The sequence below is a fragment of the Solwaraspora sp. WMMD791 genome (genome assembly GCF_029581195.1).
Taxonomy (GTDB): Bacteria; Actinomycetota; Actinomycetes; order Mycobacteriales; family Micromonosporaceae; genus Micromonospora_E.
Window position 1 is genome coordinate 1,902,953 of sequence record NZ_CP120737.1, and the last position, 57,671, is coordinate 1,960,623.

At 71.9% G+C, this 57,671-nt stretch carries 50 protein-coding genes, 1 tRNA gene and 2 pseudogenes (1 of these 53 cut by a window edge); 20 read left to right on the top strand and 33 right to left on the bottom strand.

The window, feature by feature from the left end; all coding sequences use genetic code 11:
* Positions 1-402: 402 nt before the first annotated feature.
* Positions 403-2,046, bottom strand: a complete 1,644-nt coding sequence (locus O7623_RS08255) for a CocE/NonD family hydrolase (protein WP_282228010.1) — start codon at positions 2,044-2,046, stop codon at positions 403-405.
* A complete protein-coding gene (locus tag O7623_RS08260; protein ID WP_282228011.1) occupies positions 2,036-2,578 on the bottom strand; it encodes a MarR family transcriptional regulator in 543 nt (180 codons plus the stop codon). Before O7623_RS08260 ends, O7623_RS08255 begins: the two co-directional genes overlap by 11 nt.
* 149 nt (positions 2,579-2,727) lie before the next feature.
* On the opposite strand from O7623_RS08260, the gene O7623_RS08265 reads away from it, so the two are divergent.
* The gene (locus tag O7623_RS08265; protein WP_282228012.1) at positions 2,728-4,920 is read left to right on the top strand and encodes an MMPL family transporter; all 2,193 of its coding nucleotides are present in this window, start codon (positions 2,728-2,730) and stop codon (positions 4,918-4,920) included.
* A 4-nt stretch (positions 4,921-4,924) separates the two neighbouring features.
* Positions 4,925-6,790: a translational GTPase TypA gene (typA, locus tag O7623_RS08270; protein ID WP_282228013.1), complete on the top strand. Its 1,866-nt coding sequence runs from the start codon at positions 4,925-4,927 to the stop codon at positions 6,788-6,790.
* Between the two features lie 75 nt (positions 6,791-6,865).
* Here typA and O7623_RS08275 read toward each other — a convergent pair whose 3' ends face one another.
* Positions 6,866-7,864 carry a TerC family protein gene (locus O7623_RS08275; RefSeq protein WP_282228014.1) on the bottom strand — a complete coding sequence of 333 codons (999 nt, stop codon included), beginning with the start codon at positions 7,862-7,864 and terminating at the stop codon, positions 6,866-6,868.
* A 393-nt stretch (positions 7,865-8,257) separates the two neighbouring features.
* On the opposite strand from O7623_RS08275, the gene O7623_RS08280 reads away from it, so the two are divergent.
* The gene (locus O7623_RS08280) at positions 8,258-8,551 is read left to right on the top strand and encodes an antibiotic biosynthesis monooxygenase family protein (protein WP_282228015.1); all 294 of its coding nucleotides are present in this window, start codon (positions 8,258-8,260) and stop codon (positions 8,549-8,551) included.
* 14 nt (positions 8,552-8,565) lie between these two features.
* Positions 8,566-9,705, top strand: a pseudogene (locus O7623_RS08285) (glycosyltransferase); the annotation flags it as partial.
* Here O7623_RS08285 and O7623_RS08290 read toward each other — a convergent pair.
* From O7623_RS08290 to rpsA, 12 genes and pseudogenes are all read right to left on the bottom strand, one after another.
* Positions 9,649-10,722, bottom strand: a complete 1,074-nt coding sequence (locus O7623_RS08290) for an STM4011 family radical SAM protein (protein ID WP_282228016.1) — start codon at positions 10,720-10,722, stop codon at positions 9,649-9,651. The pseudogene O7623_RS08285 and the gene O7623_RS08290 overlap by 57 nt on opposite strands.
* A 66-nt stretch (positions 10,723-10,788) precedes the next feature.
* Positions 10,789-12,198 (bottom strand): STM4012 family radical SAM protein, encoded by a 1,410-nt coding sequence (locus O7623_RS08295; protein WP_282228017.1) that lies wholly within the window; start codon positions 12,196-12,198, stop codon positions 10,789-10,791.
* Positions 12,195-13,019, bottom strand: a complete 825-nt coding sequence (locus O7623_RS08300; RefSeq protein ID WP_282228018.1) for an STM4013/SEN3800 family hydrolase — start codon at positions 13,017-13,019, stop codon at positions 12,195-12,197. The genes O7623_RS08295 and O7623_RS08300 overlap by 4 nt, the downstream gene beginning before the upstream one ends.
* On the bottom strand, positions 13,016-14,128 hold the full coding sequence (locus O7623_RS08305) for an STM4014 family protein (protein ID WP_282228019.1): 1,113 nt from the start codon (positions 14,126-14,128) through the stop codon (positions 13,016-13,018). Before O7623_RS08305 ends, O7623_RS08300 begins: the two co-directional genes overlap by 4 nt.
* Positions 14,129-14,148: 20 nt before the next feature.
* Positions 14,149-15,072 (bottom strand): STM4015 family protein, encoded by a 924-nt coding sequence (locus O7623_RS08310; protein ID WP_282228020.1) that lies wholly within the window; start codon positions 15,070-15,072, stop codon positions 14,149-14,151.
* A gap of 105 nt (positions 15,073-15,177) precedes the next feature.
* Entirely contained in the window at positions 15,178-16,068 is an 891-nt protein-coding gene (locus O7623_RS08315) for a hypothetical protein (protein ID WP_282228021.1), read from the bottom strand.
* A gap of 7 nt (positions 16,069-16,075) precedes the next feature.
* The gene (locus tag O7623_RS08320; RefSeq protein WP_282228022.1) at positions 16,076-16,393 is read right to left on the bottom strand and encodes a PadR family transcriptional regulator; all 318 of its coding nucleotides are present in this window, start codon (positions 16,391-16,393) and stop codon (positions 16,076-16,078) included.
* A gap of 273 nt (positions 16,394-16,666) precedes the next feature.
* A complete protein-coding gene (locus O7623_RS08325) occupies positions 16,667-16,855 on the bottom strand; it encodes a DUF397 domain-containing protein (protein ID WP_282228023.1) in 189 nt (62 codons plus the stop codon).
* 28 nt (positions 16,856-16,883) lie between these two features.
* Positions 16,884-17,093 (bottom strand): annotated as a pseudogene (locus O7623_RS08330) (Scr1 family TA system antitoxin-like transcriptional regulator); the annotation flags it as partial.
* Between the two features lie 102 nt (positions 17,094-17,195).
* Positions 17,196-19,313 (bottom strand): excinuclease ABC subunit UvrB, encoded by a 2,118-nt coding sequence (gene uvrB, locus O7623_RS08335; protein WP_282228024.1) that lies wholly within the window; start codon positions 19,311-19,313, stop codon positions 17,196-17,198.
* A 274-nt stretch (positions 19,314-19,587) separates the two neighbouring features.
* Positions 19,588-20,781 carry a dephospho-CoA kinase gene (coaE, locus tag O7623_RS08340; RefSeq protein WP_282228025.1) on the bottom strand — a complete coding sequence of 398 codons (1,194 nt, stop codon included), beginning with the start codon at positions 20,779-20,781 and terminating at the stop codon, positions 19,588-19,590.
* A gap of 231 nt (positions 20,782-21,012) precedes the next feature.
* Positions 21,013-22,536, bottom strand: coding sequence for a 30S ribosomal protein S1 (rpsA, locus tag O7623_RS08345; RefSeq protein ID WP_282228026.1), 1,524 nt, complete (start codon positions 22,534-22,536; stop codon positions 21,013-21,015).
* A gap of 433 nt (positions 22,537-22,969) precedes the next feature.
* Here rpsA and O7623_RS08350 point away from each other — a divergent pair, with 433 nt between their 5' ends.
* Genes O7623_RS08350 through O7623_RS08365 form a run of 4 tightly spaced genes read left to right on the top strand, consistent with a single transcriptional unit; the run spans position 22,970 to position 25,192 of the window.
* Entirely contained in the window at positions 22,970-23,872 is a 903-nt protein-coding gene (locus tag O7623_RS08350) for a class I SAM-dependent methyltransferase (RefSeq protein WP_282228027.1), read from the top strand.
* A gap of 4 nt (positions 23,873-23,876) precedes the next feature.
* A complete protein-coding gene (locus tag O7623_RS08355; protein ID WP_282228028.1) occupies positions 23,877-24,500 on the top strand; it encodes a Uma2 family endonuclease in 624 nt (207 codons plus the stop codon).
* Between the two features lie 49 nt (positions 24,501-24,549).
* On the top strand, positions 24,550-24,819 hold the full coding sequence (locus tag O7623_RS08360) for a DUF2945 domain-containing protein (protein WP_282228029.1): 270 nt from the start codon (positions 24,550-24,552) through the stop codon (positions 24,817-24,819).
* Positions 24,809-25,192, top strand: a complete 384-nt coding sequence (locus O7623_RS08365) for a DUF3140 domain-containing protein (protein ID WP_282228030.1) — start codon at positions 24,809-24,811, stop codon at positions 25,190-25,192. Before O7623_RS08360 ends, O7623_RS08365 begins: the two co-directional genes overlap by 11 nt.
* Positions 25,193-25,264: 72 nt before the next feature.
* Here the strand turns inward: O7623_RS08365 and O7623_RS08370 are convergent, their stop codons facing one another.
* The 12 genes from O7623_RS08370 to O7623_RS08425 all read right to left on the bottom strand — a co-directional run bounded on the left by O7623_RS08370 (position 25,265) and on the right by O7623_RS08425 (position 38,939).
* Entirely contained in the window at positions 25,265-26,044 is a 780-nt protein-coding gene (locus tag O7623_RS08370; protein ID WP_282228031.1) for a spermidine synthase, read from the bottom strand.
* A gap of 29 nt (positions 26,045-26,073) precedes the next feature.
* Complete coding sequence (locus tag O7623_RS08375; RefSeq protein ID WP_282228032.1) at positions 26,074-27,687, bottom strand: peptide chain release factor 3; 1,614 nt, start codon at positions 27,685-27,687, stop codon at positions 26,074-26,076.
* 74 nt (positions 27,688-27,761) lie between these two features.
* Positions 27,762-30,449, bottom strand: coding sequence for a DNA polymerase I (gene polA / locus O7623_RS08380; RefSeq protein ID WP_282228033.1), 2,688 nt, complete (start codon positions 30,447-30,449; stop codon positions 27,762-27,764).
* Positions 30,450-30,518: 69 nt separating this feature from the next.
* Positions 30,519-31,304: an amino acid ABC transporter ATP-binding protein gene (locus O7623_RS08385; RefSeq protein WP_282228034.1), complete on the bottom strand. Its 786-nt coding sequence runs from the start codon at positions 31,302-31,304 to the stop codon at positions 30,519-30,521.
* A complete protein-coding gene (locus tag O7623_RS08390) occupies positions 31,301-32,278 on the bottom strand; it encodes an amino acid ABC transporter permease (RefSeq protein WP_282228035.1) in 978 nt (325 codons plus the stop codon). The genes O7623_RS08385 and O7623_RS08390 overlap by 4 nt, the downstream gene beginning before the upstream one ends.
* Before the next feature lie 22 nt (positions 32,279-32,300).
* A complete protein-coding gene (locus O7623_RS08395) occupies positions 32,301-33,137 on the bottom strand; it encodes an ABC transporter substrate-binding protein (protein WP_282229351.1) in 837 nt (278 codons plus the stop codon).
* 100 nt (positions 33,138-33,237) lie between these two features.
* On the bottom strand, positions 33,238-33,948 hold the full coding sequence (locus O7623_RS08400; protein WP_282228036.1) for an ABC transporter ATP-binding protein: 711 nt from the start codon (positions 33,946-33,948) through the stop codon (positions 33,238-33,240).
* Positions 33,938-34,756 carry an ABC transporter ATP-binding protein gene (locus O7623_RS08405; protein ID WP_282228037.1) on the bottom strand — a complete coding sequence of 273 codons (819 nt, stop codon included), beginning with the start codon at positions 34,754-34,756 and terminating at the stop codon, positions 33,938-33,940. The genes O7623_RS08400 and O7623_RS08405 overlap by 11 nt, the downstream gene beginning before the upstream one ends.
* On the bottom strand, positions 34,749-35,858 hold the full coding sequence (locus O7623_RS08410; RefSeq protein WP_282228038.1) for a branched-chain amino acid ABC transporter permease: 1,110 nt from the start codon (positions 35,856-35,858) through the stop codon (positions 34,749-34,751). The genes O7623_RS08405 and O7623_RS08410 overlap by 8 nt, the downstream gene beginning before the upstream one ends.
* Entirely contained in the window at positions 35,855-36,805 is a 951-nt protein-coding gene (locus O7623_RS08415; RefSeq protein ID WP_282228039.1) for a branched-chain amino acid ABC transporter permease, read from the bottom strand. The genes O7623_RS08410 and O7623_RS08415 overlap by 4 nt, the downstream gene beginning before the upstream one ends.
* Positions 36,806-36,905: 100 nt before the next feature.
* Positions 36,906-38,069 carry a branched-chain amino acid ABC transporter substrate-binding protein gene (locus O7623_RS08420; RefSeq protein WP_282228040.1) on the bottom strand — a complete coding sequence of 388 codons (1,164 nt, stop codon included), beginning with the start codon at positions 38,067-38,069 and terminating at the stop codon, positions 36,906-36,908.
* A gap of 240 nt (positions 38,070-38,309) precedes the next feature.
* Entirely contained in the window at positions 38,310-38,939 is a 630-nt protein-coding gene (locus O7623_RS08425; protein WP_282228041.1) for a response regulator, read from the bottom strand.
* A gap of 106 nt (positions 38,940-39,045) precedes the next feature.
* Between O7623_RS08425 and O7623_RS08430 the strand changes: the two genes are divergently transcribed.
* The 6 genes from O7623_RS08430 (at position 39,046) to O7623_RS08455 (ending at position 43,231) form a co-directional block, all read left to right on the top strand.
* Positions 39,046-39,119: transfer RNA gene (locus tag O7623_RS08430), tRNA-Leu, on the top strand.
* 234 nt (positions 39,120-39,353) lie between these two features.
* Positions 39,354-40,736, top strand: coding sequence for a glycosyltransferase family A protein (locus O7623_RS08435; RefSeq protein WP_282228042.1), 1,383 nt, complete (start codon positions 39,354-39,356; stop codon positions 40,734-40,736).
* Positions 40,733-41,572, top strand: coding sequence for a hypothetical protein (locus O7623_RS08440; protein WP_282228043.1), 840 nt, complete (start codon positions 40,733-40,735; stop codon positions 41,570-41,572). Before O7623_RS08435 ends, O7623_RS08440 begins: the two co-directional genes overlap by 4 nt.
* Positions 41,573-41,591: 19 nt before the next feature.
* Complete coding sequence (locus O7623_RS08445; RefSeq protein WP_282228044.1) at positions 41,592-41,882, top strand: acyl carrier protein; 291 nt, start codon at positions 41,592-41,594, stop codon at positions 41,880-41,882.
* 72 nt (positions 41,883-41,954) lie between these two features.
* Entirely contained in the window at positions 41,955-42,947 is a 993-nt protein-coding gene (locus O7623_RS08450) for an aldo/keto reductase (protein ID WP_282228045.1), read from the top strand.
* 5 nt (positions 42,948-42,952) lie between these two features.
* Positions 42,953-43,231 (top strand): hypothetical protein, encoded by a 279-nt coding sequence (locus O7623_RS08455; protein WP_282228046.1) that lies wholly within the window; start codon positions 42,953-42,955, stop codon positions 43,229-43,231.
* On the opposite strand, the gene O7623_RS08460 is transcribed toward O7623_RS08455, so the two are convergent.
* Genes O7623_RS08460 through O7623_RS08470 form a run of 3 tightly spaced genes read right to left on the bottom strand, consistent with a single transcriptional unit; the run spans position 43,175 to position 45,524 of the window.
* Positions 43,175-44,209, bottom strand: coding sequence for a methyltransferase (locus O7623_RS08460; protein ID WP_282228047.1), 1,035 nt, complete (start codon positions 44,207-44,209; stop codon positions 43,175-43,177). The genes O7623_RS08455 and O7623_RS08460 overlap by 57 nt on opposite strands.
* 15 nt (positions 44,210-44,224) lie before the next feature.
* Positions 44,225-44,689: an anthrone oxygenase family protein gene (locus O7623_RS08465; RefSeq protein WP_282228048.1), complete on the bottom strand. Its 465-nt coding sequence runs from the start codon at positions 44,687-44,689 to the stop codon at positions 44,225-44,227.
* A gap of 34 nt (positions 44,690-44,723) precedes the next feature.
* Positions 44,724-45,524: an AfsR/SARP family transcriptional regulator gene (locus tag O7623_RS08470; protein ID WP_282228049.1), complete on the bottom strand. Its 801-nt coding sequence runs from the start codon at positions 45,522-45,524 to the stop codon at positions 44,724-44,726.
* A gap of 228 nt (positions 45,525-45,752) precedes the next feature.
* Between O7623_RS08470 and O7623_RS08475 the strand changes: the two genes are divergently transcribed.
* From O7623_RS08475 to O7623_RS08495, 5 genes are all read left to right on the top strand, one after another.
* Positions 45,753-46,670, top strand: coding sequence for a UbiA family prenyltransferase (locus tag O7623_RS08475; protein WP_282228050.1), 918 nt, complete (start codon positions 45,753-45,755; stop codon positions 46,668-46,670).
* Between the two features lie 275 nt (positions 46,671-46,945).
* Entirely contained in the window at positions 46,946-48,019 is a 1,074-nt protein-coding gene (locus O7623_RS08480) for an ATP-binding protein (RefSeq protein WP_282228051.1), read from the top strand.
* Positions 48,016-48,678 (top strand): response regulator transcription factor, encoded by a 663-nt coding sequence (locus O7623_RS08485; protein WP_282228052.1) that lies wholly within the window; start codon positions 48,016-48,018, stop codon positions 48,676-48,678. Before O7623_RS08480 ends, O7623_RS08485 begins: the two co-directional genes overlap by 4 nt.
* A gap of 201 nt (positions 48,679-48,879) precedes the next feature.
* Positions 48,880-49,584 carry a PIG-L family deacetylase gene (locus tag O7623_RS08490; protein ID WP_282228053.1) on the top strand — a complete coding sequence of 235 codons (705 nt, stop codon included), beginning with the start codon at positions 48,880-48,882 and terminating at the stop codon, positions 49,582-49,584.
* Positions 49,542-50,858 carry a hypothetical protein gene (locus tag O7623_RS08495; RefSeq protein ID WP_282228054.1) on the top strand — a complete coding sequence of 439 codons (1,317 nt, stop codon included), beginning with the start codon at positions 49,542-49,544 and terminating at the stop codon, positions 50,856-50,858. The genes O7623_RS08490 and O7623_RS08495 overlap by 43 nt, the downstream gene beginning before the upstream one ends.
* On the opposite strand, the gene O7623_RS08500 is transcribed toward O7623_RS08495, so the two are convergent.
* Positions 50,817-51,836, bottom strand: a complete 1,020-nt coding sequence (locus O7623_RS08500) for an LLM class flavin-dependent oxidoreductase (RefSeq protein ID WP_282228055.1) — start codon at positions 51,834-51,836, stop codon at positions 50,817-50,819. The genes O7623_RS08495 and O7623_RS08500 overlap by 42 nt on opposite strands.
* 168 nt (positions 51,837-52,004) lie before the next feature.
* On the opposite strand from O7623_RS08500, the gene O7623_RS08505 reads away from it, so the two are divergent.
* The gene (locus O7623_RS08505) at positions 52,005-53,168 is read left to right on the top strand and encodes a nucleotide disphospho-sugar-binding domain-containing protein (protein WP_282228056.1); all 1,164 of its coding nucleotides are present in this window, start codon (positions 52,005-52,007) and stop codon (positions 53,166-53,168) included.
* A gap of 30 nt (positions 53,169-53,198) precedes the next feature.
* Here the strand turns inward: O7623_RS08505 and O7623_RS08510 are convergent, their stop codons facing one another.
* Positions 53,199-56,972, bottom strand: a complete 3,774-nt coding sequence (locus O7623_RS08510) for an ABC transporter ATP-binding protein (RefSeq protein WP_282228057.1) — start codon at positions 56,970-56,972, stop codon at positions 53,199-53,201.
* 15 nt (positions 56,973-56,987) lie between these two features.
* A protein-coding gene (locus O7623_RS08515) for an SDR family oxidoreductase (protein WP_282228058.1) crosses the window boundary here: on the bottom strand, positions 56,988-57,671 show its 3' portion. The gene runs 60 nt beyond the window's last position; only the last 684 of its 744 coding nucleotides appear in the window; its start codon lies off the right edge, out of view; it ends in the stop codon at positions 56,988-56,990.

Below are 57,671 nucleotides of genomic sequence, written 5' to 3' on the forward strand. Positions count from 1 at the left end.
CCGGCTGTCTGGACAGGGCCGGACACGACCGGTCGACCGGTCCGGCGCAGATGGGATCGTCTGGTGTCGGATCGACGCTCCGGTCGACACCGACGGGAAGGTGGGACCGACTCGCACCCGCCAGCCGGGTGGATCCGGATGCTCCGCCGGGTCACCGGCACCCACAGCCTGATCCACTGTGAACACCGGTCGGCCGGTCGGTGGCTCACCTCGCACCGGGCCCGTCCGACGGCCGGCCCGCCCGACCCTCCAGTGCCGTCGGCCCGGCGGCGGGGATCGTCGTACGGTGCCCTGCTCCGAGAATAGCGTGATCGACAAGCTTCTGACCAGCGTAAATAACTCAGAGTATGCAAATCAAAGCAAGAGGTGGCGAGACCTCCGGCCAGCGGTGGAAGTTGCGCGTCAGTCCATTGTGACCGGGAGCCGGACCGCCGACGGACGCTGCGGATCATGGAAGATCCACCGCTGGCCGGCCTGCAACCGGGTGGCACGGCCGAGCGGTTCACCGGTACCGGGGTTGCGCGCCCACCGGGGATGCGCCCCGCCGCTGACCTGCAGCCGCAGCCGCTCACCGGGGACGAACCGACAGGCGGTCGGCCACAGCGTCACCGCGACCGGCCGTACGTCGGGGACCGGACCGACGACATCCCGGTCGACCCTGGACAGTCCGTCGCAGACGTTGAACGACCGCCCCCGCCGGTCGACCCGGCACAACCGGACGAAGACATCGAAGTACGGCACCGAGCTGCGCACGTACACCTCGGCGGTGACCGGGCCGATCACCTCGACCGGCCGGTCGAGCACCGCACTGGTGTAGGTCAGCACGTCGGCGCGGGCCTCCAGGACCCGGTTGTTCCGTACGCCGGCACGCTGGGCGACCAGCAGGGCACCGCCGAGCGACGGCGTCGGATCCGCCGGGTCGTACCGGTGCTGGTCCGGCTCGCACGCGGGTGGCACCGCCCGGTCCAGCCGGCCACCCGGCCACAGGTACCACGGGGTCGGGGTCGCCGGCGGCGGCCAGTCGTCGAGTTCGCGCCAGCCGGCACCGGCGACGTGTACCCGGACCGGGGGACCCGCCACCGGCTGCGACCCGTCGTCCGGCGACCCGCCTTCCGGCGACCCGTCGTCCGGCGACCCGTCGTCGAGGTGCGTACCGAAGAACCGCACCGCCTCACGCGCCGCGGTGACGAACAGGCCGGGGCTGCCGTGCGTCCACGGGCCGACCACCAGCCGGGGCCGGCGGCCCACGGCACGCAACGCGGCGTAGTCGACCAACTGGGCGGGCAGGAAGATGTCGTGCCAGCCGGTGACCATCGACACCGGCGCGACCACCTGGTCGATCTCCCGGTCGAACATCCGGGGCAGCCAGTACGGGGCGGCCGGCCGATGCTCGGTCAGCCATTCCTGGAAGAACGGCACGGTGGCACCCGTGGCGACCCGGTCCGCCTCGGCCAGCGGCAGGTGAGCCAGACCGGCGACCAGTCGGGGCTGACCCCGGCGCAACTCCCGCTGGCGGGTCAGCCACGGCACCTGCTGGGCGGCCAGCAGTTCGGCCCAGGTCAGCACGGTGTCCAGCGAGAACGCCCCACCGGCGTAGGTGGAGTCGCGGGTCTGCGCGGCGGTGACGACGGCGACCATCGCCCGCAGGTCCCCGCCGCAGTGGGCGGCCGTGGCCCACTGCCCGAAGCCCTGGTAGCTGATCCCAAAAGTGCCCAGCCGCCCGTCGTACCAGGGCTGACAGCGCAGCCACGCCAGGGTGTCCAGCCCGTCGGCGCGCTCGTGCAGCAGCGGCTCGAACACCCCGTCGGAGCCGAACGTGCCCCGGCACGACTGCACCACGCAGTGCCAGCCCCGGCGGGCGAAGAGCAGCCCGAGCAGCCGGATCGGCCCGCCCCGGCCGTACGGGGTCCGGATCAGAACGGTGGCCGCCGCGGCACCACCGGGTGGCGCGTAGTGATCGGTCCGCAGCCGCAACCCGTCCCTGGTCCGCACCGAAAGGTCACGGCGCACCCGGATCCGGCCGGGCCATCGCCGGTCAGCGGACATCGTCGCCACCGTCGGTCTGCCGGTCACCGCCCCGGGCGGCGGCGCGGACCTCGTCACGATGCGCCCGGGTCGACTCGCCCATAGCGGCCAGGAACCGGCGGACCGTCTCCAACTCGTCGTCGGTGAACTCGGCCATCACCGCGTCGGTGCGCCGGCCCAGCGGCGCGAAGAACTCCCGGGCCAGCCGGGCACCGTCGGGGGCGTACCGGAGCCGGACCTTGCGCCGGTCGTCGGGGTCACGGTCGCGGTGCAGGTGCCCGGCCCGCTCCAGCCGGTCGACCAGGGCGGTGACCGAGCTGGAGGTCAGGTTCAACTGGGTGGCCAGCCCGCCCGGGGTGATCGGCTCGCCCGACTGCTCGGCGTCCATCACGGCGATCAGCGCCTGCAGATCGGTGGCGTGCAGGTGGTGCAGGGCCGCGAAGGCGTGACCGACGTGACCGGCCTCGACCGTGTACCCCCGCAGCCGGCGGACGATCTCAGCGACCACCGCCTGCCGGCCACTCGGCCGGGGTCCCCATACGCCGGCGTCCAACCGTCGTCCTCCGTTCCGCTGTTGTCGAAACCTTATCCCAGACCAGCTATAGTCTCGACCAACGAGATATTCGATGGTCGAGCTTTCTGTCGGACAGGTGCCCCACCCACCGGCGGAGCCGACCACCCCGGCGAACGACGAGGACACTGATGGGCACCACAGTTGGCACCAGACTCACCGCGATCATCTGCGGCAGATGGAGCGCCTGGCTGGTCCTGCTCACCATGGCGGCCTTCTCCGCCCTGGTGATCGGCTTCGCCGGCGACCCCCGGACCGGCAACGACCCCACCGGGGCGCTCCCCGACACCGCCGAGTCGGTCCAGGTCGCCGAACTGCGCCGGCAACTGCCCGGCGGACAGGTCAACCCCGCCCTCGTCGTCTACTCCCGCGACGGACAGCCACTGACCGCCGCCGACGACGCGGCGATCACCGCCGACCGCGCGGCCTTCGCCCGCGACGCCGTCGGCGATGTCAGCCCACCGGTGTACGCCCCCGACCGCACCGCCGCCCTGGTCGCCGTCCCGCTCCCGGCCGAGATCGACCCCGTAGCGCTCGGCGACATCGTCGACCGGCTCCGCGCGCAGGCCCGCGCCGACCTGCCCGCCGGGGCCACCGCCGAGATCACCGGCGGGGCCGGCTTCACCGCCGACGTCGCCGCAGCCTTCGACGGCGCCAACTTCACCCTGCTCGCCGCCACCGTCGCCGTCGTCGCCGCCCTGCTCCTGGTCACCTACCGCAGCCCCTGGCTCTGGCTGGTCCCGCTCGCCGTGGTCGGCACCGCCGACGTGGTCAGCAACGGACTCATCGCGATCGTCAGCCGCGCCATCGACCTACGGATCGACGCCTCCACCACCGGCATCGTCGACGTGCTCGTCTTCGGCGCCGGTACCAACTACGCCCTGCTGCTCATCGCCCGCTACCGCGAGGAACTCCGCCGCGTACCCGACCGCCGCCAGGCGCTGCGCCGGGCGCTGAGCTCCGCCGGCCCGGCGATCACCGCCAGCGCCCTGACCGTCGTGCTCAGCCTGCTCACCCTGCTCGCCGCCGTACTGGCCAACGACCGTGCCATCGGCGTCGCCGGCGCCGTCGGCATCACCACCGCCATGGTGTACGGCCTGGTCGTACTGCCCGCCGCGCTGTCGGTATGCGGCCGGGGGCTGTTCTGGCCGTTCATCCCCCGCCCCGGCCAGCCCGACCCCACCCGCACCGGGCTGTGGGCCCGCGCCGGCAACCTGGTCAGCCGTCGCCCCCGCACGGTGCTCGCCGGCTCCCTGCTGCTGCTGGCCGTCCTCGCCACCGGCCTGCTCGACGCCCGGATCGGGCTGAGCAAGACCGAACAGTTCCGGGTCAGCGCCGAATCCATCGACGGGCTGGCCACCCTCTCCCGGTCCTTCCCGTCCGGCACCGCCGACCCGGTGATCGTCGTCGCCGACGCCGCCCGCACCCCGGCCGTGCTGGCCGCCGTCGAATCGGTCGACGGGGTGGCCAGCGCCCGACCCGCCGGCGGCGACGACGACCTCGCCGTCGTCGAGGTGGTGCTGCAGGCAGAACCGGACAGCACGGAAAGCTACCAGGCGATCACCGATCTGCGGGCCGCGCTCGACGCCGTACCGGACGCCAACGCCCTCGTCGGCGGCTCCGTCGCCACGAACCTCGACACCCGCGAGGCCGCCCTGCGTGACCTGCGGGTCGTCGTACCCCTGGTGCTGGTGGTGGTCCTGGCGGTGCTGATCGTCCTGCTGCGCTCCATCGTCGCGCCACTGATCCTGGTCGGTACGGTGGTCGCCACCTTCTTCGCCGCCCTCGGCGCCGCCACCACCCTGTTCACCCAGGTCCTCGGCTACCCGGCGCTGGACACCAGCGTTCCGCTGCTGTCCTTCCTGTTCCTGGTCGCCCTCGGCGTCGACTACAACATCTTCCTGACCACCCGGGCCCGCGAGGAGGCCCCCGTCGAGGGCACCCGGCAGGGTATGCGGACCGCCCTGGCCGTCACCGGCGGCGTCATCACCAGCGCCGGCATCCTGCTCGCGGCGGTGTTCGCGGTCCTCGGCGTCCTGCCGCTGGTCACCCTCACCGAGATCGGCATCATCGTCGGGTTCGGCGTGCTGCTCGACACCCTGCTGGTCCGGACCCTGCTGGTGCCCGCGATCGCGATGGTGCTCGGGCGACGCTTCTGGTGGCCCAGCGCGCTGGCCCGCCGACCCGACCCGGAGCCCGCTACGGCAGGCGGCGGCGCCGACCCCGACCCGGCGTCGGCGAGCGTCGGAGCCGGCCCAGCGCCCGCTGCGGCAAGCGTCTCTGCCGACCCGATGCCGGGCCGGCGCGCCGATACCGGAGGATAGGGTCATGCAGACCCGCTCCGATCTCCGCAACGTGGCCATCATCGCGCATGTCGACCACGGTAAGACCACGCTGGTTGACGCGATGCTGCGCCAAGGCGGCCAGCTGCACACCCGCGCCGAACTGCCCGACCGGGCGCTGGACTCCATGGACCTGGAGCGCGAAAAGGGCATCACCATCCTGGCCAAGAACACCGCGATCAGCTACGTACCCGACCAGGGCGACCCGGTCGTCATCAACATCATCGACACCCCCGGCCACGCCGACTTCGGCGGCGAGGTGGAACGCGGCCTGACCATGGTCGACGGCGTGCTCCTGCTGGTCGACGCGAGCGAGGGCCCACTGCCGCAGACCCGGTTCGTGCTGCGCAAGGCGCTGCGCGCCCGGCTGCCGATCATCCTGGTGATCAACAAGGTCGACCGGCCGGACGCCCGGATCAAGGAGGTCGTCGACGACACGTACGAGCTCTTCCTCGACCTGGACGCCGACGAGGAGCAGATCGACTTCCCGATCGTCTACGCCTGCGCCCGCGACGGCATCGCCTCGCTCACCCAGCCCGCCGACGGGTCGGTGCCCGACGACAGCGACAACCTGGAGCCGCTGTTCCGGACCCTGCTCGGCACGATCCCGGCACCGGCCTTCGACCCGGACGCGCCGCTGCAGGCGCACGTGACGAACCTCGACGCCTCCCCGTTCCTCGGCCGGCTCGCGCTGTGCCGGGTCCGGCAGGGCACCATCCGCAAGGGCCAGACGGTCGCCTGGTGCCGCACCGACGGCAGCGTGCAGAAGGTCCGCATCTCCGAACTGCTGATGACCGAAGGGCTGGAACGCAAGCCGGCCGAGGCAGCCGGACCGGGTGACATCATGGCGGTCGCCGGCATCCCCGACATCATGATCGGCGAGACCCTCACCGACGCCGACGACCCACGGCCGCTGCCGTTGATCACCGTCGACGAGCCGGCGATCTCGATGACGATCGGCACCAACAACTCGCCGCTGGCCGGCAAGGTCAAGGGGTCGAAGGTGACCGCCCGGCTGGTCAAGGACCGGCTGGACCGGGAGCTGATCGGCAACGTGTCGCTGCGGGTGCTGCCCACCGAACGCCCGGACGCCTGGGAGGTGCAGGGTCGTGGTGAGCTCGCCCTGGCGATCCTGGTCGAGCAGATGCGCCGCGAGCAGTACGAGTTGACCGTCGGCAAGCCGCAGGTGGTGACCCGGGAGATCGACGGACGGATCTGTGAGCCGGTCGAGCGGCTGACCATCGACGCCCCCGACGAGTACCTCGGCGCGATCACCCAGCTGCTGGCCACCCGCAAGGGCCGGATGGAGCAGCTGGTCAACCACGGCACCGGCTGGATCCGGATGGAGTGGCTGGTGCCGGCCCGCGGCCTGATCGGGTTCCGGACCGAGTTCCTCACCGAAACCCGCGGCACCGGCATCCTGCACCACGTCTTCGAGTCCTACGAGCCGTGGTTCGGCGAGCTGCGGACCCGGCCCACCGGGTCGCTCGTCGCCGACCGCACCGGGGTGGCGACCAGCTTCGCCATGTTCAACCTGCAGGAGCGCGGCTCGCTGTTCGTCGAGCCGGGCACCCCGGTCTACGAGGGCATGCTGGTCGGCGAGAACTCCCGCGCCGACGACATGGACGTCAACATCACCAAGGAGAAGAAGCTCACCAACATGCGGTCGTCGACCGCCGATGAGCTGGAGCGTCTGGTCCCGCCACGCAAGCTGTCGCTGGAGCAGGCCCTGGAGTTCTGCCGCGAGGACGAGTGCGTCGAGGTGACGCCGGAGGCGATCCGGCTGCGCAAGGTCGTCCTGGACCAGACCGCCCGGGCCCGCTCGGCCGCGCGGCGCAAGCACCAGAGCTGACCCACGCCCCACCCCGGTACGCGAAAAGTGGGGGCCGGCTACGTAGCCGGCCCCCACTTTCGCGTCGATCAGCGACTACTTGACGATGTCGGCGAGCTCCCGCTTGCGGTCGCGGGCCGACTTCGCCAGCGACGCCACGGTGGTCACGGTCAGCGTCACGAAGATGAAGCTCAGCGACATCCAGATCGGGATGTGCGGTGCCCAGCCGACCGGCTCGCCGCCGTTGACGAAGAACAGCGAGTTGTCCGCCAACGCCTCGAGCACCAGCTTGACGCCGATGAAGCCGAGCACCGCCGCCAGTCCGAAGCTGAGGTAGACCAGCCGGTCGAGCAACCCGCCGAGCAGGAAGTAGAGCTGCCGCAGCCCCATCAGGGCGAACACGTTGGCGGTGAAGACCAGGTACGGCTCCTGGGTGATGCCGAAGATCGCCGGGATCGAGTCCAACGCGAAGATCAGGTCGGTCACCCCGATCGCGATCATCACGATCAGCATCGGCGTGAACATCCGCCGCCCCGCCTCGGTGACCGTGGTCAACCGGCCGCCGTCGTAGGCGCCGGAGACCGGCAGCACCCGCCGGCTCCACCGGATCAGCGCGTTCTCGGAGAACTCCTCGGCCGGGCTGTTGTGCCGCAACTGGCCGATGGCGGTGTAGATCAGGAACGCGCCGAAGATGTAGAACACCCAGGAGAACTGCGAGATCAGTACGGCACCGGCGGCGATGAAGCCGCCGCGCAGCACCAGCGCCAGCACCACCCCGACCAGCAGGACCTTCTGCTGATACTTCCGGGGCACCACGAAGCGGCTCATGATGATCACGAAGACGAAGAGGTTGTCGACCGACAGACTCTTCTCGGTCACGTACCCGGCGAAGAACTCACCGGCGTAGCGCCCGCCGGCCGTGGCCCAGACGCCCATGCCGAAGATGACCGCGAGCACGATGTAGAAGGTCGTCCAGATCGCCGACTCCCGCATGCTCGGTTCATGCGGCCGGCGGACGATGATCAGCAGATCGGCGATGAGTACGGCGGTCAGCACGACCAGGCTCACCAGCCATACCCAGGCAGGGATGTTCACTCGGACCTCCGGCAGACACACGGCACCACCGTTGCCGGCCCGGCGAGGGGCGCCCGGACCGGTGGAGATGCACGCAGCGGTGACTGACGGAGGTCTCTTCCGCCACCGCGTACCGGCCTGATCGACCGAGGACGCGACGACCGCTGGCACCGGGTCGCACCGGAGAACCGGGACGACCGTGCTGACGACGCCAGCGCGAAGGAGTACTCCCCTCCTTTTGCGCCATTGTTGCCTACCGGGGGGCGAATGAACACACCGGGCCGGGGTGGGAGTGAGAGTAAGCACGTCGCCTAACGGCGTCCTAGGAGGCTAGCTGCCTAGCGGTCGGGCCGCCGACGCGGGCAACCGGACCACCACGGAGAGCCGGCGAGACCGTGTGCCACGCTGACGACCATGGTGCTAGAGATCGCGCTCATCGACGTCCATCCCGGCCAGGAGGACGCCTTCGCCTCGGCGTACGTCGCCGGACACGAGTTGCTGGCCACGACCCCCGGCTGCCGCTCGGTCCGGATGACCCGGGGCGTCGAGACCCCGACCCGGTTCGTCCTGCTCGTCGAATGGGACTCGGTGGCCGCGCACGAGGAGAACTTCCGCGCCAGCGACCGGTTCACCCGCTGGCGCGACCTGATCGGCCCCTACTTCGCGGCGGCACCGGTGGTCGAACACTTCGTCGACGTACCGGCCTGAGCCCGGCTGCTCCGATGCGGGTGGAGATCATTACCGCCGGTAGCCGCGGTGACGTCGCACCGTACACCGGCCTGGGTCGGACGCTGCACGCCGCCGGCCACCAGGTCACCGTGACCACCCACCGCAACTTCACCGACCTGGTCACCGACGCCGGCCTGACCTTCCGGGAACTGCCCGGCGACCCGCACGCCGCCCAGCTCACCCCCGGCGGGCGACGCCTGCACCGGCTCGGCGGCGGGCTGCGCGGCACCGCCGAGTTCGTCCGCCAGGGTCGGCGCTACCTCGACGACCTCGGCACCGGCCTGGTCGACGCCGGTGCCGACGCCGACGTGCTGCTGCTGGCCACCACGACCGCCCCGCTGGGATACTCGCTGGCGCAGCGACGCGGCGTCCCGAGCATCGGGGTCTTCCTGCAGCCGGTGGCGGCCACTGGTGACTTCCCACCGGTCCTGCTCGGCGACCGCTCCTTCGGCCGGGCCGGCAACCGGGCACTCGGCCGGGCCGCCGGCGCGGTCAGCGCCCGCGTCTACGACGGCGCCTCCCGGCGGTTGCGCCGCCGGCTCGGCCTGCCGCCGGTGCCGCTCGCGGTGCTGCTGACACAGGCGGAAGCGGAACAGTGGCCGGTGCTGGTCGGCGTCAGCCCGAGTGTCCTGCCCCGCCCCGCCGACTGGCGCCCCGGGCTGGAGATGGCCGGCTACTGGTGGCCGGCGACCGACCCGCACTGGACTCCCCCGCCGCAGCTGACCGCGTTCCTCCGCGACGGTCCCCCACCGGTGCTGGTCACCTTCGGCAGCATGGCGGCGCTGCATCCGCAGGCCGACACCGTCATCGGCGCGGCGCTGCGCCGGGCCGGCGTCCGGGCGGTCGTCCAGGCCGGCTGGGGCGACCTGCGCGTCGACGGCGACGACGTGCTCGGCATCGGCGAGGTGCCGCACGACTGGCTGCTGCCACAGGTGGCCGCCGTCGTGCATCACGCCGGTGCCGGCACCACCGCCGCCGGGCTGCGCGCCGGCGTGCCGGCGGTCACCGTACCGCTCATCGCCGACCAGCCGTTCTGGGCCGCGCGGCTGGCCCGGCTCGGCGTCGGCGCCGCGCCGCTACCCGGCCGGCGGCTGACCGCCGGCGCACTGGCCGCAGCCGTGCGGAGCGTGCTCGACCAGCCGCAGTACGCCGAGCGGGCGCGGCGGCTGGCGCGGCGGATCGCCGCCGAGGACGGCGCCGGCCGGGTGCTCGCCGCGATCGAACGGGTCACCCGCCAGCCCCGCTGACCGGCGGCCCGGCGGCCCGGTGACCGGCAAGGCGTCGGTCACCGGGATCCGTTCGAGAATGCCGCCGGCGAACACGTCGTACAGCGGCACCGTCCGCAGGTGCACGTAGCCGATGTGGCAGTCGCAGGTCGCCAGCGGACACGGCCGCGGGCCCAGCGCGGACCGGTAGCTGCCGTCGTAGAGGTTGCCCAGCGGCGCCGCCACGAAGTGGCACCGGCGGACCGTACCGTCGCCGTCCACCGAGACCACCGACTCGCCGGTGCGGCACGACCGGCCGGCCGAGGCGTGCGGCCGGACGCTGTAGCCGAACAGCGGGTCGATCTCGGTCCACGTCTGCTCCTGCGCCGCGTCGTAGCGGTGCCCGTCGGCGGCGTTGACCCACAGGTAGACGTCGTCGGGCAGCGCGGCCCGCAGCGCCCGCGCCGGCCCCAGGTGCGCGGGCAGGCCGACGACCCCGACCGAGAAACGCACCCCGAGGGTACGCAGCACCCCGCAGCGCCGCAGGAAGGTCTCCTGGTCCACCTCACCCGGGTGGTAGGTGGCCCAGAACGCCAGCCGGCGACGCTGGTCGGCGTCGGCATCGGCCAGGAAGTCCAGGCGGGCGGCCAGGTTGGTCTGAATCGCCACCCGGCCCACCTGCGGCAGCCCGGCCAGCCGCAGCAGCGCCCGCCGGTACCAGGACCGGGTCAGCGCCTCGCCCCACGGGGTGAACAGCACCGAGACCCGGTCGCCGTGCGGATTGCGCACCACCCAGTCGACGAACCGCTCCAGGGCGGCCCGGTCCGCCCGCAACGCCGCCGGGTCGTCGCGGCGCTTGGCGAACGGGCAGTACGGGCAGTCGTAGTTGCAGCTGGCCAGCGGCCCCCGGTAGAGCACGCTCAGGTCCAGCGGACCGGCGGTCATCACGGCCTCACCGGGCCGGCCGGCCGTCGCCGGACCTGATATGGCCGGCCGACCCGCCGCTGCGCCTCATTTGGCCGGCCGGCCGATCATCGCGGCCCGGACCGCCGTGGACACCAGCCACGGCCCGACCGCGTCGGAACGGGCCAGGCCGGCGGCGGTCAGCGCCAACCGGTCCGCCGTCGCGGTCAGCCAGCCCCGGTCGGCGAGCACCGCCAACTGCGGGAAGTCGTCGACGGCGCGGCTGCCGAACCGGTCGGCGTACGCCGTTTGGTCACAGCCGTCGGCCCGCAGCAGCGACGTGATCAACCAGCGGCGCCGCTGCTCGTCGGCGTCGAGCCGGTACCCGACCTCGGCATGGTCGAAATCGGACTCCGGTCGGCGCAGGTAGTCGTCGATGATCGCCCGGACCCGGCCGACTCCGACCGCGTAGTCGAACGAGTAGTGCAGGTCGGCGGTGTAGGACCGGGCACCGCAGCCGAGGCCGACCATGCCGTCGGACTGACAGGCGTACTCCGGGGTGGCGTCGACCGGCAGGTCCGACCGGCGGAAGTGCCGCATGGACAGCTGCCGGTAGCCGGCGGCCCGCAGCCGGTCGACGCCCTGCCGGTACAGCGTCTGCCGCTGGTGGTCCCATGCCGGATCAGGCAGGTCGACCGGGGCATCGGCAGCCGGGGCATCGGCGGCCGGGGCATCGGCGGACCGGTCGCGGCGGGCGGCGGCGCGGCGGGACAGACCGGTGAGCGGACGGACGTAGAGCGGATAGAGGAACAGCTCCTCCGGCGTCCAGCGCAGCGCCGCCGTCAGGGACTGTTCCCAGGTGCGCCGGGTCTGGCCGGGGATGCCGTAGATCAGGTCGATGTTGAGTTCGTCGAACGGCTGGTCGCGGATCGCGGCCAGGGCCCGCTCCACCTCGGTACGCCGCTGCGGCCGGCCGGCGGCCCGCGCCTCGACGTCGAGGAAGCTCTGCACGCCGATGCTGATCCGGGTGGTGCCCCGGTCACGCAGCACCGCCAACCGGTCGGCAGTGGCGGTCGCCGGGGAGGTCTCGACCGCTGTCGGCGTACCGGCCGGCCGGAACCGGTCGATCAGGTCGAACATCGACGACAGCTCGTCGGCGTCCAGGTAGGTGGGAGTGCCGCCGCCGACGGCGACCCGGGCGAACCGGGTGTCGTCGCCGAGCGCGCCGGCCACCCGGGCCGCCTGGCGGTGCACCTGGTCGAGGTAGGCGCGCACCTGGTCGGCCGGCGGATTCGACCGGGTGAACAGGTTGCAGAAGCCGCAGCGCATCTCGCAGAACGGCAGGTGCAGGTAGAGCATGAGCGCCTCGCGGGACTGCCCGGCCCAGACCTCACGCAGCGCCGGGCGCGGGCGCAGCGGCCGGTACGCCGTCTTGTGCGGGTAGCCGTACAGGTAGTCCTGGTACGGCGAGCCGTCGAGCCCACCGACGCCGTCCGCAGGTGTCCCGTGCCCGGTCACGGCGATTGAGCCGCGTCGGCCCACGCACCGGGGGCGAGCACGAAGTCGGCGTACGGGACGGTCCACACCACCTCGTGGCCGACCCGGTGTCCAGTGTGACCGTCCTCACCGTACGCCGTACCGTGGTCGGCGCAGATGATCGTCAGGCAGGGCCGGCCCCGCGAGCTGGCCAGCGCGAACAGCCGGCCGATGTGCCGGTCGACGTACTCCAGGGCGGCGGCGTGGCTGTCCCGGTTGTCACGGTCGGTGCCCGGCAGGTAGTGCCGGTTCGGCTGGTGCATGGCGGCCACGTTGACGAACAGGAACAGCGGCTGCTCGGCCGGCACCGCCGGCACGATCTCGGCGATCCGGTCCAGCTGCGCCTCGAAACAGCCCGGCGCGGTGACCCCGAACCCCGGCTCCCAGTGCGCCTCGGTGAACAGGCCGGGCAGCGTCGCGCCGAGCGGTGACGCCCGGTTGAAGAAGCCGACTCCGCCGACGCAGACCGTGTGGTAGCCCTCCTTGCGCAGCGCGGTCACCAGATCCGGGGCGTCGAACACCCAGGTCCGCTCGTCGGTGGTGGTCGTGCCCGGGAAGGTGGCGGCGTACAGCCTGGGGTGGCTGCCCGGCTCGGCCGGTGTCGGCAGGAAGCCGGCGAAGAACGCCTGGTGTGCGGCGTAGGTGAAGCTGGCCGGGCTGTGCCGGCGCTGCCACTGCCCGTCGGGCAGCGCGCGGGCCAGCTGCGGTGTCCGCCCGGCGGCCAGCAACTCGGCCGCCACGTCGTAGCGCAACGTGTCGAGCGTGACGAACAGCAGGTCGTGGCTGCCGATCAGATCTTTCATGCCGCCCTCCCCAGCCCGGCGCTGGCCCGCCAGTCGGCGGCCCGGCCGGTACGCATCGCGTGCAGTTGGGCAGCGTAGCTGTCCCGCCCGGCGGCGTCGTACACCCCGGGAAGCAGGTCCCCGAAGGCGTTGACTTCCGCCACGGCGTGCCGTCGCCAGTCGCTGCCGATCATCAGGTCGACGCCGACGTGCGGGCTGCCGGCGAAACAGCCGGCCGCGCGCACGCACTCGGTGAGCGCCGCCGCCCACCGTTGCGGGCCGAGCACCGCCCGGACCGCCGCCGGGTCGCCGCGCCGGTTGCCCAGGTGCAGGTTGGTCAGCGGCCCGTCGCTGCTGCGCACCACCACGTGCCCCGGCTCGCCGGCGATCACCAGCACCCGCAGGTCGAAGACCCGCCCGTGCAGCCCGGCCTTGGGGAACCAGCGCTGCACCAGCAACCCGTCCGGCGCCAACCGGTCCACGATGGACGCCACCTCGCGTTCGGTGTGGTAGGTCCGCACCCGCAGCGAGTTGAACAAGCGGCCGTCGGCGGCCAGCTCCACCGAGGTGACCGCCTGCACCCGGGCGGCACCGACGTGCAGGGCGAGCACCCCGGACGCCGACGAGCCGTGCACCGGTTTGACGAACACCCGCGCCCAGCCGGCGGCGGCCAACGCCGACCGCAGCGCCGCCCAGTCGGCCGGCGCGGCGTCCAGCGCGGCCGGCTGCGCCACCTGGCCGGCGGCGAGCCGCCGCTGGCAGGCCCGCTTGTCGAACAGCGCCGCGATGTCGGTCGGATCGTTGAGCAGCGTCGCGCCGGCCCGACGCGCGGCCGCGGCGAGCCGGTCCAGCGCGGCGCACAGTCCGGCGTACCAGGCGGCTGCGCCGCTGATCTCGCCGTGGGCCAACGGCCGGTCCGCGCCGCGCAGCAGCCGGTCGACCTCGGCGTCCTCGCCGGGCGAGTCGATCCGTACCGACGCCGCGTCGGGCAGGTCGACGTCGCCGGCCGCGAGCACCCGCCACGGCAGCACCCGTACGGGCAGGCCAGCGGCGTGCGCGGCGGCCCGGAACGCCCCGACCCGACGGTTGTCCGGGTTGCCGACCACCACCAGCGGCGCGGTGTGGTCCATCCGGGGAGGTTAACAACCGGTCATTCGCCGACCGTCACGTACCGCCCCATGTGCTCGTTCTCGGTCTGCTGGTCGGTGACGTCGACGTCGACGCCGGGCAACTCGGCCGGCAGCCGGGCCATCATGGCGTCGGACAGGTAGTGCCGGTGCAGGTCGAGGCGGCGCAGGTGGGTCAGCGGCTGGCCGTCGAGCAGCGCGGCGGCACCGTCGTCGCCGAGGGTTCCCAGCGACAGGTCGAGGACCTCCAGGCGGGACACCACCGCCGCCGTGGCCAGAGCCGTGGCGACCGCGTCGGCGGTTTCGGCGTTACGCAACCCGAGGGTACGCAGGGCGGGCAGCCGGGTGCCGTCGAGGATCGGCCCCAGGTCGTCCACGCCTGTGTCCCGGCCGTAGTTCTCGGTGCCGAGCCACAGTTCGAGGTGGACGCAGTTGGGCAGGTCGCTGGCGGCGACGGCCTGGGTGACGTGGGCCGGCAGGCCGCCGGACTCGATGGCGAGTTCCCGCAGCCCGGTGTGCCGTACCGGTTGCAGGTGCAGCGAGATCGCCCCGCGGACCCGCAGCACCTCCAGCGCCGGGTACGCGGTCAGCAGCGGGGTGATGTCGGGCTGCTGGATCCAGGACATCTCACACTCGTCGAAGGTCATCTCGCCGACGAAGACGGCCCGCAGGTTGGTCAACCGGGGCGCGGCGTCGACCAGCACCTGCACCGGGAAGTCGGTCTCCCAGGCTTCGCCCCAGTCGCCGACGACCAACGCCTGGACGCTGGCCGGGTCGACGGTGTCCAGCCAGCTGGCGACCAGCACCGCGAAGACGTCACCCGCATGGTCGTCCTCGACGTGCAGCCGCCAGGCGACCTTCGCGGCGGGGTCCGCCGGCGGCGTGGCCGGGTCGAAGGTGACCACCGGCAGGCCGGCGAAGTGGGTGATGTGCTCGTTGATCGTCATCGGCGGGGCTCCGGGGTACGGCGTGGGCTGCGGACCCGGCACGATAACAATCCGGTACGACGTCGCGCTGTCCGTATCCGCGCTGTCGCGCCCTGGTGCACCCGCTCAGATCGCGCCAAGCGGGGGCGCCATCGCTCCGGCGGTCCGCTGCCGGAGCAGACGCCCGGCCTCGATCAGCAGGTCGACGAGGCTCACCGCGACGATGACGGCGACCCAGAACTTGGCGGTACGGTCGGCCTCCGGGCTCAGGTAGACGGGCCCGGCGAACAGCACCCAGGTCAGCGCGGCGCAGATGGCCAGTCCGAGGAGCATCCCGACGGTACGGGTGACCGGCCGCCACCGCCCGTGGATGGTGACCACGAGATGGTGCACCAGGGTGGCGATCAGCAGGGCGAGCACCAGCGGGCCACGGAACTGGGCGAACTCACGGGTGAAGGTGAGGGCCTGCACGGCCTGCGGCGCGGCCCCGAGCTGTTCCAGCAGCCAGGCCGCGTTGACCAGCACGACCGTACCGGCGACGTAGAAGACGAAAGCGGCGATCCGGCCGGACCGGACGACCCGGCCGGCGGCCGATCGGCGCGGCCGCCAGGCGAAGCGGTCCGGCCAGCGGCGCCGCGCCCAGCCGGCGAGGCCGAACGCCACGACGAGGAATCCGGGCCACCAGAACGCCGGCAGCCCGTACGTCCAGTACCAGTCGACGACGTCGGTCGCGGCGGCCACGCCGAGCAGCCAGATCACCAGCACACCGGCGACGCTGAGCCGGACGAAGCGGCGGGTGTCGGCCGGGTCGACGGCGATCGGCGGCTGCCCGTACCGGGCGGCCACCTCGGCGGGGCGGCCGAAGGCCCGTAGCCGGGCCACCGGATCGTCGCTGTCGGCCAGTTCCTCGCGCAACAGCGTCGTCAGTTCGAGAGCCACGTCCCTACGCTGCCGACGCGGCAGCAACCGCGCCACGTCGGCGACGTACGCGTCGATCAGTTCCTCAGTGGTCAGCATCTACCCGTCACCCCTTCAGTAGCTGGCCCATGGCCTCGTTCATCCCATGCCACGAGTCCCTGAGCCGGGCGTACAGCTCCTCGCCGGCGGGGCTGCGGCGGTAGTAGCGGCGTGGCTGCCCTTCGGTCCGCCACTCGCTGACCAGGACGCCCTGGCTCTCCAGCCGCCGCAGCAGCGGGTAGAGCGTCCCCTCCTCGATCGGGAGGCCGTTGTCGGAGAGCGACTGGCGCAGCTCGTAGCCGTAGCGGAACTCGCCCAGCTGTGACAGCACCGCCAGGACGACAACGCCCCGGCGCAGCTCAAGCTCCAGCCTGTCGCCAACCATGTGCCACACAGTACTGTGTGGCACACAGCCACGTCCAGTGCGGGACCGAGCCGGACTGTTCAGCGACGCCACGGAGAGACTCGACGGTTGGAACCGGATCAGGGTCGTCAGCTTGGCGAGGAGGTCGCCCGGACCTCCGGGGGGTGACACCTTTGCATCGTGATCCCGCTGAGGGATCGAAAATCCCTCAGCGGGATCACGATGAATCAGAGTTCAGCTTCCGGCCGGCCGCCGTCAGGCTGATGCTTCCTGAAGCACCCCTGCCGCGTAGCGTCAGGCGCGCAGGCCGTCCACGAACGAGCACCAGGCGGCGGCGGGGAAAGCCAGTCGTGGACCGGTCGGGTCGGTGGAGTCGCGGACCGCAACCACCCCGCCGGCCAGGGCGACCTCGACACAGTTTCCGTTGGCGTTGCTGCGGCTGCTCTTACGCCAGCGCAGCGGCTCGGTCGGGGTCGACTCCACGGCGCACCCCTCCCGGCGGTCGGTTCGCTCAACTCTCTGCAGCCAGCTCAGCCAGCAGTTCCCGGCTGTCGTCGACCGGCAGCGCGGCCTGCTGCAGCCAGCGGCCGATCCGGGCGTAGCGGACCACGTCCTCGTCGTCGGTGAGGTGAATGTCGCTGGTCAGCGTCTCCAGCACGACGGTGCGGCGGGTGCTCGCGGCGCAACACTTCCTGCCGCGGTGCGGGCCAGGGTGTCGGCGTTGATGTCGAGGTCTCCGTAGACGTCGCGGCTGACAACAACGATCCCGCCAAGGAGCAGCGCCCCGGCGCCGAGCTGGCCCAGCTCTACCCCGGCGACCGGCTCAGCTGACGCCGGCCACGTCCATCGCCCGCAGCTCCTTCTTCAGCTCGGAGATCTCGTCGCGGATCCGGGCGGCCAGCTCGAACTGCAGCTCGCGGGCGGCGTTCAGCATCTGGTCGTTGAGCTCCTGGATCAGCTGTGCCAGATCGGCGCGGGCCATGCCGGCGCTCGACGGGGTGGCGGTGCCCCGGCCCTTGCTGCGGGTCTCCGGCACCGGACCCTTGCCCCGGGACATCTGCCGGCCGGAGCCGCCGACCGACCGGCCGGCGAGGGTGCCGTCGGTGTCGTCGGCCTCCCGGTAGATGTCGTCGAGGATGTCGTGGATCTTCTTGCGCAGCGGCTCCGGGGAGATGCCGTTGGCCTCGTTGTACGCCACCTGCTTGGCCCGGCGCCGGTTGGTCTCGTCGATCGCGTCCGCCATCGACGGGGTCATCTTGTCGGCGTACATGTGGACCTCGCCGGAGACGTTCCGGGCGGCCCGGCCGATGGTCTGGATCAGCGACCTGCCGCTGCGCAGGAAGCCTTCCTTGTCGGCGTCGAGGATCGCCACCAGGGACACCTCGGGCAGGTCCAGGCCCTCGCGGAGCAGGTTGATGCCGACCAGTACGTCGTAGTCGCCCTTGCGCAGCTCGCGCAGCAGCTCGACCCGGCGCAGCGTGTCGACCTCGGAGTGCAGATAGCGCACCCGGATGCCGTGCTCCAGCAGGTAGTCGGTGAGGTCCTCGGCCATCTTCTTGGTCAACGTGGTGACCAGCACCCGCTCGTCGCGGTCGGTGCGCAGCCGGATCTCGTGCATCAGGTCGTCGATCTGGCCCTTGGTCGGCTTGACCTTGACCTGCGGGTCGACCAGGCCGGTGGGGCGGATCACCTGCTCGACGAACTCGCCGGCCGACTGCTCCATCTCCCAGGTGCCGGGGGTGGCCGACAGGAACACCATCTGGCCGACCCGCTCCAGGAACTCGTCGAAGCGCAGTGGCCGGTTGTCGGCGGCGCTGGGCAACCGGAAACCGTGGTCGATGAGCATCCGCTTGCGGGAGGCGTCGCCCTCGAACATGCCGCCGATCTGCGGGATGGTCACGTGCGACTCGTCGATGACGGTGACGAAGTCGTCCGGGAAGTAGTCGAGCAGGGTGTGCGGCGGGCTGCCGTAGTCGCGCCCGTCGATGTGCATCGAGTAGTTCTCGATGCCGGAGCAGAAGCCGACCTGGCGCATCATCTCGATGTCGTAGGTGGTCCGCATCCGCAGCCGCTGCGCTTCGAGAAGCTTGCCCTGGCGCTCCAGCTCGGCGAGCCGGTCGGTCAGCTCGGCCTCGATGTCGCGGATCGCCCGCTCCATCCGCGCCGGGCCGGCGGCGTAGTGCGTGGCCGGGAAGATCAGCAGTTGGTCGACCTCGCGGACCACGTCACCGGTCAACGGGTGCAGGTAGTAGAGGCGCTCGATCTCGTCACCGAAGAACTCGATCCGGACCGCCAGCTCCTCGTACGCCGGGATGATCTCCAACGTGTCGCCGCGGACCCGGAAGGTGCCCCGGTTGAAGGCCAGGTCGTTGCGGGCGTACTGGATCTCGACCAGCTGGCGCAGCAGCGTGTCGCGGTCCTGCTCGGCGCCGGTGGCGACCTTGACCGCGCGTTCCAGGTACTCCTGCGGGGTGCCCAGGCCGTAGATCGCCGACACGGTCGCGACCACGATCACGTCGCGGCGGGTCAGCAGGGACATGGTCGCCGAGTGCCGCAGCCGCTCCACCTCCTCGTTGATCGAGGAGTCCTTCTCGATGTAGGTGTCGGTCTGCGGGATGTACGCCTCGGGCTGGTAGTAGTCGTAGTAGGAGACGAAGTACTCCACCGCGTTGTGCGGCATCAGCTCGCGGAACTCCTTGGCCAGCTGGGCACAGAGCGTCTTGTTGGGGGCCATCACCAGGGTGGGCCGCTGCAGCCGCTCGACAAGCCAGGCGGTGGTGGCGCTCTTGCCGGTGCCGGTCGCCCCGAGCAGCACGGTGTGGCGGTCGCCGCGACGCACCCGACGCTCAAGCTCATCGATGGCTGCCGGCTGGTCGCCGGCCGGGGAGTAGTCACTGACGACCTGGAAGCGGCCGTCGAGTCGCGGAATGTCGAGCGCCATGCCCACCAACGTACGCCGTGGGTCCGACATCTCGCGGTCGGTCGCCGACCGGCTTCGATATTGTCATTGTGTGGGTCGCCTCACCCGCGATACCGTGACGGGGTAGGCCGCTCGCGGCGGCCGCGCGGACCATCGGCAGCGCCCACACCGGCGCGCCGGAAGTCCGGACGTTCGGGTAGCTGCCCCGGCGCGAGTCGGCGAGCGCATCCGTAGTCGTCACGCCACGCGTGACCCGGCCGCCGCGAGCGCCCCACGTCTCAGCAGTTGCTTCCGGTCACGGCTGCCAGCCGGTCTCCTCGATCCACCGACGCAGACGCGGCCAGGCCTGGTCGAACCAGGGCTCCTTCGCGGCCGCGTAGTCCTGGGTCGTCGGCGCGGTCGCGGCGATCCCCTGCTTGACGGCCAGGTAGTCGGCCCGCTCCCGCTCGTCGGCCCGCAGATGGTCACGGAACGCCAGGGCGTACCGCCAGCCGGGTGAGCCGGCGACCCGTACGTGCAGGTTGACCGCCCGGCCCGGGTCGGCGTTGGCATGCAGCCGTTTGGGCCAACGCCGCGTGGACGACGCCCCGCCGGGGTCCGGTTTCGGGCTGTCCCACCAGTCGCCGGGCCGCCGGGGGAACCCGGCGGCGGCCAGCGCCGGAGCGCAACCGTCGGCGTCGTCGAGGGAGTCGACGGTGAGCTGGACGTCGATGACGTCCTTGGCCGGCAGGCCGGGGACCGAGGTGGACCCGACGTGGTCGATCCGCCGGTCGGCACCGAGCACGTGCCGCAGCCGGGCGGCGATCCGCTCGTACTGGGCCGGCCAGGTCGGATCCGGTGGCGCGAGGACCGCCACCGGGTCGCGCTCGGCCGGTTGGCCGGCGTGCAGGTTCGCCGCGTACGGCACCAGGCGGTCGCGCCAGAGCCGGTCGACGGCGGCGGCGAGGTCGTCGCGGCTGCCGTCGTTGGAGAGCAGGACGTCGGCGGCGGCGGCCCGGTGCGCGTCGTCGGCCTGGGCCCGGATCCGCGACAGCGCGGCGTCGTGGGTCATCCCCCGGTCGCGGGTCAACCGCTCGACGCGGACCGGTTCGGCCGCAGACACCACGACCACCAGGTGGTACGTGGCTGCCAGCCCGGTCTCCACCAGCAGCGGTACGTCGTTGACCACGATCGCGTCGGCCGGCGCGGCGGCGGTCGCTTCGGCGGTGCGCCGGCGGACCCTCGGGTGCACGATGCCTTCGAGTCGGGACCGGGCGGCCGGGTCGGTGAAGACCAGAGCACCGAGCGCCGGTCGGTCCAGGGAGCCGTCAGCGGCGAGTACGTCGCGGCCGAAGGCGGCGACCACCTCGGCCAGCCCGTCGGTGCCCGGGGCGACGACGTCACGGGCCAACTGGTCGGCGTCGATGATCACCGCGCCGTGATCGGCGAGTCGGGTGGCGACCGCGCTCTTGCCGGCACCGATCCCGCCGGTGAGGCCCACTGTCAGCATGGGAGTCAGTGAACCGGATCCCGCCGGGTGCCGCCGCACCGGGGCACACCCGTCGGTCTGGCGTCGTGCGCGGAACCACCCGTCGGTCCGGCGTCGTGGCGTGGGCACAATCGCCCGAAACGCGGGTGGTCCCGGTGGGCTGATGCCCACCGGGACCACCCGGGTTTCGCGTCGGAGCTGGTCAGGCCGACGGGTGTCGGCCGGTCAGCTCAGCACCTGCCGCCGGTCGACTCAGCTCTTGCCGCCGGCCAGCTTCTCGCGCAGCGCGGCGAGCGCCTCGTCGGTGGCGAGGGTGCCCGAGGGCTCCTCGCTGGACCGCGACGGGGTGGAGCTGGACGAGGAGGACGACGTGCTGGTGCCACCACCGCTGCCACCGGCCGAGGCCACCGGGGCCGGGGTCGGGTTGGCGGCGGCGTCCGCGTCGGCGGCCCGCGCCGTCTGCACCTGCTTGGTGTGCGCCTCCCAGCGGGTACGGGCCTCGGCGTACTGCTGCTCCCAGGTCTCCCGCTGCTTGTCGTAGCCCTCGAGCCACTCCCCGGTCTCCGGGTCGAAGCCCTCGGGGTAGATGTAGTTGCCCTCGTTGTCGTATGTGGCAGCCATGCCGTAGAGGGTCGGGTCGAAGTGCTCCTCGCCCTCGACGAAGCCCTCGTTGGCCTGCTTGAGCGACAGCGAGATCCGGCGACGCTCCAGGTCGATGTCGATGACCTTGACCATGACGTCGGAGCCGACCTGCACGACCTGCTCGGGGATCTCCACGTGCCGCTCGGCCAGCTCGGAGATGTGGACCAGGCCTTCGATGCCGTCGTCGACGCGGACGAACGCACCGAACGGCACCAGCTTGGTCACCTTGCCGGGCACGATCTGCTGGATCGCGTGGGTCCGGGCGAACTGGCGCCACGGGTCTTCCTGGGTCGCCTTGAGCGACAGCGAGACCCGCTCGCGGTCCAGGTCGACGTCGAGCACCTCGACCTCGACCTCCTGGCCGACCTCGACGACCTCGGACGGGTGGTCGATGTGCTTCCAGGACAGCTCGGAGACGTGCACCAGGCCGTCCACCCCGCCAAGGTCGACGAACGCGCCGAAGTTGACGATCGAGGAGACGACGCCCTTGCGGACCTGGCCCTTCTGCAGCTTGTTGAGGAACTCGGTGCGCACCTCGGACTGCGTCTGCTCCAGCCACGCCCGGCGGGACAGGACCACGTTGTTGCGGTTCTTGTCCAGCTCGATGATCTTGGCTTCGAGTTCGCGGCCGACGTACGGCTGCAGGTCCCGGACCCGGCGCATCTCGACCAGGGAGGCCGGCAGGAAGCCACGCAGCCCGATGTCGAGGATGAGACCACCCTTGACGACCTCGATGACCGAGCCGCGGACGACCCCGTCCTCGTCCTTGATCTTCTCGATCGTGCCCCACGCGCGCTCGTACTGCGCACGCTTCTTCGACAGGATCAGCCGGCCTTCCTTGTCCTCCTTCTGCAGGACAAGGGCTTCGATGTGATCGCCCACCGAGACAACGTCGGCAGGGTCCACGTCGTGCTTGATCGACAACTCGCGCGAGGGGATGACACCCTCGGTCTTGTAGCCGATGTCGAGCAGGACCTCGTCCCGGTCGACCTTGACGACGGTACCTTCCACGATGTCGCCGTCGTTGAAGTACTTGATGGTCTCGTCGATGGCGGCGAGGAAGGCTTCCTCGCTGCCGAGGTCGTCGACAGTGACCTTGGGGGCGCTCGAGGTGGCCTCGATGCTGCTCGTCATGTGGGCGGTTGCTCCGGATCGGATGGGTGTCACAGCTGGCGTGTCGTCGCGGTGACCTGGCGTGGCTCACGGATCCGCCGGCGGGCACACCGCGACGATGACATCTTCGTCACCGACCGTGACCGAGGGGATCATCGACCGCCGCTGCCATCATCGGATGTAACCGCCGACCGCGGACCTGCTCCCTGCCGAGGCACACGATCCGCGAGCGCATCGTCTAGCCTACCGGTTCCATTACCACAGCGTGCAAGCCCTCCCGGGAGCTATCCGATCGCCGCATTCGGGGCTCGGGAGAAATCGGACCCACAGGCGGAGATTCGCACCACTTCCCGCTCCCACTGTGATCGAGATCACACCCCACGAGAGGGTAGTCAAGATTAGCACGTCGACCCGGTACCGCTCCCAGCTCCGGCGGGGCCGTACCGTCTGCGGGGTGAACGCCGCAGCCCCGACCGACCGGCCCGGGACCGATCCCGACGCCCCGGACACCGCTCCGAACGAACCCAGAGTGACCAGACGGCCGGTCACCGACGCTCAGGCCCGTCAGGCCAACCGCCGCTGGTGGGACGCCGACGCCGACGCCTACCAGGCCGAGCACGGCGAGTTCCTCGGCGACGCCGACCTGCGCTGGTGCCCGGAGGGGCTGCGGGAGGCCGAGGCCGGGCTGCTCGGCACCGTCGCCGGGCGGCGAATCCTCGAACTGGGCTGTGGGGCCGCCGGGGGCAGCCGGTGGCTCGCCGGCCAGGGCGCCCACCCCGTCGGGCTGGACCTGTCGGCGGGCATGCTGCGCCAGGCCGTCGCCGGTGCCGACCGGACCGGTGTCACGGTGCCGCTGGTCCAGGCCGACGCGCTGACACTGCCCTTCGTCGACGCCGCCTTCGACACCGTCTGGACCGCGTTCGGCGCGGTGCCCTTCGTCGCCGACTCGGCCGCCGTGATGCGCGAGGTGCACCGGGTGCTGCGCCCCGGCGGGCGCTGGGTCTTCGCCGTCACCCACCCGATGCGCTGGATCTTCCTCGACGACCCGGGCGAGCGCGGCCTGGTCGCGGTGCACTCCTACTTCGACCGACGGCCGTACGTGGAGACCGACGACGACGGCACCCCCAGCTACGTCGAGCAGCACCGTACGGTCGGCGACCGGGTCCGCGAACTCGTCGCCGCCGGCTTCGCCCTGCGCGACGTCGTCGAACCGCCCTGGCCGGACGGGCACGAGCAGATCTGGGGGCAGTGGAGTCCGCTGCGCGGGCGGCTCTTCCCGGGCACGGCGATCTTCGTCGCGGACAAGCCCGCCGCCGCGCCGGCGGCCCTCGCCACCACCGCCGCGGCGGTACGCTGACCGGGTGAGCGCCGAGCCGATCCATCCTGCCGCAGCGTCCGGCGGGGCGTGGACCGCACCGTGGCAGCCGGACCCGGTCCGGCAGCAGCTGGCTGACTACAGCATCGAAGACGTCCTCGCCCTGCCCGCCGACGCCCCCCGCGTCGAACTCCTCGACGGAGTCCTCACCGTGGTTCCCTCCCCCACTCTCGACCACCAGGACATCTCGTTTCTGCTCTGCGCCTGGCTGCGCCGGCACGCGCCGGACGGCTACCGGGCCACCCAGGCGGTCGGGGTCGCGGTCGGGCCACGCAACACCTACGAACCCGACGTGCTGCTGCACCGGGCCGAGGGCAGCCGCGACCGGCACTACCTGACTCCCGACGAGGTGCTGCTGGTCGTCGAGGTCGTCTCCCCCGCGACCCGCCGCCGGGACCGGTTCGACAAACCCGCCGGGTACGCCGCCGTCGGCATCGGCCACTACTGGCGGGTCGAGCAGGACCCGGTGCGGATCTACGCCTACCGGCTCGGCGACCGGCCCGGTGCCAGCGGCGAGCGGGAGTACGCCCTCGTCGCCGAGGCCGACGACCTGCTCGAGCTCGACGCCCCGTTCCCGGTGAAGCTGCCGATCGCCGAGATCACTCCTTAGCCGGAGTCCGGGCGGGATTGCCCGCCCGAGCGGTGGGTACCCGGCCGCCATGGCGAGGAACAAACGCCCCCGTGAGGGCGACCGTCCCGAGCAGCGGCCCGGCCGCCCGGTCGAGCACCCCCGGCCCGGTGACCGGGTCAACTGGCGCAGCCACGGGGTGACCGTGCCGGGCACCGTCGAGGAGGAGATCACCTCCCGCCGGGAGGCGGCCGGCCGTACCGTGGTCGCCGACCCGGAGCACCCGCAGTACCGGGTCCGCAGCGACAAGTCCGGCCGCGACGCGGTGCACAAACCGGAGGCGTTGCGCCGTGCCGAGTGACCGCACCCGTACCGCCGGACCCCGGCCGGCCCGCCCCGGTTCCTCCGACGGCGCTGCCGCGTACCGGGCGTTCGTCGAGGCGGTCAACATGAGCCCCGGCGAGTTGGAGCGGTGGCTGCGCACGCCGGAGTCGAAGCAGGCCGGTCAGCATTCGGCCGCCGGTGGCGAGTCGGTCGGGCACGCCTCCGGCCGCCGGATCGTCGACCTGCTGCGGTCCAAACGCGAGGCGCTGTCCGACGACGACTACGCGCACATGCGCAAGGTCGTCGGGTACGTACACCGCCACCTGGCCCAACGCCCCGACGGTGACGTGACCGACACCCGGTGGCGGTACTCGTTGATGAACTGGGGCCACGACCCGCTCAAGGGGTGACCGGAGGCCGTGGCCCGCACGCGCGCACCGGCCGCCGTCCGGCACGGGTTCGCTCGCGGTGAGCCCTACGGCTCAGGCGCGGGTCGCAAGGTAGACGGTGTTGGCCGAGGTGCCGCCCTGCAACGGGTTGGCGAAGGTGACCACCTCGGCGCGGGCGGTGGCGTACACCTCGGCGAGCCGGGCGGTGAACGCGTCGTCCGGCGGGTCGTTGGACCACAGCGCGAAGACCCCGCCCGGGTGCAGGTGGTCGGCCAGCCGACGCAGCCCGTCCGGCTGGTAGAAGTCCGCGTGGCCGGGATGCAGCAGATGCGTCGGCGAATGGTCGATGTCGACGACGATCGCGTGCCACCGCCGCCCCGGCGCGTCCGGGTCGAACCCGGTCGGCCCGCCCGCCAACACGAAGAAGTCACCGTGGTGCAGCTGGCACCGGGGGTCGGCGGCGAGCCGCAGACCGTGCGGTACCAGACCACGCCGGTGCCAGTCGATGACCGCGTCCAACGCGTCGACCACGACCAGCGACCGCACCGCCGGATCGTCCAGTACGGTGACCGCGGTGTAGCCCAGACCGAGCCCGCCGACGACGACGTCGAGCCCGGTGCCGCCGGCAGCACCGCCAGCGGAGTCGCCGGCGGGACCGCTGCGGATGCCGCCGTCGGTGCCGCGGCCCGCCGCGTCGAGCGCGAGTCGGGCCAGCTCCACTTCGGCGACGGTGAACAGGCTCGACATCAGGAACTCGTCGCCGAGCTTCACCTCGTACACGTCCTGATCGACCGTCGGATCCCGGCGGCGCCGCAGGCTGATCTCCCCCATCGGGGTCTCGCGCCAGTCCAGTTCCGCGAAACGTGCCGGCATCGAGGCCTCCCGGTCGGCGTGGGCGGTGGTCACTGGGCGTCGGCGAGCAGCGGTTCGAGCACCAGGTCCGGGTCGCGGTTGCGCACGGTGGACAACCGCCACTTGTCGGGGAAGAGGGCGAGCAGTTCGCCGTCGCGGACCCGGGTCATCACCTCGACGCCGGGCGCGGCGTTGAGCGCGGCCGCGCTGCCCGCGTCGGTGCGCCGGGCCAGGGTGTACGGCAGGTGGTCGACCGCGGTCGGCACCCCGAACTCGGCGGCCAGCCGGTGGGTGGCGACCTCGAACTGCATCGGCCCGACCGCCGCGAGCACCGGGGTCTGCTCGCCCCGGCGGTCCGAGCGCAGCACCTGGACCACGCCCTCGCCGTCGAGCTGTTCGATGCCCCGGCGGAACCGTTTGAACTTCGACGAGTCGGTGGCCCGGATCGCCACGAAGTGTTCCGGGGCGAACGACGGCAAGGGCGGGAACGTCACCGCCGGGCCGGCGTACAGGCTGTCGCCGATGCCGAGCGCGGTGGCGTTGACCAGGCCGACCACGTCACCCGGGTAGGCCTCGTCGATGGTGTCCCGGTCGCGGCCGAAGACCTGCTGGGCGTACTTGGTGGCGAACGGTCGGCCGGTGCCGGCGTGGGTGACCACCATGCCGCGTTCGAACCGACCGGAGCAGACCCGGACGAACGCGACCTGGTCGCGGTGCGCGGGGTTCATGTTGGCCTGGGTCTTGAAGACGAAACCCGAGAACGGGGCGTCCAGCGCCCGGGGGCTGCCGCCGGTGTCCGGTCGGGCGGCCGGGGGCGGGGCGTTGTCCACCAGTACGTCGAGCAGCTGGCGCACCCCGGCGTTGGTGACCGCCGCGCCGAACAGCACCGGGGTGGTGGTCGCGGCGACGAACGCGGCCTGGTCGTGGTCGGCGCCGGTGGCGGCGAGCAGGTCCAGCTCCTCGATCGCCCGGGTCCAGTCGGCACCGTAGCGTTGCGCCGCCTCGTCGGCGGGCAGCTGCTCCTCGACGACGGCGGTCGCCCCGCCCGGGGTCCGGGTGAACGCCACCATCTGACCGGTACGCCGGTCGGCGACCCCGTGGAACTGCCCGGCGACGCCGACCGGCCAGGTCAGCGGGGTGCAGCGCAGGCCGATCCGTTGTTCGATCTCGTCGAGCAGCTCGAGGGGCTCCAGCCCGGGACGGTCCCACTTGTTGATGAAGGTGATCACCGGGACCCGACGGTGCCGGCACACCTCGAACAGCTTCAACGTCTGCGGTTCCAGGCCCTTGGCGGCGTCGAGCAGCATCACCGCGCAGTCGACCGCCGTCAGCACCCGGTAGGTGTCCTCGGAGAAGTCGGCGTGCCCGGGCGTGTCGAGCAGGTTGACCACCACGTCGCGGTAGGTGAACTGCAACGCCGCCGACGTGATGGAGATCCCGCGCTGCTGCTCCATCGCCATCCAGTCGGACACCACGCCACGGCGGTCGCCCTTGCCGTGCACCGCGCCGGCCGAGGTGATGGCCCGCGCGTGCAGGGCGAGGGCCTCGGTGATCGTCGACTTACCGGCGTCCGGATGGGAGATCACCGCGAAGGTACGTCGCCGGGCCGCCTGCGCGGTGACGTCGCTGGCGGTGCCGGTGCTCGTCGTCGGGGCCGCAGACACCTGGGAACCCTAGCGCAGCGCGGCCGCTGCCCCGCCGGGCGACCCCTGCCCGCCAGGGTCGGTGTCCCGCCCGCTCAGTGGTCGGCGCTGTGCCAGTCGGTGCCGACGCCGACGGAGACCTCCAGCGGCACCGACAACGGGTACGCCCCGCCCATCTCGCGACGGACCAGCTCCTCCAGATCGGCCCGCTCCCCCGGGGCCACCTCGAACACCAGCTCGTCGTGCACCTGCAGCAGCATCCGCGACCGCAGCGGCGAGGCGCGCAGCGCGGTGTCGACGTGCAGCATCGCCACCTTGATCAGGTCGGCGGCGGAGCCCTGGATGGGTGCGTTGAGGGCCATCCGTTCGGCCATCTCCCGGCGCTGCCGGTTGTCGCTGACCAGGTCCGGCAGGTACCGGCGCCGGCCCAGGATCGTCGAGGTGTAGCCGTCCTGGCGGGCCTGGGCGACCAGCGCCTGCAGGTAGTCGCGGACCCCGCCGAACCGGCGGAAGTACTCCTCCATCAGAGCCCGGGCCTCGTCGGTGGCGATCCCGAGCTGCTGGGACAGGCCGAAGGCGCTCAGCCCGTACGCCAGGCCGTAGTTCATCGCCTTGATCCGGCGGCGCTGCTCGGCGCTGACCGACTCCAGCGGCACCTGGAACACCGACGACGCGGTCACCGCGTGGAAGTCCTCGCCGGAGTTGAACGCCTCGATCAGCGCCTCGTCAGCGGAGAGGTGGGCCATGATCCGCATCTCGATCTGGCTGTAGTCGGCGGTCAGCAGCGACTCGTACCCGGCGCCGACGACGAACGCCCGCCGGATCCGACGGCCCTCCTCGGTGCGGATCGGAATGTTCTGCAGGTTCGGGTCGGTCGAGGAGAGCCGGCCGGTGGCGGCCACCGTCTGGTGGAAGGTGGTGTGGATCCGCCCGTCGTCGGAGATCGACTTGAGCAGTCCGTCGACGGTCGACTTGAGCCGGGCCACGTCGCGGTGGCGCAGCAGGTGCGCCAGCAGCGGATGCTCCGTCTGCGCGAACAGCCACTGCAGGGCGTCGGCGTCGGTGGTGTACCCGGTCTTGATCTTCTTGGTCTTGGGCAGCCCCAGATCGGTGAAGAGGATCTCCTGCAGCTGCTTGGGCGAACCGAGGTTGAACTCCCGGCCGATCACCCCGTACGCCGCCTGCGCGGCCGCCTTGACCTCGGCGGCGAAGACCGCCTCCAGCTCGGTCAGGTACTCGGTGTCGGCGGCGATGCCGGCCTGCTCCATCGCGGCGAGGACCTCGACCAGCGGCAACTCGACGTCGGCGAGCAGCCGGGTCGAGGCGTCCCCGTCGCGGGCCAGCTCGGCGTCGATCGCCACCGCCAGATCCAGGGTGGCCCGGGCCCGCAGCATCAGGTTCTGCTCGACCTCGCCCTGCGGCCCGAGGCCGTCGAGGGTGAGCTGCCCGTCGTCGGGTGCGTCGACCCGCAACTCCCGGTGCAGGTAGCGCAGAGCCAGGTCGATCAGGTCGTAGGAGCGCTGGTCGGGCCGGGCCAGGTAGGCGGCGAGCGCGGTGTCCCGGTCGATGCCCGCCAGCGACCAGCCGTGGGCGGCGAACGCCAACCGGGCCGGTTTGCTGTCGTGCAGCACCTTGCGGCGCTGCCCGTCGGCGAGCCAGTCGGCGACCGCCGCCTCGTCGGTGGCGTCCAACGCGGCGGGGTCGAACCAGGCGGCGGCACCGTCGGCGGTCGCCACCGCGACCGCCGTCACCGTGCCGGTACCCCGGCCGAAGCTGCCGGCGACCGCGACGCCGACGCTGGCGCCGGCCGGCGCGTGCGCGGCCAGCCAGGGGGCGACCGCCCCGGCACCGAGCACCTGCCCGGCCAGGTCGAACCCGGCCTCGGCCTCCGGCTCGACCGCGTCGAGGTACTGGTAGAGCCGGTCCCGCAGGATCCGGAACTGCAGGGCGTCGAACACCTGGTGGACGGCCTCCCGGTCCCACCCGGCCCAGCGGGCGTCGACCGGGGTCAACGGCAGGTCCAGATCCGCCACCAGGCAGTTGAGCTCGTAGTTGCGGATCACGTCGGCGAGCCGCTCCCGCAGGCTCTCCCCCGCCTTGCCCTTGATCTGGTCGGCCTGGGCGATCACCCCGTCCAGCCCGCCGTACTGGCTGATCCACTTGGCGGCGGTCTTCGGACCGACACCGGGCACCCCGGGCAGGTTGTCGCTGGCCTCGCCGACCAGAGCGGCCAGGTCCCGGTAGTGCTGCGGCCCGACGCCGTACCGGGCGGTGACTGCCGCCGGGTCCATCCGGGCCAGGTCGGAGACGCCCTTGCGCGGGTAGAGCACGGTGATCCGGTCGTCGACCAGCTGGAAGGCGTCCCGGTCGCCGGTGCAGATCAGCACGTCCATCCCGGCGTCGCGGCCGGCGCAGGCCAGGGTGGCGATGATGTCGTCGGCCTCGTAGTTGTCCTTGGTGACGTACGGGATTCTCAGGGCGGCGAGCACCTCCTGCACCAGGCTCACCTGCCCGGCGAAGTCGGCCGGGCTCTCCGAACGGCCGGCCTTGTACTCGGCGTACCGCTCCGTGCGGAACGACCGGCGGGAGATGTCGAAGGCGACCACGATGTGCGTCGGCCGCTCGTCGCGCAGCACGTTGATCAACATCGAGGTGAAGCCATAGACCGCGTTGGTCGGCTGCCCCGTGCTGGTGGAGAAGTTCTCCACCGGCAGGGCGAAGAACGCCCGGTAGGCCAGCGAATGGCCGTCGAGAAGCAGCAGTCGGGGCGCGTCGTCGGTCACGTCAAGCGACTCTAGTCGTGGGGTGTGACACCGGGCCCGGCGGCTCACGGCCCGCCACACCACACGAGTTCAGAGGACCTTGCTCAGGAACGCCCGGGTCCGCTCGTGCCGCGGGTCGGCGAGCACCTCGCGGGGCACGCCGGCCTCGACCACCACCCCGCCGTCCATGAACACCAGCGCGTCGCCGACCTCCCGGGCGAAGCCGATCTCGTGGGTCACCACGATCATCGTCATCCCGTCCTGCGCCAGGTCCCGCATCACGTCCAGGACCTCACCGACGAGTTCGGGATCCAAGGCGCTGGTCGGCTCGTCGAAGAGCATCACCTTCGGCCGCATCGCCAACGCGCGCGCGATCGCCACCCGCTGCTGCTGACCACCGGAGAGCTGACCCGGGTACGCGTGCGCCCGGTCGGCCAGGCCGACCCGGTCCAGCAGCGCCACCGCACGCTCGCGGACCGCCGCCTTCGGCTCCCCGCGGACCCGCAGCGGCGCCTCCATCACGTTCGCCAGGGCGCTCATGTGCGGGAAGAGGTTGAACCGCTGGAACACCATGCCGATGCTCCGCCGCTGCGCGGCCACCTCCCGGGCCGGCAACTCGTGCAGCTTGCCGCCCCGCTGCCGGTAGCCGACCAGTGCCCCGTCCACCCAGATCCGCCCGGCGTCGATCTTCTCCAGGTGGTTGATGCAGCGCAGGAAGGTCGACTTGCCCGAGCCGGACGGCCCGATCACACAGCACACCTCACCGGGGCGTACCGCCAGGTCCACGCCGTTGAGCACGTCCAGCGACCCGAACGACTTGTGCACGTTCTCGGCGTACACCATCAGGGTGTCCGGCCCGGCGGCCGACGTGGTCATCGGGACCCTTTCGCAGCGGCGGCGCCGACACCGCGGGAGAACCGCCGTTCGACGAAGGACTGGCCGACCATCAGCACGCTGGTCAGCGCCAGGTACCACAGGCAGGCGGCGACCAGCATCGGAAAGACCTGGAAGGTCCGGGACCCGACCGCCGACAGCTGGAAGAACAGCTCGTTGGTCACCGGTACGAAGGCCAGCAGCGAGGTGTCCTTGAGCATCGCTATCGTCTCGTTGCCGGTCGGCGGCACGATCACCCGCATCGCCTGCGGCAGCACCACCCGGCGCAGGGTCAGGCCCTGGCTCATGCCGAGCGCGGCGCAGGCCTCGGCCTGACCGGGGTCGACCGAGCCGATCCCGGCCCGGACGATCTCCGCCATGTAGGCCGCCTCGGACAGCGCCAGCCCGAGCAGACCGGCCACGAACCCGCTGATCGCGGTCCGGGCGTCGAAGCCCCAGATCCGGGCCTCGAAGTCGGTCACGCCGAACAGCGCACCGAGCTGCCGGTCGAACGGCAGCCCGAACTCCAGCCGCTCCCACAGGATGCCGAGGTTGCCGAAGAGGACCAGCAGCACCACCCGGGGCACCGCCCGGAAGAACCAGGTGTAGAGCCAGGCGACCCCGGCCAGGATCGGATTGCCGGACAGCCGCATCACCGCGACCAGTACCCCGACGGCGACGCCGATCAGCATCGCGAGCAGCGTCATCGTGATGGTGGTCCGGACGCCTTCGATGATCGGCGGCCGGAACATGTTGTCGACCATGAACGCCCACTGGAAGCGGTCGTTGCTGACCAGCAGGTGGACGAACATCGCGGCGAGCACGGCGAGCACGCCGATCGCCACCCAGCGGCCCGGTCGCCGTACCGGCACCGCTCTGATCGGATCCGGACGGGCCCGGAGCGGCCCGGACGGCACCTCGCCGGCCGGGTCCGGCCCGGACGGCGGGGTGCCGTCCGGGCCGGTGGAGGGGTTCATCGCCATCGCCGGTCGACGCGGCTCAGGGGTTGACTGCCGGGTCGGTGATCCCGCCCGCCTCGACGCCCCAGTTGCTCAGCGCCTGCTCGTAGCTGCCGTCGGCGATGACCGCCGTCAGCGCCTGCGCCAGCGCCTCGGCGAACTCGGTCTGCTCCTGGGCGACGACATAGCCGTACGGGGCCGAGTCGTAGATGTCGCCGGACAGTTCCAGCTCACCGTTGGTCTGCTGGACCGCGTACGCGCAGACCGGCGAGTCGGCCAGCATCGCGTCGTTCTTGCCGGAGACCACCGAGGCGGTGGCCTGGTCCTGACCCTGGAACTGCTCGATGGTGATCTCGGGGTTGCCGGCGGCGGTACAGGCCGCCGACCGGGCCTCGACGTCCTCGACCTGGACGGTGCCGGCCTGCACCGCCACCCGCTTGCCGCAGGCGTCGTCCGGGTCGACCGGTTCACCGGCGCGCGCCGCCCACTGCGTGCCGGCCGAGAAGTACGACACCATGTTGACCTGGGTCTTGCGCTCGTCGTTGATGGTGAACGACGACACCCCGATCTCGTACTTGCCCGACATCACCCCGGGGATGATGTCGTCGAACTGGCTGGGCACGTACTCGGTGGTCAGGCCGAGCTTGCCGGCGACCGTGTTGAACAGGTCGACGTCGAAGCCGACGACCGTGGCACCGTCGGTGTCGAGGAACTCCGCCGGGGCGTACGTCGCGTCGATCCCGACCAGGATCTTGCCGTCGGCCTTGATCTCGTCCGGGACCAGCGCCGCCAGGTCGTCGTCGGCCGAGGCGCTCGGCGCGCCGGCACCGGGCTGTTCGACGCTGTCCTGTTCGCCGCAGGCGGCGATGGTCAGCATCAGGGCTACCGCGCCGACGACGCCGACGGCGGCCCGCCGGGTCCGGTGGTATCTGGTGGTCACGCTTCCTCCGAGGGGTCGGGCGTACCGGGTGTGCGGGTCAGGCGACACCGAGGTACGCCTCCTTGACGGCCGGGTCGTGCAGCAGGTCGGTGCCGGTGCCGGACTTGACGATGCTGCCGGTCTCCAGCACGTACGCCCGGTGGGCGCGCGACAGCGCCTGCTGGGCGTTCTGCTCGACCAGCAGGACCGTGGTGCCCTGCTGGTTGATCTCCACGATGATGTCGAAGATCTGCTGGATCAGCATCGGCGCGAGCCCCATCGACGGCTCGTCGAGCAGCAGCAGCTTCGGCCGGCTCATCAGCGCCCGGCCGACGGCGAGCATCTGCTGCTCACCACCGGAGAGCGTGCCACCGGCCTGCTTGCGCCGCTCGGCGAGCCGGGGGAACAACCCCAGCACCCGGTCCAGGTCGGCGGCGACGCCGGCCCGGTCCCGGCGGGTGTACGCCCCCATGTCGAGGTTCTCCAGCACGGTCATGCCGGGGAAGATGCCCCGGCCCTCCGGTGCCTGGCAGAGCCCACGGCGCACGCGCAGGTCGGCGCGGAGCTTGGAGATCTCCTCGCCGTTGAAGGTGATCCGGCCGGACGCGATCGGCCGGATCCCGGAGATCGCCCGCATGGTCGTCGACTTGCCGGCACCGTTGGCGCCGATCAGGGCCACGATCTCGCCCTCGTCGACCGTCAGGCTGATGCCGTGCAGCGCCTGGATCCGCCCGTAGAGCAGACTGACGTCCTCGATCTCAAGCAGCATCGTCGGGCACTCCCAGGTAGGCGGCGATCACCCGGTGGTCCTCCCGCACGTCGGCGGGCAGTCCGTCGGCGATCTTCTTTCCGAACTCCAGCACCACGATCCGGTCGGTGACCCCCATGACCAGGCGCATGTCGTGCTCGATCAGCAGCACGGTGACGCCCCGGTCACGGATCTGGCGGATCAGCTGGAGCAGTTCCTCCTTCTCCGCCGGGTTGAAACCGGCAGCCGGCTCGTCGAGGCAGAGCAGCACCGGGTCGGTCGCCAACGCGCGGGCGATCTCCAGGCGCCGCTGTTCGCCGTACGACAGGTTGCGGGCCATCTCGTTGATCCGCTTGCCGATTCCGACGAAGTCCAGCAGCTCGCGGGCCTTCTCCCGGCCGTCGCGTTCCTCCCGCCAGTGCCGGGGCAGCCGCAGCATCGCCGAGATCACGCTGGTCTTGTGGTGGGCGTCCGCGCCGACCTGCACGTTCTCCAGGGCGGTCATCTCCGGGAAGAGCCGGATGTTCTGGAAGGTGCGCGCCATCCCCATCTTGGTGATCTGGTGGCGCTTCTTTCCGGTGATCCGCTGGCCACGGAACCGGATCTCGCCCTCGCTGGGCCGGTAGATGCCGGTCATCGCGTTGAAGCAGGTCGTCTTGCCGGCCCCGTTCGGACCGATCAGGCCGAGGATCTCCCCCTTGTACAGGGTGAAGTCCACGTCGTTGAGCGCGACCACGCCGCCGAAGCGCAACGTGACATGGTCGACCTCAAGCAGGGGTTCGCGGGTCACGGCGGTGGCACCGGCCCCGGTCGTCGCGGTGTCAGCCACCGACGGTCACCTCCTTACGCCGGTCCTTGAACTCGGCTGCCCGGCGTTTGCTGGAGATCAGGCCCTGCGGCCGGAAGATCATCATGACCACGAGGGTGAGCCCGAAGACCAGGAAGCGGTACTCGTACAGCTCCACCCCGAACAGCTCGATGCCCCGGAAGCGTTCGATCAGGTACGCCACCAGGCCACCGCCGACGATCGCGCCGACGATGTTGCCGGAGCCGCCGAGGATCACCGCCGCCAGGATGATGATCGAGTTGAGCAGCTCGAAGTTCTGCGAGCTGACGAAGTTCTGCTTGCCGGCGAACAGCGCCCCGGCCAGGCCGCCGATCGCCGCGCCCATGGCGAAGGCCCAGAGCTTGAACTTGAACGTCGGCACGCCCATCAGCTGGGCGGCGTCCTCGTCCTCGCGGATCGAGACCCAGGCCCGGCCGACCCGGCTGTGGCTGAGGTTGCGGACCAGGATCACCACCACGATGATCAGGGTCAGCACCAGCCAGTAGTACGGGCGGGCGTCCAGTACGCCGAAGACCGGCTTACCGTCGGGGTAGGTGCCCGGCGGGTGCGGAATCTGGTTGAGGCCACGTTGGCCCTTGAGAAACTCGGAGCTGACCGCCGCGATCCGGATCATCTCGGCGAAGCCGAGGGTGACGATCGCCAGGTAGTCGCCGCGCAGCCGCAGCGTCGGGGTGCCCAGCAGCAGACCGGAGATCATCGTGATGCCGATCGCCAACGGCAGCGCCAGCAGCCACGGCCACAGGGTCTTGAGGTCGCTGCTGGGTGAGGTCAGCACCGCGACGGTGTACGCACCGACCGCGAAGAAGCCGAAGTAGCCCAGGTCGAGCAGGCCGGCGAAGCCGACGACGATGTTGAGCCCGACGGCCAGCAGGACGTAGATGGAGACGGTGAACAGCACCTGGGCGAAGTTCGACTCGGTGGTCGGGATCGGCCCGAGGTACTGGTAGAACTCCTTGTTCGGCAAGGCGTAGAAGAACACGACCACCGCGGCGAGCAGGCCCCAGCGGGCCCACCGCGGCATGTGGTGCCAGCGATCGGCGAACGCGCCGCGCGCGTCGTGCAGTTTGGCTCGCACGTCGGTCATACCCGTGCCCTCCCCAGTGACTCGCCGAGCAGGCCGGTGGGCCGGAACATCAGCAGCACGACCAGTACGGCGAAGGCAACGAAGTCCTTCCACTGCGTACCGAACAGCCCGGACGCGTAGTTCTCCACCACGCCGAGCAGGAAGCCGCCGAGCAGCGCGCCCCGCAGGTTGCCGATCCCGCCGAGGACCGCGGCGGTGAACGCCTTGAGGCCGAGCAGGAAGCCGACGCTGTAGGTGAGCACGCCGATGCGGATGTTGTAGAGCACACCGGCGACGCCGGCCATCAGACCACCGATGATGAAGATGGTCATGATGATCCGGTCCTTGTTCACCCCCATCAGCGCGGCGGTGTTCGGATCCTGGGCGACGGCCCGCACGCCCCGGCCGATCCGGCTGCGGTTGATGAAGAAGTCCAGACCGACCATCATCACCAGTGCGGCGACGACGGTGAGCAGCTGCACCGTGGTGATCGGCACCCCGGCGACTTCGAACAGTGGACTGTTGCTGACGATCGTCGGCAGGCCCTGCGGCAGCCGGCGGGTGTAGATGCCGAACGCCTCGGCCATCACGATCGACGCGCCGATCGCGGTGATGAGGAAGGCGAGCGGGGGTGCGTTACGCTTACGCAACGGTCGGTAGGCCACCCGTTCCACCACGGTGGCGGTGGCCGCCGAGGCGAGCGCGGCGACGAGCAGCGCGATCAGCAGGTAGAAGATGATCGACCCGGTTCCGGTGACCACCGAGTCCTGGGTGAGTCCGAGGGCACCCCAGGTCCAGAGCGCGGCGAACGCTCCGGCGATGAAGACCTCGGAGTGGGCGAAGTTGATGAGACGCAGCACGCCGTAGACCAGCGTGTAGCCCAGCGCGACCAGGGCATAGATGGCGCCCTGCGTCAAGCCGGTCGTGGTGAGCTCTCCGAAGTTAGAGAGCAGTCCATTGACGTTCAAGGAGGGTGCTCCATTGAGGGCTGGGGAAAGAAATCGGGTGCGGCCGGGAGCGAGCTCCCGGCCGCACCCGCTGAAAAGCTGACCTGCCGATGGGGACGGATCAGGACTTGGGGATCTCCTGGTCCGGCACGACCTCGCCGTTGACGACCTTGAACGCCCAGACGACGACCTGCGAGGCCTCCATCTCGCCCTTGTCGTCGAACTTGTAGCTGGCGGCGACGCCCTCGCCCTCGTAGTTCTTCACCCACTCGAGCAGCGCCTCGCGGGTGGTGTTGCCCTCCTTGATGCCCTCGAGCAGGATGTTCGCCGCGTCGTAGGCGGTGTCGCTGTAGGTGCCCGGCGGGGAGCCGTGCAGCGCCTCGTAGTCGGCGGCGAAGCTGCCCCGGGCCTCGGTGGCCGGCTGGCACGGGCAGGTGAGGATGGTGCCCTCGGCGGCGGCGGCACCGGCGGAGGTGACGTAGGCCGGGTCGTTGACGCCGTCACCGGCGACCAGGGTGGCGGTGATGCCCGCGTCGGTCAGCTGCTTACGGATCAGGCCGGCCTCCTGGTAGTACCCGCCGTAGAAGACCGCGTCGGCGTTGGCCGAGCGGACCTTGGTGACGGTGGCGGAGAAGTCGACCTGCTTGCCCTCGCCCTGGACCTTGTCGGAGTCGACGACCAGGTCACCGAGGACCTTCTTGACCTCGTCGGCCAGTCCGGCGCCGTACGCCGACTGGTCGTCGATGACGAAGACCCGCTGTGCGTTCAGCACGTCGCGGATGTAGACGCCGGCGGCGGGGCCCTGGCTCAGGTCGTTGCCGACGCCCCGGAAGAAGGTCGGCCAGCCCTGGTCGGCCAGGCTCGGCCGGGTCGCCGACGGGGTGATGGTGACCAGTCCGGCCTCGGCGAACAGCGGGCCGGCCGCCTCGGACTCACCGGAGTACGCCGGGCCGACGATGCCGAGCATCTTCTCGTCGTCGATGGCCCGCTGCGCCAGACCGGGCGCCTGGTCCGGGCTGCCCTGCGAGTCGAGACCGACATGCTCGACCGTGCAGTCCGGGTTCGCCTCGTTGTACTGCTCGACAGCGAGCGCGACACCGTTGTTCTCGTTGATGCCGAGCGCCGCCGACGGGCCGGTCAACGCCCCAAAAAAGGCGATCTTGTTGCCGCACGCCTCGCCGCCAGCTTCCGTGCTGTCGCCGTCCCCGCTGCTGCAGGCGGCACCGCCGGCGACGAGCGCCATCATGGCGACGCCGCCGAGCACGCGTACAAGATTACGCTTCAAGGCTCGAAACCCCTCCTCGATACCAATTGGCCCGAACCACCCACTGCCGATTGGCTCTTGCGGGAAGCACGCACCCGGCCGCTATCCCGGCCTTGGGGCGGGACGTTATCCCACCTGCCGGGCACGCCGTAAGGTCCAGGAAGGGCCGTTGACAAAAACGTTACGTAGCGTGGCCTGATGGCCCGACCAGCTGTAACACGCCCCGCGTGCACCTGGCCGGCCGGGGCCCGCGACCGTCACTCACTGCTGCGTAGAGGTGGTCTCACCGGCGGTCTCGCCCGGAGTCTCGGCCAGGATCCGCTCCGCGACGTCGCGCATGGTCATGCGGTGGTCCATCGCCATCCGCTGGATCCACTTGAACGCCTGGGGCTCGGTCATCCCGTACGAGGTCATCAGCATGCCCTTGGCCCGCTCGACGACCTTGCGGGTCTCCAACCGGTCGGTCAACCCGGCGACCTCGGACTCGAGGGTGGCCAGCTCGCTGTAGCGCGACAGCGCGATCTCGATCGCCGGCACCAGGTCACTCTTCTGGAACGGCTTGACCAGGTACGCCATCGCACCGGCGGCACGGGCCCGCTCCACCAGGTCGCGCTGACTGAACGCGGTGAGGATCACCACCGGCGCGATCCGGCCTGCGGCGATCCGCTCGGCCGCCGCCAGCCCGTCCATGATCGGCATCTTGATGTCGAGGATCACCAGATCGGGCTTGAGCTCCTCGGCGAGGCGCACCGCGGTCTCGCCGTCGCCGGCCTCACCGACGACGTCGTAGCCCTCCTCGACGAGCATCTCCGCCAGATCGAGCCGGATCAGCGCCTCGTCCTCTGCGATCAGTACCCGCCTGCGCTCGGCACCCGCCTGCGTGTCGGCCACGAACCCCTACCCCCAACACTTGCGACCCGACACCCACCGGGTTGGGTGTCGCCGCCTTCAGCGTAGTGGGTAGGCTTGCAGCAGCCGGGCCCCAGACCCGACAAACGTCCCCGTACTCCAACCGGTAGAGAGGCGGAGCTCAAACCTCCGACAGTGTGGGTTCGAATCCCACCGGGGGCACCGTGACACGGTGCACGACCAGGCCGGGCGAGCAAATCGCCCGGTTTGTCTATTTCTGCGGCGGACTTCCGCCGACGCGGCTGCCGGACGTACGGATGCGGCCGTCCCGCTGCCGTCGCGCGCTCCTGCCGCGACCGGGGCGCCCCGCCGACCGCCACTGGCGGCAGGCTCCAGCCGGACCCGAGCGGAACCGGCCATCGTCGATGCGCACAGCGCGCGACGAGGGGAGCACCCATGACGGTCTCGGTAGGGATACCCACCAGGGGCGACGACCCCGCCGCGCTCGTCCGGACCGTCCGGGCGGCGCTGCGGGCCGCCCGGACCGCCGGGGAGACCGCGGAGGTCCTGGTGGTCGTCAACGGGCGGTCACGACTGCCGGAACTGGACCGGATCGCCGGTGGCCGGCTACGGGTGCACTACCGCGAACGGCGAAACGTGGCGGCGGCCCGCAACGCCGTGCTGGACGCGGCGGCCCACGACACCGTCCTGTACGTCGACGACGACTGTCTGGTGCCGCCGTCCTGGTGCGTGGAGATGTCGCGGGCGCTCGCCCGCCCGGACCGGGCGGCGCTCTGCGCACCGATCCGTACCGTCGTGTCCGGACCGGTCAGCGCCTTCGTCGACTATCTGCGGCTGTTCGACGCGATCCCGGTCGACGAGACCGAGGCCGACACCCTCACCACCGGAAACTGCGGGGTACGGCGCGACCGGCTCGGCCCGGACCTGCGCTTCTGCGAGGACCTGCACACCTCGGGCGAAGACTCGGACTTCGGTGCCGCGTTGCACGAGGCCGGCCACCGCATCGGCTGGTTGTCCGGCGCGCCGCCGGTCATGCACGGCTGCGCCGAGCAGATCGGCGAAATCACCGACCGCTACCTGCGCTACGGTGCCAGCGCACCCGAACTGCTGCTGCGTCGCAACCGCGCCCGGGTCGTCACCCACCGCGCGCTGGACTGGTACCGGGAGCGAACCCGGGACGAGTTCCGCACCTACCGGCGGTTCGCCGAGTTCACCGACCCGCGGGTGCGCGCCGCGTTCGCCGTATACGAGTACCTGATGATCAGTTCGGCGTTGCTCGGCTACCTGGTGCGTCTCGGCGAACTGACCGGATGTCTGCTGGTGGAGCTGGACCGGACGGCACTTGACCGGGCCTGGCGCGACCTGGCCGCCCGGATCGAGGCCGCGACCCGGGACGTCGACTGGACGGCGTTGCCGGTCGACTACCGACGGATCGCCACCGGGGCGTCGGAGCGCCAACCGGCGCTGGCCGAGGTGCGGCAGGTGCTGCGGACCCATGCCCGCCCGGTGTCGGTGGTGCCGGACGGACCCGCCGCGGAGATCCTGGCTCGCGGCGGCGAGCAACCCGGCGAGTACCTGGCGCTGTTGGAGCGGGTCCGCCGGGTGTGGCACCCGATCCGCGACGCCGACCCGGACCAACCGGCGGTGACGCCATCGGAGTTCGACCGACGGATGCGGGCCGTCGGGGTCTCGTTCGCGGTGGCCGGTGCCGCCGCCGAGTACTGCGCCCTGGTGGACCGGATCGCCGCCAAGGGCACCGACGCCCACCCGCCACGGCGGACGACGACGGCGGTCGCGCACCGGGCGGAGCAGCGGTGACCGCGGTGCGCAGGGGTGTCTATTTCCTGGCCAACGACGGCGTGCTGGAGCAGGCGCTGGCATTCCTGAACAGCTTCCGGACCTATCATCCCTGGACCCCGCTGTGCCTGGTCCCCTTCGCCGGCGACATCGACGCGCTCCGCGCACTCCGCCACCAATATGAATTTGAGATTTTCGATGATCATGCGGTGTTGGATCGGTGCGACGAGATCGGATACGCGTTCCATGGCGCGACCAGCGGCCAGTACCGCAAGCTCGCGATCTGGCATGGACCGTACGACGAGTTCGTCTACATCGACTGCGACACGGTGGTCCTGCACAACGTCCACTTCGTCTACCGCTACCTCGACGACTACTCGTTCGTCACGTCACACTCACACCAACCGGAGATCCGCAGATGGGTCTGGCGCGACAGCATCCACGACGTCGGCGTACTGACCGACGAACAGATCGCCTTCGCCGCCAACACCGGCTTCGTCGCCTCCCGCCGGGGCAACCTGTCCCTGGCGCACGCCGCCGCCCGCCTGCCCGAGGCGCTCGCCCTGGCCGCGCACATGGAGCTCACCTGCGCCGAGCAGCCCTTCCTCAACTACCTGATCGTCACCTCGGGCACCCCGTACACCAGCCTCTACACGATCGCCGCGACCACCGGCGCATGGGATCTGCCGGCCGAGCGGTGGGCCGGTGACCCGTCCTTCGTCGTACACAACGGACGGATCGTCGAGCCGGCGGCACCCACCCTGATGCTGCACTGGGCCGGCGAGTGGGCGCGAGCCCGCCGCGAGAACACGACGATCCCGTACCACGACCTGTGGAGCTACTACCGCCACCAGTGAACGACCAGGAGGGACACCGATGCGTGCCGACGATCACGACCAGCCCGCGGCGACCGACGGTGCCGGATACCGGCAGACCCTGCAGGTCCTGCAGCGGGTGCTGGCCCGGATCCTGATGGAGGCCGGCGAACCGGACCCCGGACCGATCCCGCCGGAGCGACGGATCACCGACGTCGCCGCCAACTCGGTGCAGTTGCTGCAGGTACACGCGGGTCTGGAGGAAGAGCTCGGCATCGAGATCGCCGCCGCCGCGTTCTTCGAGCACGACAGCCTGGCCGATCTCGCCCGGCACCTCTGCCCGACCGGTTGAACCCGCCCCGCCGTGCAGCCACGCCGATTCGGGGCCACCGGTCTGGTCGCCACGCCGATCGCCCTGAACGCGATGAGTTTCACCGCGGGCTGCGGTGGCCCGGTCGACCGGGCCGTCGCCGACGGGATGATCGGCCAGCTGCGGGAGTTCGGCACGAGCCTGGTCGACGCCACCGACCTGACCACCGGCGGGGACGTCGAGTCCGTCGTCGGCCGGGCGCTGCGCGGCCGCCGTACGGCGGTCCTGCTGGCCAGCCGCAGCGGCGGCCGCTACACCCGGACCGGACGGCTGGTCGGCGTCGACGCCCGCCCCGAGGCGGTGACCCGGTCCTGCCACACGACCCTGCGCCGGCTCGGCACCGACTACCTGGACCTGTACCTCCTCGACCGCGCCGATCCGCGGGTGCCGGTCGAGGAGAGCGTGCAGGCGATGGCCGCGTTGGTGGCCGCCGGCAAGGTACGCCACCTCGGCGTCGCCCACGTCGACGTCGGTCAGCTCCGGCGTGCCCACGCGGTGCACCCGTTGGCGCTGGTCGCCGCCGAGTACTCGCTGCTCGGCCGCTGCGCCGAGACGGAGCTGCTGCCCGCCGCCCGGGCCCTCGGGATCGGGTTCGCGGCGTACCGCCCGCTCGGTGCCGGCCTGCTCACCGGGCAGCTGGACTCCCCCGACCAGCTGGCCCCCGACGCCTACCAGCACGCCGACCCCCGGTTCCGGCCGGACAACTTCGCCCGTACGCGGCGGATGGTCGGCGCCGCGCAGCGGGTGGCCACCCGCCGGCAGGTCGGGGTGAGCCGGCTCGCCCTGGCCTGGCTGCTGGCCCAGGGCCGCGACGTGCTGCCGGTGGCCGGCACCCGGGACCCGACCCATCTGGAGATGAACCTGGCCGCCGCGGCGGTCCGGCTCGACGCGGCCGAGCGGGCCCGCCTGGCCGCGTTGTCCGACCCGAGCGGTGCGGTCTGCCCACGGCCGGTCGGGACCGACTGCCGCTGCCGACCCGGCACCAGGGACGCTGGACCCGGCACCAGGGACGCTGGACCCGGCAGCCAGGACCGGACCGGAAACTGACGACCATGGACTGTCTGCCGCACCCCGCCGACGGCGTACCGTCGGTCGTCGACACCAGCACGCCGGTGTCCCCCGGCCCGCTCGCCCGGCTGCTGCCGCTGCTGGGCCAGTTGCACCTGGTCGTGCCCGGTCCCCCGGCGGACTGGGACGGCGCCCTGTCCGCCGGGACCGACGGTACCGACCCGGCACCGACCGGGGTGCGGCCGGCGCCGGGCACCCGGGCCGGGTCAGCTGCCGACGCCGGGCTTACGGCCGACCAGCAGGGTGTCGCTGCTACCGAGTGACCGGCGCTGCTGTACGGCGAACCCGGCCTCGCGCAGCCACCCTTCGCCGTCCGCCGCCCGGTACTCCGCGCCGTCGGAGGTGACCAGGAGCATGTTGAGGCTGACCAGCAGCCGGGCCAGGTCGGCCGGCTCGTCGTCGAGCATCGCGTCGTAGACCAGCAGCAGGCCACCGGGGGGCAGCGCGGCGTACGCCCGGGCGATCAGCGTCTGCCGTCGCGGCGGCGACCAGTTGTGCAGAACATGACCGATGACCAGCACGTCGGCGGTCGGTAACGGGTCGACGAAGAAGTCACCACCGACGAACCGGACCTCGGCCGGCGGACGCAGCGACCGCATGTGGGCCGTGAACGACGGCGCCATCGCCGGCAGGTCGAAAACGGTCGCCGACAGGTGCGGATGCGCCGTCACCAACGCCGCGGCCAGGTTGCCCCGGGCGCCGCCGACGTCGACCACGCTGGACACCGTCGACCAGTCGACGGCGGCGGCCAGGTGAGGCGCGAGTTGACCGCTGGCCCCGTCCATCATGCCCAGGTACCGCTCGCGCTGGACCGGGTCGGCGAGCATCTGGGCGAACGCGCCCGGGTCCGCCGACGGAGTCTGCGGACGCCCGGTCCGCAAGGCGGTGGCCAGCTTGCCCCAGGCCGGGTAGAGCACCTGGTTGGCCCGGTCGAGGAAGCCGCCGAGGAAGGCCGGTCCGCCGGGGACCAGGTGCCGGCGCGCCGCCTCGGCCAGGTCGTAGCCGGCGGCGGTCCGGTCGAGCAGGCCCAGCACGGTGAGCGCGTCGAGAAAGTCGCCCGCTCCACGGCCGGCCAGGTGCAGCCGGGCGGCGATCTCGTCGGCGGTCGACCGGCCGTTGCGCGACAGGTCGGTGAAGAGTCCGAGCTCGGTAGCGGTGAGCAGCAGTTTCGCGTGGCAGAAGGCGTTGCCCAGACGTTTGATGTCAGCAGGGTCGAGGGTCGGCGTCGAGGTCGACGACACGGGTTCTCCTTTCGGTCACCAGGACGGATGTGACACGGCGGCGGCGTTGGCGACCAGGCCCAGCACCGCGAACCCCGTCCTGAGCAGATTGAACGCGCGCCAGCGGGCACGCGGGTCGGGCCAGTGCGCCGGCAGCGCCCCGGCCGGCAGGGCCTTCACCCGGCGGTTGATCGGCACGTTGCCCAGCTGCGACACCACCGCCACCGCGCAGCCGGCCGCGGCGGCGACGAGCAGCAGCAGCCGCACCACGGGGTGCCCGGTGAGCACGGCGGCCACCACGTCGCCCGCCGTCCAGGTGAGCACCGTGGGCGGCATCACCAGGTCGAACCGGCGGCCGATCAGCTTGTGGGTCTCGACGTAGCGCTGCGGGGAAAGGGCCCGGAACGCCGGCACCACGCTGAGCGCGACGGCGTACAGCACCCCGGCGGTGAGGCCACTGCCGGTCAGCACGACGACGCCGAGCCACGTCTGGGCGGTCACGAGGCGCTGCCCGGCCGGGGCTGACCCACGGCGGTCAGGCCGCCGAGAGCACGCTGCGGTACAGCCACGTGCTGCTCATCTCGGGTTCGCCGTGGCTGAGCAGCTCACGGTGCAGCCGCTGCAGCTCGGGCTGGGGGGTCAGGCCGAGCTGGTGGTCGAGCACCCGGCGCAGATCCTGGTACGTCTGCAGCGCCTCGCCCCGACGGCCGGTCCGGGCCAGCGCCACCATCAGCTGGCCGTACAGCCACTCGTTGAGCGGATTGGTGGCCACCAGCGAACGAATCTCCCCGATGAGCTGCCGGTGCAGGCCGAGTTCGGCGTCGGCCTGAATCCGCAGCTCCAGCGTGCGCATCCGGTCCTCCTCCAGGTGGATGGCGTGCGCCTGCAGGAGCCCACCCCGGCGCAGGTTCGCCAGGCTCGGCCCCTGCCACAGCTCGAGCGCGCGACGCAACAGCGGCGCGGCCTGCTCCGGTTGGCCCCGTTCCAGCATCTGCCGGCCCTGGCGGGACAGTGCCTCGAAGGTGGTCGCGTCCAGCTGGCTGGGTGCGATCCGCATCAGATAGCCGGGCGGCTTGGTCAGCAGCCACTCCCCGCCGGTACGGATCCGCGGGTCCAGGCACTTGCGGAGCTGGTAGATGTAGGTCTGGGCGGTGCCGACCGCGCTCGGGGGCGGGTCCTCGCCCCACAGCTCGTCGATGATCGCGTCGGTGGACACGACCTGGTTGGCGCGCAGCAGCAGCAGCGCGAGGACCCGGCCGACCTTCGGCGGTGTCGGGGTGACGACGACACCGTCGTCGAACACCTCGAGTGGGCCGAGCACCTGGAAATGCAGCATCGCGTTCCTCTCGATCGGTTGTACAGCGCAATCCGACGGAAACTTTGCCGGGATCCGGAAAGTAGGCTGCCTACAACTCGAACGACAAGATCCGGCGTGAAGATTGCGCCTGGGGACATGCTCACGCCGATCCACTACACCCATCGTCGACAGCAGGGTGCAGAATCGGATACGACCTTCGATGTACACCTCTGCTGCCGACCAATCCGGGCACCATATCCTCGACGCATGACCATGACGTCGGTCGAAGTGCGCAGGCGCAGCTGGCGATTGACGGGCCGCTACCTGTGGTGGTGTGTCGTCGAGGCCAGGCCCGCCGTACTGGCGATCTACACCATGCGCTTCCTGGTCGCCGGCGCGCTGGCCGGCGTCGCCGCGCCGGAGGACACCGCCGACTGGTGGCGGATGCCGACCGCGCTCGCCGCCTGGCTCTGCGTGGCCGCCAGCGTCTACCTGTTCGACGGGGTGACCGACGTGGTCGGCGACCGGGTCAACGGTTCACGCCGGCCGATCGCCCGCGGCACCCTGCCGGTGCCGGTGGCAGCGGGGGTGGCCGCGGCCTGGGCGGGGCTCGCGGTGGCCGGGGCGGCCGTTCTCGGTGGGGCCTGGCTCGGCCTGGTCGGCCTGGCGTTGCTGCTCGGTTGGGCATACTCGGCGCCACCGCTTCGGCTGAAGCGGTGGACAGCGACCGCCGGCGCCGTCGTGGTGCTGGCCGGGATGGCGACGTTCACCGCCGGGGCGATGGCAGCCGGTGGCGGCGGGCTGCCGACCGCGCTGCTGGTGTTCGCCGTCGCGATGTCGTGCTGGATGGGCTTCGTGGGCGCGCTGGCCAAGGATCTGTCCGACGTCGCTGGTGACGCGGCGACCGGGCGACGGACCTCGGCGGTCCGGCGGGGAGTGCCGGCCGCCGGGCGACGGGTGTCGGTCAACGCGCTCCTGGTGGCCGTCTCGTTCGGCGCGGCCGCCGTCCTGGTCGATCCGGTGCTGCGGTGGCCGGCGGCGGCCCTGGTCGGCGGGGCCGTGGCGATCGCGGTGACCTGCCGGCGGCGCCGACCGGCCGGGCCGACGCGGCAGCCGTACCGGATCTTCATGACGACCCAGTACGTCGCCCACGGTGCGGTACCGGTCGGGATCGCGTTCGCCTGACGACGTCCGGTCCGCGTACTGCGCCGTTTCTGCGATGATCCATGAACTGATGACCAGTAATGCGGCGAAGCTCATTACCAGCGCGCTTCACGCCGACACCGATGATCGACAAAACGGGCGTACCACTCGATGACGGATCGCTCCGGGTCCGCTTCACGATCCGGTCAGCCACTGTGGACCAGGTCCGTAAAGCGGAAAATGCGTGGCCGACGGATAGACGGACGGCACGTTCTGCGGATACCCTCGATCCCCAGTGAGGATGCCGGAGGAACACTGTGAGCGAGCCACTCCAGGAGCCGTCGCAGACCACCCTGAGTGACCAAATAACGGCCCTCTCGCCCACGATCCTGCGCGATTTCGAGGTGGCATTAGAAAGGGCGGGTAGCGCATTACTGCTGGACGACCTGTCCCGTAAGCAGGTACTGACCCATGCCCGGGACATCCTGGCGCGCACCGCGGCCCAGGTCGGCGGCCACCCGACGCCCGTCGTCCAGCCAGGGCTGGCCCGGGAGATCGGCGCCGACCGGGCCGCCACCAACACCTCGCCCACCGAGTCGCTGCGGGCCGCGAACCTGCTGTTCGCCACCGTGGTACGACGGGTCGCCGCGACGGTGGACGGCCCACACGCCACCGACCATCTCATCCTGACCGCCCTCACCCTGCACGAGATCCTGACCCACACCCTGCGGGTGGCCGCAGACGCCTACGTCGGCGTACTGCTCAACCGGATCCACCGCGCCCAGATCGAGGAACGCCGCCACATCAGTCGCGAACTGCACGACCGGATCGGGCACGGCATCGGCGTCGCGCAACGACAACTCGAACTGTCCGAGATCTACTGGGCCGCCGACCAGGACCGGGCGCTGAGCCGGCTGCGGGCCGCCCAGCACGGACTGACCGGCACCCTGGAGGCCGTTCGGCACGCCATCGCCGGGCTCCGACTGGTGGAACCGGTGCACGGACTGGAGAAGGCGCTGCGGCTGTTCCTGGACAGCACGGCGACTCCCGAGCTGATCCACGACATCCAGGTCAACGGCGACGAGAGCTGGGTGCCGGCCACACTGATCGAGGAGACCTTCCTGATCGTCCGTGAGGCACTGCGCAACACCGTGACCCACGCGCAGGCCCAGCTCGTCATGGTCCGCATCGACCTCGCGCCCGACCAGCTGCAGGCCACCGTGGTCGACGACGGACAGGGGTTCGACCCGGCCGCCGGACACCGGGGCACCGGGCTGCTGTCGATGAAGGAGCGAGCCAGCCTGCTGGGCGGCTCGCTGTCGCTGATCAGCCGGGTCGGCGGCGGCACGCACATCGAGCTACGGCTGCCAGTGGAGGGAGACACCGGGTGACCGGAGAGCCGATCACGGTCGTCCTGGTAGACGATCACGCGCTGATGCGGGAAGGGCTGCGCGAGATCCTGGAGAGCCAGCCGGGCCTGGTCGTGGTCGGCGAGGCCGGCAACAGCGCCGACGCGATCGCCCTGGTGGCCCAGCAACGGCCCCGGGTGGTCCTGCTGGACGTGGAGATCCCCGGCGGCGACGTCACCGACACGGTGATCGCGCTACGCGAACTCGTCCCGGAAACCGAGATCATCATCCTGAGCATGTACGACGGTCCCCGGTTGCTGCAGCGACTGCTCTCCCTCGGCATCCGGGGCTACCTGCTCAAGAGCGTCAGCCGCCGGGAGCTGGTCTCCGCGATCCACAACGCCTGCATCCAGGACAACCACGTCACCCTCGCGGTGTCCCGCAGCAGCCTGGCCCAGCTGCCGACATCGGCCGCGATGCTCTCCCCCCGGGAGATCGACGTGCTGTCGCTGACCGCGCAGGCACTGAGCAACGCCCAGATCGCCGCCCGGTTGTATCTGACGGAGGCGACCGTCAAACGCCACCTGAGCAACATCTTCGCCAAACTGGGCGCGGTGTCGCGCATCGACGCGGTCAACAAGGCGATCGCCGCAGCGCTGCTGCCACCGTACGACGGGACGCAGCGGCCCGCCGTGCAGTAGTGCGCCAGGCCGCCCGGCCACCCGTCGCGGCGGCTCGACGACGGTTCGACGGCCCCTCGATCCGTACCGGCCATCATCGCCGGTGCCGGTCATCATCGCCGGCGCCGGCGCCGCGCCCGTGGCGCGGCGGCGTCCGGTCGTTGCCGACCCGCACCGCGACGTACGGGGCGTCCCGACCCGAGCAGACAGGAGCACACCGCTGTGGCCCATCCGTCGGTACTGGCTGTCTTCGCCCACCCCGACGACGCCGAACTCGGCTGCTTCGGCACCCTCGCCGGTCTCGGCGCCGCCGGCTTCGACGTCCACATCCTCGCGCTCACCGACGGCTCGGCGAGTTCCTCACCGGCCGCGGCGGCCCGGCCCGACGAGGCGAAGCAGTCCGCCGGGGTGATCGGGGCCAACCTCGTCATCGAGAATCTCGTCGACGGCGCGCTCGCCGCCGACCGGCAGACGTACTCCTGTGTCGCCGACCACCTGCACCGGATCCGCCCGGCGCTGGTGATCACCCACCTGGTGGGCGCCGGTGACCACCAGGACCACGAGACCGCCGGTCGGGCGGCGACCACGATGGCCGGCCGCAGCCCCTTCGTCCGCACCATCCTGCAGGCCGAACCACCCCTGATGAACAACCTGTTCACGCCGGACGTCTACGTCGACGTCACCGCCCGGATGCCGGACAAGCTCGCGGCGGTGGCGAAGTACCAGTCCGAACGCGACAAGCCGTACGTCGCTGAGCAGGCGATCCGGGACCGGGCGACGTGGTGGGCCCGCCAGGCCGCCACCCACGACCTCACCGAGGTCCGCTACTGCGAGGCGTTCCGTCTGGTCAAGGCCGCCCTCGACGTCGCCGGACTCGGCGCGGCGTGCGGCGGCGGACCGCAGCCGGCACCGGCGGGCCACCGGTGAGCGGCCGGCACCGGCCGGTCGCGGTACTCGTCGGCGCGCCCGACGAGGCGGTACCGGCTGGACCGGACCAGACAGTGCTGGCCGGACCGGACCAGACAGTGCTGGCCGGGCGGCCGGTGGGCCACTGGCTGCTGGACACCCTCGCCCAACTGGACGCCGAGGTGGTCACGGATCCGCCGTACCCCGGCGATCGGCCCGTGCTGCTGATCGGCGCGGCGACGCCGCTGATCGGGGCCGGCACCCTGGCCCGGGCGGTGGACCGGGTCACGGACGACACCGACGACACCGGCGACGGCCGCGTGGTGCTGTTGCGGGCCCGACGTCCCGCACCGTGGTGGGATCCGACCCCGCCGGCCACGACCGACGCACCGGCCGGCCTGGTCCTCGCCGGGCCCGTCCCGCTCACTGTCGCCCGGCTCGCCGGCCACCTCGCCGGCCATCTCGCCGCCGAGGTGCCCTGCGCCGTCGTACGCCACCAGCTGGTCGCCGCCGGGGTGCGGGTCGACGACGTGACCCTGCACCCGACCGAGTCGCTACGCACCACCGACCCGGTCGAGCTGGCCGAGGCCCGCCGGGCCGTCCAGGCCCGGATCGTCGCCGGCTGGCAGCGTCGCGGCGTGTACGTGGAGGACCCGGCGACCACCTCCATCGACGCCACGGTCCAGCTCGCGCCCGGCGTCACCGTACTGGCCGGCACCCGGTTGACCGGCGACACCACGGTCGGCGCCGGCAGCCGGATCGGCCCCGGGGTGTCGCTGCGCGACTGCCGGGTCGGTGCCCACTGCGAGATCCGGTACGCGGTCTGCCAGGACGTCGACCTCGGTGACCGGGTCAACGTCGGGCCGTACGCCTGGCTGCGCTCACGCGCCAGCCTCGGTGACGACTGCCGCGCCGGGGCGTTCGTGGAGATCGCCGACTCGACGGTCGGCGCCGGCACCAGCGTCCCGCACCTGGCCGGACTCTTCAGCGCCGACGTCGGACGCGACTGCAACCTGGCCAGCATGTCCGGGCCGGCGAACTTCAACGGTGGGGTCAAGAGCCGGGTCCGCATCGGTGACGGCGTCGCCATCGGCGCCGGCACGATCCTGGTGGCACCGGTCGAGGTCGGCGACGGCGCGGAGACCGCCGCCGGCTCGGTCATCACCGACGACGTCCCCTCTGGCGCGCTGGGCATGGCCCGCACCACACAACGCAACGTCACCGGCTGGGCCCGGCTGCGCCGGGCAGCGGCGTCAGCAGCCGGCGAGGCGCAGCGCGGTGGCGGCCACCCGTAGCGCCTCGATCTGTCCGGCGGCGGTGTCGGCCAGCGGGGTGAGCCCCAGGGTGGTCACGCCGGCGGCCGCGTACGCGGCGAGTCGGGGCGCGATCCGCTGCGCCGGGCCGATCAGCGACGTGTCGTCCATCAACGCCAACGGTACGGCGGCCGCCGCGCCGGCCCGGTCACCCGAGCGCTGACGGTCCCGGATCTCGTCCGCCGCCGCCCCGTGGCCGAGCTCGGTCACCAACCGGTGGTAGATGCTGCGGTGGCGGCTGCCGAGGCCGATGAAGTTCGCGAAGTAGCCGCGGACCGCCTCGGCGGCGGCCACCGGGTCCGGACCTACACTGATCGGCACCGACGGCAGCACCTCGAACCCGTCCAGCCGGTGGCCGGCCTGCTGGCGGCCGGCCCGCACCCGGTGCAGCGAGTCGGCCAGCCGCTGCGGCGAGCAGAACACCCCGATCCACCCGTCGGCGACCCGACCGGCCAGCTCCAGGTTCGCCGGACCGACCGCCGCCAGGTAGATCGGCAGCTGCGGGCGGGGCGGCCCGGCCCGCAGCTGGGCCGCCTCGGTGGTGCCCTCCGGCGGCAACCGGTAGAACCGCCCCTGATGGCGTACCGGCGCTCCGGACAGCGCCATCCGGACCACGGCGAGGTACTCCTCGGTGCGGGCCAACGGACGGTCGTACGGCACGCCGTACCAGCCGAGTGACACGTCCGGATTGGACACGCCGAGGCCGAGGGCGAACCGACCGGCGGTCAGGGCGTCCAGGGTCGACGCGGTGAGCGCGGTCAGCACCGGCGTACGGGCCGGGATCTGCATCACGCCGGACGCCAGCCGGATCCGCCGGGTACGGGCGGCCACCGCGCCGAGCAGGCTCGGGGCGTCCTGTTTGAACCCCTCCGGTACCAGGGCCATCTCGTATCCGAGCCGCTCGGCCTCCTCGGCCACCTGCGGTCCGCTGTCGCGGGACAGGAAGACTCCCAGCCGCATGGTCACTCCCCTCTTGCCGGTGGCGCCACCATGACGGGTCGGATTCGCGTCCCGGGCGAGGCCGGCACGAGACGCCGACGGTCCTCCAGTGGGGCCACACCACGACTGGAACGCGATCACAGCGCCGGCACGCACAATCACGGCGTCAGCGACGGATCGGAGGCGGTCATGCGGGTGCTGTTCGCGTCGTGGGCGGGTGGCGGCCATTTCGCCCCACTCGTTCCGACCGGCTGGGCGCTGCGCGCCGCCGGTCACGAGGTGTTGGTCGCCTGCCATCCCACTGAGACCGGTCCGGTGGTGCGGGCCGGTCTGCCGGCGCTGCCGCTCGGACCGCCGGTCGACATGTTCGCCCTGCTGCGCCAGCAGCGGCGGGAACGGCTGCGGCACCCCCGGCCGACCCCGGCCACCGGTCAGCTCGATTTCACCGGAATGGTCGCCACCGCCGAGGTCGTCGCCGGTCTGCTCGCCGACGAACTGCTGCGGTTCAGCCGTGACTGGCGCCCGGACCTGGTGGTCTACGAGCCGGCGGCGCTGGTCGGGCCGCTGGTCGCCACCCTGCTGAGGATCCCGGCGGTACGCCAGTTGTGGTGCTGCGACTTCACCTCGCCGGTCAACGGTTTCCCCCGACGGATCACCGGCCCACTGGCCCAGCGGTACGGAATCGACGGTGTCGACCCCGCAGGTGACCTGACGCTGGACCCGTGTCCACCCGAGCTGCAGATCAGTGACGACCTGCCCCGGATGCCGGTGCGGTACGTGCCGTTCAACGGACCGGCGCGGATGCCCGACTGGCTCACCGCGCCGGCCCGCCGGCCACGGGTCTGTCTGACCTGGGGTACGTCGTTGCACGCACTCGATCCGGACCGGATGCGGCACGTGCCCGCGATCCTGCGGGCGCTCGGCACCCTCGACGCCGAGCTGGTCGTGGCGGTACCGGACAGCCAGCGTGACCTGTTCGCCCCGGTGCCGGCGACCGTACGGTCCATCGGGCGGATTCCGCTGGACCTGCTGCTGCCCAGCTGTGACCTGCTGGTGCACCAGGGCGGTGGGGGCACGATGATGACCGCCGCCGTGCACGGGGTGCCGCAGGTCGCCGTACCGAGTCTGCCGGACCAGACGTTCAACGCCGGCCGGTTGGCCGGTGCCGGTGCCGGGCGGTGGGTAGGCGGCGGCGAGCAGGTCGACGCGGGCGAGGTGGCGGCGTGCGCCGCCGAGGTCCTGGCTGATCCGTCGTACGCGCGGGCCGCCGCCGGGCTGGCCGCCCGGATCGCCGTACGGCCCGCGCCGGCGGCCGTCGTGGCCGACCTGGAGCGGTGGGTCGCCCGCCGCTGACCGGCCGGCCCCGACGCGGTACCCGCCCGGTCAGACCGGCGCGGATGCCGCTGGTGCGTCCACCGGGGCGGTGGGCAGCGCCGCCGCCGTCCACAGTTGGTGGTAGCGGCCACCGGCCGTCACCAGCTGGGCATGGGTGCCGAACTCGACGATCCGGCCGTCGGCGACGACCGCGATCCGATCGGCCATCCGGGCCGTCTGCAGCCGGTGGGCGATCATCACGGTGGTCCGCCCCTCGGCGACGGCACGGACCGCCGCCAGCACCCGGGCCTCGGTCGACAGGTCGAGCTTGGCGGTCGCCTCGTCCAGCAGCACCACCGCCGGATCGACCAGGTAGGCGCGGGCCAGGCAGACCAGCTGCCGCAGACCGGCGGAGAGCAGGTCGCCGCGTTCGCCCACCGCCGACCCGTAGCCCTGTGGCAGCCCGATGATGCCCTGGTGGGCACCGACCGCGCGGGCGGCCGCCTCGACCTCGGCGTCGGTGGCCTCGGGCCGGCCGTAGCCGATGTTGTCCCGGATGGTGCCGGCGAACAGGTACGGCTCCTGCGGCAGGTAGCCGACGGTACGCCGCAGCGTGGTGGGGTCGAGATCGGCCAGCGGTACGCCGTCGAGGAGCACCTGTCCGGCGTCCGGGTCGTAGAACCGGGCCAGCAGCTTGACGATTGTCGACTTGCCGGCTCCGGTCGGCCCGACCAGGGCCAGCGTCGTCCCCGCCGGGACCGCCAGGTCCACGTCGTGCAGCACCTCGCTGCGGGTGCCCGGGTAGCGGAACCGCACGCCGGTCAGCCGCAGTTCGCCGCGGATCCGCGCGGGCCGTACGGGGGACGTCGGCGGCGGTGGGCCGGGCTTCTCGTCGAACAGTTCCCGGATCCGGCCGGTGGAGACGCCGACCCGCTGCACGTCGGAGGTCACGAACGTGCCCAGTTCCACGATCGGGGGGAAGAACAGCCCCACCCACAGGACGAAGGCGATCAGCTCGCCGGCGGTGAGCACGCCACGGGCCAGGAGCACGGCACCCAGCCCGAACACCATGGTCAGCGCCATGCCACTGAGGAAGGTGACCACCGGATAGCTGGCGGCGATCAGCTTCTCGGCGGCGAGCCGGTGGTCCAGGTAGATCCGGATCAGTCGACGGTACTCGGCGTGCTGGCGCTCCTGCTGGCCGAACGCCTGGGCCTCGCGTACTCCGGCGAGGTTCTCCTGCAACGCGGCGTTGGCGTCGGCCATCTGTTCGCGGGCGGCCAGGAACGCCGCGCCGAGCCGGGCGTTGAACCAGCGCAGCAGCAGGATGAAGGGCACCACCGACGCGGCGACCAGCGTCGCCAGCACCGCGTCGACGACCAGCATCGCCGCCAGGACGCCGACGACGGTGAGGACGGCGACGACCGCCCCGACCAGGCCGGTGGTGGCGAACTGGGCGAAGCCCTGTACGTCGTGGATCAGCCGGGTGAGCAGGCGGCCGGCCGGCTGCCGTTCGTAGTAGGACACCGGCAGCCGGATCATCCGGGTCCAGACGATCATCCGTAGGGTGGCGACGACCCGTTGCCCGGCCCGGCCGGCGACGATCGCGGTGACCGGGGCGAGCAGCAGGCCGACCAGGCTGGTCACCAGGATCGCCGCCGCCGCGGTGAGCACCCCGTCCATCGACTGGGCGAGCATGCCGTCGTCGACGGCCGAGCGGGTGAACAGCGGGCCGAGGACGCCAGCGACCGTCTGCACCGCCAGCAGTGCCAGGACGAGGGCGAACCCGGCGCGGTGCGGCCGCAGCAGCGCACCGACGGAGAACGGCCCGGCCAGGTCGATCGCGCCGACCGGGTAGGAGTCGCGGGGCGGGGCGAGCCGGGCCGCGGCGGCGCGCAGCCGCTCGTCGCCGGCACCGGGCCGGCCGGTACGCCGGCCGCCCCGGCGGGCCGGTGCCGGCGACGCGGCCGGGCGGGCCGGACCGGCCACCGCCGTCGGGTCGACCTCCGCCGTCGGGTCGACGCTCACGGCGGCCTGCGGGTCCACCAACCGCCGGTACGCCGGACAGCGCTCCAGCAGCTCCGCGTGCCGGCCCTGGTCGACGATCCGACCCGCGTCGAGCACGACGATCCGGTCGGCGGCGGCGATGGTGGCGGCCCGGTAGCCGACGTAGATCACGGTCCGGCCGACCGCCCAGTCGCGCAGCCGCCGGTGGATCTCCCATTCCAGGCTGGCGTCGACCCCGGCGGTCGGGTCGTCGAGCAGCAGCACCCGGGGCTCGGTCAGCAGGGTGCGGGCCAGGGCGATCCGCTGCCGCTGGCCACCGGACAGGGTGGATCCCCGGTCGCCGACCACCGTCGCGTACCCGTCGGGGAGGTCGGCGACGAAGTCGTGGGCGCCGGCGACCCGGGCCACCGTCTCGACCTCGTCGTCGGTCGCGTCGGGCCGGCCGTACCGGATGTTGTCCCCGATGGTGCCGGTGAACAGCAGCGGCTCGTCGAACACCGATCCGACCTGCCGACGCAGCGACCGCAGGGTCACCGTACGCAGGTCGGTGCCGTCGAGCCGGACCGCACCGGACTGCGGGTCGTGGAACCGGGCCAGCAGCTTCAGCAGGGTCGACTTGCCGGACCCGGCGACCCCTACCAGGGCGACCGACTCGCCAGCGGCGACCTTCAGCGACAGTCCGTCCACCACCGGCGCGCCGTCGGGATAGCCGAACCGGACCCGGTCCACCGAGACGTCTCCGCGCAGCGGCGGCAGCAGGCCGGCCGCCGGGTCCTCGACCACCGCCGGTGGCAGGTCCAGCAGGTCCAGCACCCGCTCGGCGCAGACCCCGGCCTCCTGCAGGTCCACGACGGAGTCGGCCAGCCACCGTACGCTGCCGATCAGCTGCCCGGCGAAGATGCTCAGCGCGAGGAACGTCCCCAGGGTGATCTCACCGCGCAGGGTCAGCCAGCCGCCGAGGACGACCACCACCACCTGGGTCAGCAGCGGCACCAGGTCGAGCAGCGGCTGGTGGGTGGCCTGCAACCGGATGCTGCGCATCCGGGAGCCGAACAGCTGGTCGGCCGCGGTGGCCAACCGTCCGGTCTCGCGGGACTCCTGGCCAAAGGCCTTGACCACCCGTACGCCGTGGATGGCCAGACTCGCCGTCTGCGCCACGTCCGCCTCCCGCTGCTGCGCGTCCCAGATCGCCGGGCGGACCCGGCGCCGGATCCACCAGGCGGCGGCGAGCAGCATCGGCACGCTCAGCAGCGCCGCGACGCCGACCGCCGGGTGCAGCAGCAGCATCAGGACCCCGGCGGTCGCCACGACGACGACCGCACCGAGCAGCCGGGGCAGCGAGGCGACGGCCCGGGACATCCGGTCGATGTCCAGGTTCAGCCGGGCGGCGAGTTGCCCTGGCGGTAGCGGCTGGCTGTCCGGGTCGATGCGCTGCATCCGCTGGTGCACCGCGTCGTAGACCAGGAACTGGGCGTCGTTGGCGCCCTTGAGCTCACGGTAGGCGGCGATCCGCTGCGCGACGTACGCCAGTGCGCCGAGCAGCACCAGCGACGCCAGCGGCCACGGCAGCGCGCCGGTGTCGCCGGCCACCGCCAGGTCGAGCACGTGGCGTTGGACGAGCAGCAGGGCCGCCGCGGCGACACCCGCACCGATCGTGGCGGCGAAGGCGATCAGCAGGTTGCCTGGGCGCAGCCGCACGATCGGCAGCAGCCGTCGGACCCAGCCGGGTCGGCGGTCGGGCCGGTCGGTCGGGTCGGCAGCGGGGCCGGCGACCGGGCCGGTGCCCGGCTCGACGCCCGGCCGGCGCGGCGCGGGTACGGTACGGCTACGCGGCATGGGTCACCCTCCGGGTCAGAGTCCACCGTCGACGTTGATGGTGCTGCCGGAGATCGCACCGGAGCATCGGGCGTCGCCGAGGAAACACACGACCTCGGCGACGTCGATGGCGGTGACGAACCGGCGTAGCGGGATCGCCGCCAGCAGCGCGGCCCGCACCGGGGGTGGCAGGTCGAGACCCCGTTCGGTGACGACGACGCCAGGGGCGACAGTGTTCACCCGGATAGACCGGGGGGCCAGCTCCTTGGCCAGGGCCCGGGTGAAGCCGGCGAGCCCGGCCTTGGCCGCGGTGAACACCACGTGCCCGGGCCGGCCGCGGTCGGCCATCCCGGCACCGACGTTGACCACCGCGCCGCCGTCGGTGAGCAGCCCGAGCAGCGCGCGGGTGACGAGCAGCTGCGCGGTGAGGTTGGTGTGCAGCCCGTCGTGGATCTCCTGCTCACCGCTGGCCGACAAGGGTGCCGGACGGTAGCTGCCGAAGTTGTTCACCAGCAGGTCGACACCGCCCGGCTGATCGCGGACGGCGGCGGTGAGCACGGCGCGCCCGGCCGGGGTGGTCAGGTCGGCGCGGACCGTCCGGCAGCGTCGGGCGTCCCAGCCCGGCGCGCTGGCGAGGCGTTCGGCGGCGGCGTCGTCGCCCTGGTAGACGGCGAGAACGGCGACACCGGCGCTGGCCAACGCCAGGCTGGTGGCGCGCCC

Excerpts from the sequence above, each read along its gene's own strand:
- rpsA (WP_282228026.1), bottom strand. The coding sequence starts at position 22,536 with ATGACGAGCAGCATCGAGGCCACCTCGAGCGCCCCCAAGGTCACTGTC.
- O7623_RS08500 (WP_282228055.1), bottom strand. The coding sequence starts at position 51,836 with ATGCGGCTGGGAGTCTTCCTGTCCCGCGACAGCGGACCGCAGGTGGCC.
- O7623_RS08360 (WP_282228029.1), top strand. The coding sequence starts at position 24,550 with ATGGCGAGGAACAAACGCCCCCGTGAGGGCGACCGTCCCGAGCAGCGG.
- O7623_RS08320 (WP_282228022.1), bottom strand. The coding sequence starts at position 16,393 with ATGGTTGGCGACAGGCTGGAGCTTGAGCTGCGCCGGGGCGTTGTCGTC.
- O7623_RS08395 (WP_282229351.1), bottom strand. The coding sequence starts at position 33,137 with ATGCTGACCATCGCCGCCTGCGGCGAACAGGACAGCGTCGAACAGCCC.
- O7623_RS08410 (WP_282228038.1), bottom strand. The coding sequence starts at position 35,858 with ATGACCGACGTGCGAGCCAAACTGCACGACGCGCGCGGCGCGTTCGCC.
- typA (WP_282228013.1), top strand. The coding sequence starts at position 4,925 with ATGCAGACCCGCTCCGATCTCCGCAACGTGGCCATCATCGCGCATGTC.
- O7623_RS08505 (WP_282228056.1), top strand. The coding sequence starts at position 52,005 with ATGCGGGTGCTGTTCGCGTCGTGGGCGGGTGGCGGCCATTTCGCCCCA.
- O7623_RS08305 (WP_282228019.1), bottom strand. The coding sequence starts at position 14,128 with ATGGACCACACCGCGCCGCTGGTGGTGGTCGGCAACCCGGACAACCGT.
- O7623_RS08310 (WP_282228020.1), bottom strand. The coding sequence starts at position 15,072 with ATGACGATCAACGAGCACATCACCCACTTCGCCGGCCTGCCGGTGGTC.
- O7623_RS08370 (WP_282228031.1), bottom strand. The coding sequence starts at position 26,044 with ATGCCGGCACGTTTCGCGGAACTGGACTGGCGCGAGACCCCGATGGGG.
- O7623_RS08435 (WP_282228042.1), top strand. The coding sequence starts at position 39,354 with ATGACGGTCTCGGTAGGGATACCCACCAGGGGCGACGACCCCGCCGCG.
- O7623_RS08470 (WP_282228049.1), bottom strand. The coding sequence starts at position 45,524 with ATGCTGCATTTCCAGGTGCTCGGCCCACTCGAGGTGTTCGACGACGGT.
- O7623_RS08300 (WP_282228018.1), bottom strand. The coding sequence starts at position 13,019 with ATGAAAGATCTGATCGGCAGCCACGACCTGCTGTTCGTCACGCTCGAC.
- O7623_RS08475 (WP_282228050.1), top strand. The coding sequence starts at position 45,753 with ATGACCATGACGTCGGTCGAAGTGCGCAGGCGCAGCTGGCGATTGACG.
- O7623_RS08315 (WP_282228021.1), bottom strand. The coding sequence starts at position 16,068 with ATGCTGACCACTGAGGAACTGATCGACGCGTACGTCGCCGACGTGGCG.
- O7623_RS08385 (WP_282228034.1), bottom strand. The coding sequence starts at position 31,304 with ATGACCACGTCGGCCGCCGGGCCGGACACCCTGATGGTGTACGCCGAG.
- O7623_RS08290 (WP_282228016.1), bottom strand. The coding sequence starts at position 10,722 with ATGACCGCCGGTCCGCTGGACCTGAGCGTGCTCTACCGGGGGCCGCTG.
- O7623_RS08265 (WP_282228012.1), top strand. The coding sequence starts at position 2,728 with ATGGGCACCACAGTTGGCACCAGACTCACCGCGATCATCTGCGGCAGA.
- O7623_RS08390 (WP_282228035.1), bottom strand. The coding sequence starts at position 32,278 with ATGAACCCCTCCACCGGCCCGGACGGCACCCCGCCGTCCGGGCCGGAC.
- O7623_RS08255 (WP_282228010.1), bottom strand. The coding sequence starts at position 2,046 with ATGTCCGCTGACCGGCGATGGCCCGGCCGGATCCGGGTGCGCCGTGAC.
- O7623_RS08400 (WP_282228036.1), bottom strand. The coding sequence starts at position 33,948 with ATGCTGCTTGAGATCGAGGACGTCAGTCTGCTCTACGGGCGGATCCAG.
- uvrB (WP_282228024.1), bottom strand. The coding sequence starts at position 19,313 with ATGGCGCTCGACATTCCGCGACTCGACGGCCGCTTCCAGGTCGTCAGT.
- O7623_RS08510 (WP_282228057.1), bottom strand. The coding sequence starts at position 56,972 with ATGCCGCGTAGCCGTACCGTACCCGCGCCGCGCCGGCCGGGCGTCGAG.
- coaE (WP_282228025.1), bottom strand. The coding sequence starts at position 20,781 with ATGCTGACAGTGGGCCTCACCGGCGGGATCGGTGCCGGCAAGAGCGCG.
- O7623_RS08445 (WP_282228044.1), top strand. The coding sequence starts at position 41,592 with ATGCGTGCCGACGATCACGACCAGCCCGCGGCGACCGACGGTGCCGGA.
- O7623_RS08455 (WP_282228046.1), top strand. The coding sequence starts at position 42,953 with ATGGACTGTCTGCCGCACCCCGCCGACGGCGTACCGTCGGTCGTCGAC.
- O7623_RS08450 (WP_282228045.1), top strand. The coding sequence starts at position 41,955 with ATGAGTTTCACCGCGGGCTGCGGTGGCCCGGTCGACCGGGCCGTCGCC.
- O7623_RS08280 (WP_282228015.1), top strand. The coding sequence starts at position 8,258 with ATGGTGCTAGAGATCGCGCTCATCGACGTCCATCCCGGCCAGGAGGAC.